Below are 53,254 nucleotides of genomic sequence, written 5' to 3' on the forward strand. Positions count from 1 at the left end.
CCGAACGCCGAGGCAGTCGCCGCGCGCCCGTCCTCGAGGCCGAGCGCCGCGAGCAGGCGTACGGCGGCCAGGCGCTCGTCGGCGGAGCCGCTGCGCAGCACGTCGCTGGCGAAGTGGGTCGCGCGCGACGCGTCGTGGAACGCCGTGGCCCAGAGGCCCAGGAACGTGTCCTCCGGTCCGGAGGTGGGGAGCTGCCCGGGCCGGTCCAGATGCTCGGCCAGCCGTGCCAGGTCGCGGTTCAGCTCGCGCTCCTGGTTGACGTCGATCGCCTCGCCGAACCAGACGCCCGCCGCTCGTGCGGTGGCGGCGAAGCGGGCCAGGCCGTGGTCGAGGATCACGCCGAGCATGCGGCGGAACGCGACGGGGTGGGCGAGGTCGACGGTCTCGAGGATCGTCTGCCGCAGCCCCTCCTGCCGCTGGGCACGGACCAGCATCTCCTCGACGTAGGACCATCCGGCCGGGTCGTCGCCGGCGAGGAGCCCGCTGGTGACGTGCGTACCCATGCCGCCGGTGCGGACCCGGCCCTCCGCGTGGTCGACCAGGTGCTTCACCCACTCGCGGCGGCCGTACCGGATCTCGGAGGCGAGGAGGGCGCCGATGATCGGGGGGTCGAGGTACGGCGCCCAGGCGGCGAGGAAGTCCAGCCCTCTGCCGGGGAAGGGCAGCGCCAGGCTGATCTGGGCGCGCAGGCGGTCGATCCGGGCGTGGGCGCTGGCGCGCGGGTCGGGGTGGCGGAACGGGCGACGCTCCCAGCCGACCTGGTAGGGCTCGGCGGCGCCGCCCCGCCAGCTGCGGGCGATCTCGTCGGCGACCGCGGGGGCGAACGCCTTGACGAAGCTGCGCAGCTTGCGGTCGCTGAGCCGATCGAGGTGGTCGGCGAGCGACAGCAGGTCTCGGGCCTCGACCCGCTCCCGCGCGAGGTACGACGCCAGGGTCCGCGCGTGCGGGTCGAGGACGCGGCGCCAGCCGACGGGGAGCAGGTCGGTGACGGCGCCCGGCCTGCGGATGCGGCCGAGCTCCTCGTGCGCCTCGGCGTAGGTCAGCACCGGTCAGCCCCCGGCGAGCGCGACGAGCCGCACCACGCGCAGCCGTGTCTGCGGGCCGACCGTCACCGTCGCGGCGAGCGACTCCACCTGCTGGTCGTCGACGAACACGAAGTAGAGGCCGTCCTCGAACGCCTCGACCGCACGGGCGACGGCGACGGAGAGCGGAGGCGCCGCCTGGGCCGCGCGCGGCTCGGAGGAGTACCTGCCGGAGTCGACACCGCGGGCGAGGTCGGCCGGGGTGAGGATCCGCAGCAGGCTCTGCTCCCGCTGCCGCTCGGCGAACGCGTCGAGCTCCTCGGCGACCAGCGCCTCGATCACCGCGCGCAGCGGATGGTCGCCGGGCTCGATGCCGACCGAGCGGTCCTCGATGTCCCTCGGGCGTCCGACCACCCGCGCCTCGACGATCATTCACGCCCTCCCGTCACTTCGGCCACGGCGAGCCTAAAGTCACTCGGGGCGCCCGGGGGGAGGATTCGGTCAGTTGACGTGGATCGCCCGGGATCGGCTGGCGCTCAGGGTGGAGGGCCTGTGCCGCCTCGGCGGCACCTAATCGACGATCTCGGGCCACGCAATGACCTAGGTGCCGGATCCAGCGGCCGACAAGGTCATTACCAAGCCTGAGCACGACATCAATTCGTGGATGGCATGCGCTCATCTCACACTGGGTGAGCGGCGGACACGGCCGTTCGGCGGCGGAAAGACGTTGGGATGAGCAGCTCAGAGGTCGAACTCGCCCGGCGCGAGGCTGCGGAGCACGCAGAACTCGTTGCCCTCCGGGTCGGCCATCACGTCTCGGCACCGGTCTGGCCGACGTCCGCGCGCCGCGCCCCCAATGCCTCAAGCCTGGCGACCTCCTCGGCCTGCGTGCAGTCGACGGGGGAGAGGTCGAGGTGCAGCCGGTTCTTGACCGTCTTGCGCTCGGGCACCAGCGCAAAGAACATTGACGGCGCGACCGGCTCCCGGCGTACGGCGTCCAACAGCTCGGCGTCAGGGCCCCGGTACGGGCCGACCTCGACAAGGTCGTCCGTGGCGTCGAGGACGGAGTAGCCCAGCGCCGCGCACCAGAAGCCGGCGAGTCCGACCGGATCGGTGCAGTCGACGTTGATCTCGGTGAGCCGGGAGGTCATGCAACAGGATTATCGGGCGTCCCCGCGTAGATCAGCGACTCGGCCTGATCAGCGATGTCGATTACTTCCAGTGAGTTGCAAATTGCCGGAACTACGCCAACGTGGCCACCATCAAGAAGATTCCTCACACCTCGACGTTGCCGCTCTACCGTGGGACACATGCTCCTGGAGAAGGTCGTCACGACCGCCTCGGAGCCGCTGCGGCTAGGCGGTTCTTTCCATAATCCCGCCCGTTTGGGAGGGGAGGTCCGCTCGCCATCAAAGTAGGCGGCTTGTGCGGCGGGATGACGCACGTAGCAGCGAGGCGGTCGTCTTCTACCCGAGTTGGTATACGACTTCTGCGACAGCCAGGGCGAGCGCGGGCAGGCCGGCGCCGGCCATCCAGCCGTAGGCGGCGTGCCGCGCCCGTGGAGCACGCGTCAGGATCATGGCGGGAACCAAGGAGAGGGAGGCCGCTCCGACCGTAATCCAGGCAGAGTTGGTGACGCGAAGGATCTCCCCGGATCCAAGGAGTCCGGCGAGCGCGAAGAGGCATCCGACAAAGATCCGAGTCGCCACTTCAGCGAGGGATGGCGGGAGAGGATGTTCGAGGTCGTCCAGTGGGTCGCGCCGCGCGATTTGGGCTTCGAGGGCACGCCAGATCTCATCTGCTTGTTGATGGTCCGCTGGCCCGGCATCGATCGAGTTGACCCACGTAGGGAGGCCCCGGCCGGTCACCACCGTGGCTTCCCCGAGGTTCTGCAGTTGACGCTCCGCAGGCCAAGTGCTGGTGCCACCGCCCCACAGGACCACGATTGGCTCCACGGACATGCGTCGCGACTTGATCGGATGCCATAGCCCGAAGGTGCGGGCGTTGGCTTTCGCCTGGGCGATGGCTTGTCGCAGTTTTTCCTGGCCGTAAGGCGTGTCCCACGGGGTTGCGCTCCACTTTGTCTCGAGCACCATGGCGTGGCTGGGCCCGACGACAACGTGGTCCATGTCGTCCTTGGCCAGTACGAAATGATTCACCAAGTGCCACCCGCGGGACCGCAGTTTTCGCAACTCACCGGCAGTCCACTGCTCTGCGACGTCACCCATCATGGTCGGCGCTGTGCCCGTGACTTGCACGATCCAAGACCAAAGCGCGGCGGGTCCGGCTACGAGGAAGCCCCCGACAACTAGTCCTTTCATGAAGCCGGTGGGCATGAGGGCCGCGACGATCGACGTCAGCGCGAGAAGGGCGAGCATGGCGCCGCCAAACAGCTTCCAATGGTCCTTCACGAACTGACGCTGTGTAACGCGTGCACGACCGCGGGCCCAGGAACCCGCGCGGGCGTCGCTGGCTAGGAAACGCGCTCGACGTGAGCGGGAAGGTTTCTTCAGCACTGCCAAGGAAGGGGGCTCGATCGGATCGATGTGGCAGGCATCTGTTGGTCAGACGGCGTCGGGTGCTGGCGCGGACGTCTCGGCATCATGGGAAGCGGGATCGCCGGCATGCCCCGAAGAGCCATGCGCGGGGTCGTCCTCCGCGGAAGTGGTTGATCCCGTATGGGCGAAGTGGTTGATGTCGCGCGGCGCCGGCGGAGCCTCGGTCCAGTCGGACACCTGCGAGTCATCGCCAACGTCTTCTGCAGGTACGTCGTAGGACGCTCCCGCTTGGCGCGCGTCGGAGCCCTCGTCGTCTTGGGAGGAGTAGTCGGTGGAGCTGAGTGCCGCAGGGATCGCCTGGTCGATGTCGGGCGGCGTTGGGTGTGCGGGTCGCAGCTTGGGTGGTGTCGCAGCCCAAGAACGCAGCGAACCCAAGACGTCCGCGTAGAACGCGTCGACCGCAGTCAGCACCGAGTCGATGAAGGCCCCACGCCCCCGGCCTCTCTTGGTGCCCAACGGAGCAGAGGCGGCAATCCGGAACGACCGGAAATCCTTGCTCGGATCGGTGACGAGGCTGGCGGGGTTCTCGCGGACGGCGCTGAGAAGTTCAGCCGCTGAAGATCCGCGGCCATGGTTCGTGAAGGCCTCGATGCGGGCGGCGTCAGGTGCGTTCTTGAGCTGGCGGACCAGCCAGTTCACCCGTGTCGTCGGCCGCCCCTCCCGCGGGGCATCTACGTCGACATGGCAGGTGACGCGCGATGCTCGCAAGTCTGCGGTCACAATCAACTGCCCCACCGTGTCCGGGATTCTGATGCTGCCCGTCAGGACGCCGTCTCGACAGATCGAGTCAGTTAGGGCCTGCGCACGGAGCGTTGGGTCGGCGAGCTCTTTGCGGGACAGCGCCGGAACGACCTCGGTGCCAAGCTTGCGACCAAGCTGGAGACTGGTGAACCGCAGCAAGGCGTCGAACCGCGCGACGACATCGGCCACCCCTTTGTCGGCGGCACGCAGCGTGCCGGCAGCAACGGCGTCGCGCACTGCGACCCAGGATTCACCCATGTCCTCGAACTCCAAAGCACCGGACTTCCGGTGCTCCAAGTAGCGGATGAGCTCTCCGAGGAGCCAGGCCTGATCGGGGTCAGCGACGCCGCGGAACTCTTTCTGCAGCACTGCCTCGGCCAGCACCTGGCTCCACGAGACATGGTGCAACGCGACCTTACGAAGTTTCCGCTTGTCCACTTTCGTCGGATGCTGGCTGCTAACGGCAGGAATCTCGTTGGAGATCGTGATGACGGCGTCGAAGCCCTCATTGCGAGCGATGTCGAGGTAGTTCTCGAGTTGCTCGGTTGCGAGCTGGTTGGGGCCCGTTTTGACCTCTACGAGTGCGGTCCAGGTCTTCGAGCCGCGCTCTACGCGGATCAACCCGTCTGGGTAGAGCCGCTTCTCGCCAAGGGTGAATGGCACCTCGATGTAGCACGAGAGTGTGCCTGCGGGTGCGTCGAACGGCTTGAGAAACGCTCGTCCGAACTCCTTGACCGCGCTGAGGACCGCCAACAGAGCGGACGTCGCCCGCCTCTCCTGCTCCTCAGCACCGTTGATCCCAGAGGTTGGAATGAGTCTGGCCTCATGCCATGTCTCGACTGCCAAGTTGCCGACGCCCCCGTCCGAGATTGCTGCCATGTAGTTGACGCGATTTGGGCACGACCGTAGTCCCAAGCGCGCGCCTCTGGGCCGACTCGGACAAATTCGGGAGAAGCTCAAGCGGCGCTGACGATTCTTCGGTAGCCGTGTGTGGACATGCCGTCGACCGGGCTGCACGACCTCGGCGGTGGTGCACCCGACGCTCAGCCGTCTGCCGAGTCTGTCGACTGGCCAGTGGCGCGCGCCCCCGGCACGATCAGGAAGACTAGGCGCTTGACCCTCCGCGCAGGACACGGTCGCGGGTATGCCCGCAGGTCGGGCAGTCCTTCGCTCTTCCCATGGCATGACCGAGAGCAAAGACGTCGGCTGCCAGGGAACAGGAACAGAACAGGCCCATCCGTGGAGCGTATGGCGCGCGCGGCGTCCGCCGGACAAACGCAGATCTGCCACGACTCGAGAGCCCGCTCGTCTCGGCAGCGCAAGACCGAGGGCTGTCCCGATCGCGGCGCTTTGACGCAGGTCGGCCGTCCCGGTACGGATCGGCGCGGAGCGTGAAGCGAGAGCAGGCGATGGCTGACGCAGCATGGTCGCAGTAACCCGAAGCAGCGGGTAAGGTAATCCGGGTTATGGTGAGTAAGTCGGAATAAGAATCCACATGTTCCGGGTTGGAGACGGTATGGACAAGCAGTCCCTGGATGGGGCGCCGAACCCTGAGATCCCGGACACCGTCCTAAGCGTGGAGATCGCGCCACACGGTGAAGAAGTTGTCGCATGGCGACAGCGCGGACGCGGTGGCGACCGAGCGGACCGAACGCTGCGGGAAATTACTGTCAGCCTCCCGCCGCGGATCGGTGACTGCCAACCCGGCACCCCACCGTTCGTCGCACATCGCTCCGACAGTGCGCTGAACGCCATCGCCCGTGTCGACTCAGCCCACGGTGCTCACCTGGCCGGACTCTCGGCGCTCCTGCTTCGGGCCGAATCCGTTGCGTCTTCGAAGATCGAGAATGTGGAGGCAACGCTTGACGACTACGCGCGAGCGAGACACGGCAACAAGAGCAACGACTCTGCCGTGTCGATGGTGGCAGCCACTCGAGCTCTCGCCGCGCTGATCTCGTCCGTAGACGGGGGCTGTGACATCACGCTAGATAACATCCTTGCCGCCCATCACGTCCTGATGGAGAACGATCCGTCGGAACGGACGCACGCCGGCCGGCTCCGCTCGGAACAGAACTGGATCGGGGGCTCGGACTACTCGCCTCGGGGTGCCGATTACGTTCCGCCACCGCACGAGGCGGTGCCCGCATACATCGAGGACCTCCTTGAGTTCGCCAACCGCGACGACGTCCCGGTGATGCTGCAGGCAGCGCTCGTGCATGCCCAGTTCGAGTCGATCCACCCCTTCACCGACGGCAACGGGCGCATCGGCCGAGCACTCATCAACACGGTCTTTCGCCGGCGAGGGATCACCACCAGCGTCGCGATCCCACTCGCTTCAGCGCTCGTCGCGAAGCGAGAGTCCTACTTCGACATGCTGGCTGCCTACCGCGCCGGGGATGCAGGACCGATCCTGTTGGGTCTGTCCCGCGCAGCCCAGACCGCTGCACGCGAGGCCGATGTCTCCGCGCGACGCCTCGCTGAGATGCCAGAAGAGTGGGTTAGGCAGCACCAGAAGGCGACCGGTCGAGCGCCACGCGCAAAGAGTGCATCCGCCAAGGTCCTCGACCGACTGCTGACGGAACCTTTCTTCACCACCGAGGAGATGGAGGAATCGATCGGCTCGTCGAGAACTTCAACCTCCGATGCGATCAAGGTTCTCCAGGAAGCTGGCATCCTGCGTCCGCTGACACCGAACAGGAAGCGCAATCAGGTGTGGGCGGCTGTGGCCGTTGTCGATGAACTTGAGGACCTCGGGCTGCGAGTTGCCTCCGAGACCAACAACGACCCCGCTTGGCGCGACCTGCAAATTCGTGTGGTCGAAGAGCTGCGACGCCGCGACCAGGAGTCCTTGGCTCGGCTGGAGAAACTCGCGCGCAGTTTCGCCGCCTCGCCAAGCATCGACGCTCCGACCGTGTCGCTCAAAGTGATGACGCCCGTCAGCAAGCAGCTCTCCGAGACCTCACAGCGCCTGATGTCGCCCACGTTCGAACGCCTCAGCCGACAGCTGCAGGAGATAGCCACTAGTCGGCTCGACCTGCAGGTGCCCGTGGCGCTTCCGAAGGGGGTCTTGAGGGAGTGGAGCGATGCCTTGGCTCGGTCGGTCCAAGTGCCTCCTGCCGTGCGGGAGGTCATGGAGGCGCAGCGCGCGCTCGCGGAGTCGGGCCCAGAGGGCGAGGACGAGGATGGGCCCTCAGTCGGAGATCGCTGATCACCCTGCTGCTGCGGGGAACCGCGTTCCGCGGTCTCGCGCTGCCCTTCGGGTTCAACACATGTGCCCGCGGGGACGCTGCGGGCGCATCGCCGGAGAGGGTCCGAGGAGTCGGGAGAGTTCCCGTCCGTGCTCACTGGTCACGGTGAATCCGTACACGTCCGCATCCTCCTCTTCCCCGGCATGCGGGGTGTTCCACCGACGACGAAGGCGACGAGTGCTCGAGCGCAATCTTCAGGCTCGATTACTTCCGCGAAACGACCTCGGAAGAAGCCAGGGCCGTACTCTCCGGACATGGGGCGTCGGGTAATTGGGAGCGGATGTGTCTCAGTCTCCCGGTGAACACGGCCGTGCCCCAAAGTGGGCGGTTGGCCCCCCATCTAAGGGGGCGCCGGAACGCTCTGGGGCATAGACACCTGCGACCTAGGCGGTCATGAATTGAACGTCGCGGCGGTCGAGGTTGCTGCGGCTCAGTCGGAGTGCTCGACGGTGCAGGGGAGCGGAAGGTGGCGCAATCCGGAGATTGTCGGACCCGGTCCCTACCATCTGAGTCCAGGTATGGATGGGCGGAGTGAGGTCGATGGGTAGCCGAGGAGCGAAGAAGTTCACCGACAGTCAGCACAAGGGACATGCGGGCATCGGTCTCATCCACATGCTCGTCTCCGAGATGGGGCACGAGTGGCACGACCGCGTCGTGGACGTCGGCATCGACGGCAGCATTGAACTACGTGACCCGAGTACGGGGTTGATGTCGAACCAGCATGTGATGGTGCAGTCGAAGGCTTCGGACCAAAGGTTCTCCGGGGAAACGGACGACGGTTTCTGGTACCTCTGCGATGAGGAAGACATCGAGTACTGGATGAAGTCGAAGGATGCTCCGGTCATCCTCATTTGTTCGCACCCGGCCGAGCGGAAAGCGTGGTGGGCGCATGTGCAGCCTTGGTTCGAAGTGCCGGCGAATCGGGCGTCGCGACGTATCGAGTTCAACAAGGCGACACAGGCTATCGAGGGCGACTTCACGGGCAAACTGTTCGCACTCGTAGACCCGCACGGCGTTGCGCACACTCCAGCCGCGGAGAAGAAGCGGGAGAAGCTGTACTCCAACCTTCTCCCCGTTGACCCGCCGGATGTGCTCTACGTAGCGAAGACGAAGGTCTCCGGTATGCGGGCGATCTTCGAGGCACAAAGAGAATCTGAGCGTCCGTTCCGCCAGGACATGGTCCTCAAGCACGGCCGCATCTACATGTGGGACCCGCCAGGGGGAACCGCGCTCGAGCCGGTCATCTCGGAGGCCGCGAAGGAGTTGCCGTTCGGCGAGCTTGAGGACGGTGACGCCGATGAACGACGCCTGGCGGTGTGGCTGCTCAAAGCTGCGCTCGAACACGATCTGCGGGCCGACTGCCGTTGGAACAACGACCGCAAATTCCTGTATCTACGCCCGACCCCCGACCTGGCCATCCGCCGGCTGATGTCGCTGACCGGGCGGGAACGCATCGCGTTCAACGGCTACTACCAGCGCAAGGACGACCCGTCGCGCCCGCAGTTCTACCGGCATGCCGCTCTACGTGCCCACTTCTCGCGCCTGGAGGACGACTGGTTCTGTGAGGTCCAGCCCGACTACTTCTTCTCCGACGACGGATTCAAAGAGTTCAAGTTCGCCGACAAGGCGTTGGCGAAGATGAAACGGATGGAGAAGAACGGCGCCCGCTTGGGTGAGACGCTCATGTGGATGCGCCTCCTAATCGGCGAAACGAACCCCGACCTCTTCTACGAGGAGCCCGAACGCATCCTGCTTTTCGGCCCGCCCGTCACCTTCGACCTCGACCGTGGCATCACCGACAACCTGTGGCGCAACCCAGGGCAGGACGCAGAACATGCAGCAGAGGCGGCTGAGGAGGAGTTCGACGATCTAGACGATGAGATCTCACTCCTGGACGAACTTGAGACGGCCGAACTGTGAGGGCGACATTCATCGAGGAACCCCTCCTGGAGTTCGCCGGCGGCGGACGGCACATCGACCCGCGCCACGGTGTCTGGGACTACGGGCCGGCCGACATCAAGGATCCGACTCCGAGGGTCGTGAAGGTCGCGATCGTCGGTGCGCAGGAGTCCATCGACGGCATCCAGGCGTGGCTGGACCGCTGCAGTCTCGGTATCGGCGCCATGAAGGACACCTATCTGACCCGTCTCTACGTCCCGTTCCCCGGGTTCGATATCAACCACGGATTCCGGTCGACCATCAACTTCACACCCCGCCTCACGCGGCCCATCCCGAAGCGTCACCTGGATGCGCTTGATGGACTCCACCCCAAACAGGCTGTCGCCCGAGCTGTCGAGCTGTACGACACCGAGCTTCAAGTCCTTCACGATGAACCGGCCTGCGATGTCGTCATTGTGTGCCGGCCGGACAACCTGAACGACGCGGCGCTCTCCAAGACGCCGAAGCTCGATGGCGCAGAACCTGATGGGTCGCGAACTGACGGGAAGGCGACACCGTTCGTGGCGGACTTCCATGCGCTCCTGAAGGCACGATCTCTGAAGTACAAGCAGCCCATCCAGATCGTGCGCCGCAACACCTGGGACCCGAAGTTCAAGGACCCCCGCACTGGCCGCGCCGGCGCAAACCAGGACGAAGCCACACGCGCTTGGAACCTGCACACGGCGCTGTACTACAAGAACGGTGGAGTGCCCTGGCGGCTCCCGCGTGACCCGTCTGACCTGACGTCCTGCTTCATCGGCATCGCGTTCCACAAGACGGCCGACGCCAACCTCCACACCTCCGTTGCCCAGATCTACAACCAACGCGGCGACGGCATCATCGTGCGCGGCGGGCCTGCCACCATCTCCAAGGAAGACCGCCAACCGCACCTGGGCGAAGACGATGCCCAAGACCTGCTCGAAACTGCGCTTCAGCGCTACCGAGCCGAGCATCGGAACTCGCCGGCTCGCATCGTCCTTCACAAGGCCAGCAACTACACCTCAGAAGAGCGTGCTGGGTTCAACCAGGCCGCGAGTTCCGAACGTCTCGAGGTGCTCGAGCTGCTCTGGCTGACCAACTCCGACCCGCTCCGGCTCTATCGCAGGGGAGTCCAGCCACCGCTGCGAGGAACGTTCCTAACGCTCGGCGACAATCGTCACTTGCTCTACACGGCCGGAGCCGTGCCGTTCTACCAGACCTATCCGGGGCACTACGTCCCACAGCCGCTTGGCATCCGCACGGTCGTCACGGAGTCGAGCCCCCAGCAGCTCGCAGCTGAGGTCCTCGCCCTGACCAAGATGAACTGGAACAACACGCTCTTGGGGGAGCGAGATCCCATCACCCTTCGCACGGCCAGGACCGTCGGCAACATCCTCCGACACCACGGGACCGACGCCGCCGTGTCTGGCCGGTACGCGCATTACATGTGAGACGACGACGAGAGGTCTCGAGTCGGCCTCGCGTGGAAGCGCGCCACGCCGCCGACACTGGAATAGGGACTGAACTGGCCCAAGTGCGCTGAGGTGGTCGTTCAGCGATCTCGTCCTAGGCCCATCCTTCCTTGCGATGCCACGGGATGGCGTTGAGGCGGACGATTGCGACGGTCTGCGGGAGGTGCAGCCCGCAATCGCTAGGTCATTCTGGGCGAAGTGCCCCACCCTTCAGCCGGCCATCACCACCGAGCCGACGGGACGCGTCGGAGTGCGGCTTCGAGTTCGTCGACGCGAATGCGGATGGACCGACGGCCGCACTGGTACGCGGGGATGGTGCCGTCACTGATCCGTCGACGGATGGTGCGGGTGGACAAGGACATCATCTCGGCGGCCTCTTCGAGGCTGACGTAGACGGGCAGTTCTCGCTTCCTAGCCACGGGAGCACTCCGTCGGTCGGCGCCCTGCGGCGCGCCCAGCCGCTGCCGGAGCCGCTGACCGAATGAAGCGGCGGGCTTCGGCGACGGTGACGTAGAGCCTGCCGCAGCCGTCGAAGCGTGCCCAGCGTGGTCCGACGCCGCGTCGGCGCCAGTCGCGGACAGTGCGCTGCGGTGTGCAGATGAGGTCGCAGAACTGCTCGAAGGTGAGCAGGGCGCGGTTGTCCCACTCGTCGGGTATGTGGATGGGGTTCATGTCGTGATCTCCGTTGTCGGTACTTGTCCTCCTGGTCACCAAAGGAACTGAGAGGGCCCGTGGCGATCAGTGCACCGAGATCTCGTCACTTCTCGTCAGCGGCTCACTTCGCCGGTGCGGTTCGGTGATGTCGAGGTTGGTGGCAGGGGTTGCGGTGGGCGGCGCGGCAGGTCGCGCGTCGTCAGGCGGTCGATCCCGGCACGCGCGCCGCGAGGGTCCGGCGGTTGCGGGCCGTAGCGGTCGATGTCGTCGGCTGCCACTTGTGCGGCGTGGCGGGGGCCGAGGTCGGCGCGGTCGCGGCTGAACGTGGCGATCCATTGGGCGCGCGCGTCGTCGATGTCCTCGGCCACGAGGTGGGCGGTGTTGGAGTGGCGGCCGCGGGTCATGCCGACGTACGCCGCGGCGGCACCGGTGGTCTCTCCGATCAGGAGATGGGCTTGGTCGACGGTCTCGCCTTGGGCTCCGTGGACCGTGGTGGCGTAGGCGAGCTCGACGTGAGCTCGGACGTAGGCGGCGGGCAGCGTTCGATCGCCACCGCGGCCACGCATGGTGAGGCTGCCGTCGGCGCTCGTTCCGGTGACGGTCCAGGTGTCGCGGTTGGCCACGCCGAGGTCACGGTCGTTGCGGCGGGTGGCGATGCGGTCGCCGACGCCGACCTGCTCGCCAGCGCTGGTCGTAACCACACCGCTCGACGCGGGCGCCGAGCCAGTGGGGTTGGTGGTCAGGCGGTGGTCGCGGCTGGTGGCGTTGAGGTTGCTGACCTGTTCGCGGGTGTCGGCGATGACCAAGTCGCCTGTCGCGGTGAACTCCGCGAGCGCGGCCAGCCGTTCGACCTCCGTGCGATGGACGGCGATCTGGCCTCGTTCGAGCAGGGCGTCGAAGACGTCGCCGGGTCGTTGCCCACCCCGCATGAGCAGGGTGAGGTCTGCGTACTCGGGGTCGGTGAACCGGTGGACGGTCTCCAACGCCAGACACGCCTCGGGTCGCGCCCAGCGGGCGGCGTGGTCGAGTACGCCGCCGCGGCCGACCGCGGGCAGCTGGTGCCGATCGCCAACGAAGGCGACGCGCGCGTGAGATTGGTCGGCGATGGTGAGCAGGGCGCGGGCGGTGTCCTGGTCGAGCATGCCGGCCTCGTCGACGAGGAGGACGTCGCCGGGTAGCAGTCGGGCGCGTCCCTCGGGTCGGGTGTCGACACGGGACCAGTGGCCGTCCTCGTCCCACCGGTAGCCGTGTTGGTGGATCAGCCAGGCCGCGGAGAACGCGTCGGTGCCGACCTGTTGCTCGGCGACGCGGGCCGCCTTCAGGGTGGGGGTGACCACGACCAGGCGCCGGTCCTGCATCGCCAACAGGTCCCTGGCTGCTGCCAGTGTGGTGGTCTTCCCGGCCCCGGCGGCGCCCTCGATGACCAGCAGCTGGTGGGTCCCGGCCAGTGCGGCGACCACCTCACGTTGGGCATCGTCGAGCCGGCGCCCGGCGACGACGCGGCCGACATGGTCGGGCGCGCCGGCGTGCTCTGCGCGCGCGACGAGGCGGGTAATGAGGTCGGCCTCAACCGCTAGTACCGGTTTCGAGGTGAGTGCCCGGACGTGTTCGGGTACGTCGCCGCGATCCAGCAACCGTTCGCACTTCTCGATGGTGCGATCGGTGAGGTCTTCGGCGAGCTCGCGCCGTACCGAGGTGGCCGCGACGATGTCGAGTGCGGCGACGATGCGTTCGACCTCGCCGCGGATGTCGGCGACGTTCCAGCTCGAACGGCGCGCACCCAACCGGAAGAGGACGAGGTCAGTTGCCGCGTCGCGGTTGACCTGGCCGATCGCCGTACCGGCCAGGTTGGCGGCGGAGGCTGGGGGAGTGAAGCCGAGCTCACCGAGTTCCTCAACCCACCGGCGCCGGAGTTCCGTGCCGTCCTCGGGCACGACCTTGTCGGGTCGCGCTGCCGACCAGGCGCGGCGGTCCCACGCCCGCCGCAGCGCCGGGCCTGGCTCCTGCCCGGGGTGGTCGCCACGCCACTCGGCTTCGTAGCGGTCAATGTTGCGGGCGATCTGGGCGGCGCGGGCGCTGAACGCTCCGGCATACGGCGCGAGCTGGGTGACCTCACCGGTGTCGGGGTCGAGGGTGTACCCGTGGACAGCGAGAGCCCGCCGGAACTCGGGGTCGCACATGACGGCGGCGTGTCCGATCCCGTTGATGGCCTCGATGCTGTCCACCACCCCAACGGAGTGCAGTCCCCGCCAAGCACCTTTGGCGAAGACGCGGGCGTTGATCTGCAGGTGGAGGTGACGGTGCGGGTCGCCGGCCCGGGAGGTGTAGTGCCGCACGACCGCCGCCTCGAGCTTCTCGATAGGCACCTGCACCTGTCGGTCACGTGGCCCGACCCGGGTGGTGGCATGCTCGGCGAGCCAGCCGATGATCTCGACCGCGGCCCGGTCCTGGGCGGCGTCGTAGGCCGCGGCGACCTCCGGGTGCAGGGTCGCGGCCAGCGACCACGTCTTGGGGCCGTTGACCACGACCTCGACGAACCGCAGCCCGCGCTCGTCCGTGCGGAGCCGGCCCTTCGCAGCGCCGGTCTCGATGTCGTAGCCAGCGACCCATCGCTCGTAGGCGTCGCCGTCCAGCGTCCCCCCATCCTGAACTGCGGAAATGTCGTGTCCCCCCGCCACCGGGGGAGCGGTGGCGACGTATCGGGACGCGACGCCGGTGCCCTCGGCGAGGTAGTAGTCGTCGACGCGCGAGCGGTCGGCCTCGACGTAGGACCGCGCGGCGGAAGCGGAGCCGCGGTAGAACTTGACCCCACCGTGCACGCGTCGTCACCGCCCGTCATCCGTCGTCAACTAGCCTTGAAATGACGCTCGGCCCGCCCAGGTGGGCGAGCCGATCTACGGACCTTCGTAGCATGCGTGCCGCTCGGTTTGAAGGCGGTTGTGAGGGTGGCTGGGGATCGGGTGCGGAAGTCGTCAGTGGCCGTCACGGGCGTGGTGGTTGAGGAACCTGAGATGGCGCGGCGGTCTGTTTTCGGCGATAGGCGCTGGGGATCGGCACTAGGGTGACCGTGTGGTCGACGAGTCAGTGCTCACCGCCTTAAAAGAGTTCGTCAGTGAACGTGACTGGGACCAGTTCCACACGCCCGCCAGCCTCGCGCGGTCGGTTGTCATCGAAGCCGCTGAGTTGCTCGAGTGCTTCCAATGGTCGGATCAAGCTGTCCAGGAGGATGTTCGCGACGAACTGGCCGACGTCCTCACCTATTGCCTGCTGTTGGCCAACAAGCTCGGACTCGATCCGGGCGAGATCGTCCTTGCCAAGCTGGAGTCGACGAAACAGAAGTACCCCATCGACAAGGCCCACGGTCGGAGCGCGAAGTATGACCGACTTCCGGATTGAGCGACTGCAGTTCAATCAGGCCGCGGTCGCCGTCTGGGGACAGCGGAACCACCAACATCGCGACTGGCCTGTCGTGTACACGCTGAACAGCAACGACCAGGTTTACGTCGGCGAGTCGCTCGACGCGGGCGGCCGTCTCCGCCAGCACCTTGACCAGCGCAAGAAGTCACAGCTGGTGGAAGCCAGGGTCATCATCGATGAAACCTTCAACAAGTCTGCGTGCCTGGATCTGGAGTCGTATCTGATCCAGTTGTTCCACGGGGATGGCCGGCAGGTGCTCAACGGCAACGCGGGCGTGGTGGACGGCAGCTACTTCCAGCGACAGCGCTACCGCAAGCGGTTCCGTGAGATCTTCGATCGACTGCGCGCCGACGGCCTGTTCGAGGCGACGATCGAGGAGATCGAAAACTCTGACCTCTTCAAGCTCTCCCCGTTCAAGTCGCTGACGGAGCAGCAAGGCGACGCGGTGGTTTCGATCATCCAGGGTCTCTTGGCTGACCTGCGGGGAGATCCGGGCACCGGAACGGTGATCGAGGGCGGACCCGGTACGGGCAAGACGGTGGTCGCGATCTTCCTTGTCAAGATGCTCCGAGACATCGGAAGTTGGGACGGCGAGCCGTTCGAATCGGAGACCTACTTGTCGGGGATGTTCACGCCCGAGAATGCAGCGACACTCGAAGGACTGCGGATCGGTCTCGTCGTCCCGCAGCAATCGCTTCGCAAGTCCATCCAGGCTGTATTCGCGAAGACGCCGGGGCTAACAGCGGACATGGTCCTGTCGCCGTTCGACGTCGGGAAGAGCGAGCATCCCTGGGATCTCCTGGTCGTCGACGAGACCCACCGGCTCAACCAGCGGGCGAACCAGACGTCAGCCCAGAAGAATCGTGAGTTCGCGGAGATCAACATCAAGCTCTTTAGGAGCGACGGTCCCGAACACACACAGCTCGACTGGATCAAGGAACTGAGCCATCAGCAGGTGCTGCTGGTGGATATCAAACAACGCGTCCGTCCGGCTGATCTCAACGCGTCGATGCTCGCGGAAGTGTGTTCCGAGGCGCTGTCCCAAGGGCGCCTGCATCGCCTCACCTCGCAGATGCGCGTGCGTGCCGGCGAGGACTACGTCGACTACGTGAGACGGATCCTGAGCCAAACTCCGCCGACACGGCCCATCGATTTCGGCGAGTACGACGTCCGCTTCTTCGACGACATCGGCCAGATGGTTAGCGCCATCAAGAACCGCAATGCAGACGAGGGCCTGGCTCGCCTCCTGGCCGGCTACGCCTGGTCATGGGAGAGCAAGAAGGACAGTCGGCGAGCCGACATCGTCTTTCCCAACCTCGAGCTCCAGTGGAACAGCAGGGTCGTCGATTGGGTGGACTCCCCGAAGTCGGTCGACGAGGTCGGATCGATCCACACGATCCAGGGCTACGACCTCAACTACGCCGGGGTGATCATCGGTCGAGATCTGCGCTACGACCCGGTCAGCGCAAGCCTGAAGTTCGATCGCGAGCACTACTACGACAAGAAGGGCAAGCAGAACAATCCGGGACAGAAGTTGAGCGATGCCGATCTGCTGGAGTACGTCCAAAACATCTACAGCGTCCTGCTGACGCGTGGCATTCGCGGGACCTACCTCCACGTGGTCGACGAGCACCTTCGGGAGTACCTACGGCCCTACTTCGCCGGCGGACGGCCCGGATGACTGCCCAACGCGTTGACCTCCACGCGACGATTCGAGCGGCGGCAAACTCCCGCCGTCGTAGGGCTTGCGAACGGGACAGGAGCGGCCAAGATCGGCCGCTCCTTATTCCCCGAATGTTCCCCGTTTCAGATTCGGTTTCAGAAAACTGCCTCTGACCTGCGGAAACGTGGTGGGCGATACTGGGTTTGAACCAGTGACCTCTTCCGTGTCAAGGAAGCGCGCTACCGCTGCGCCAATCGCCCGTGTGGAGTTGTGGTGGTGATCGAGGTGGGTACGGGATTTGAACCCGTGTACACGGATTTGCAGTCCGTTGCCTCGCCTCTCGGCCAACCCACCGTGCTACTCGAACGTGGTCGAGATCAGACCACCAGGTTGACCGGATGGTCAGCCCGGAGGTCTGACCTCACCGAGCGGACAACGAGACTCGAACTCGCGACCTCAACCTTGGCAAGGTTGCGCTCTACCAACTGAGCTATGTCCGCACTGCGCTTCCGACCACGGCCGGTGGCGCGGTGAGAACATTAACGGATCGCCTCACCAGCACCAAAACCAGCCCCCGTCTCGGGATGTCGGCGGCCCCCTAGGCTTGCCCCATGCGCGCGTGGATCGACGGTCAGCTGCTCTCGGATCCGACGGCTCCGGCGGTCCCGGTCACCGACCACGGGCTGACCGTGGGGGACGCGGTGTTCGAGGCGGTGAAGGTCGTCGACGGCAGGCCGTTCGCGCTGCAGCGCCACCTGGACCGCCTCGAGCGCTCCGCCGCCGGACTCGGGCTGGAGGGCCTCGACGTCGGGCAGGTACGACGCGGGGTGGCCGCCGTCCTCGATGGCGAGTCGCTGCCGTTGGGTCGGCTGCGGATCACCGTCACCGGCGGCAACGCGCCGCTCGGCTCGGGCCGCGGCGACTCGCCGCTGACCGTCATCGTGGTGGCGGCGCCGATGGACCGGGCTGCGAGCACGACCGCGGTGATCACCGTCGCGTGGCCCCGCAACGAGCGCGGCGCGCTGGCCGGGATCAAGTCGACGTCGTACGGCGAGAACGTGGTCGCCCTGGCCCGCGCCCGCCAGCAGGGCGCGACCGAGGCGATCTTCGCCAACCTGCGCGGCGACCTGTGCGAGGGCACCGGCTCCAACGTCTTCTACGTCGTCGACGGGGAGCTGCGCACGCCCACCCTCGCCAGCGGCTGCCTGGCCGGCGTGACGCGCGACCTCGTCCTGGAGTGGTTCGGCGCCCGCGAGGTCGACGAGCCGCTCGAGGTCGCCGCCCAGGCCGACGAGATCTTCCTGGCCTCCACCACCCGCGACGTGCAGGGCGTGCACCGCTGGGACGACCGCGACCTCCCGGCGCCCGGCCCGATCACGCAGGCAGCGCTGAGGGCGTGGCGGGAGCGGGAGGTCGAGCTCCTCGGCCCCTGAGACCAGCCTGGAGATTGCCCGAAGGGCCGGCTGCCTGCGCAAGGCGGCCGGCCCTTCGTCGTACTCGGGGGAGCGGGAACCCTCCGGCGCGGCGATTGCTGCCATATCACTCGTTAGTCTAGTCTTTCACTTAACATAGTAAATCACTCGTGTTAAGACACACAGACTCGCAGGAGAACGAGCATGCGCAACCTGGTCATCCTGGGCTTCGTCGGACTGGTGGCGCAGCTCGTCGACGGCTCGCTGGGCATGGGCTTCGGCGTCACCTCGTCGACCCTCCTGATCGCGGCCGGCATCGCGCCGGCCATGGCGTCGGCCTCCATCCACTTCGCCGAGGTCGGCACCACGCTGATCTCCGGCTTCTCCCACCACAAGCTGGGCAACGTCGACTGGCGCACGGTCGGGATCCTGGCGGTGCCGGGCGGCATCGGTGCGTTCTTCGGCGCCCACTTCCTGGTCAGCCTGCCCGCCGACGTGGCCAAGCCGTGGGTCGGCGGCCTGCTGTTCTGCCTCGGGGTCTACGTGATCTGGCGGTTCCTGGTCCTGGGCGGGCGGCGCCCCGAGTTCAAGGGCAGGCTCTCCGCCCGGTTCCTCGTTCCCGTGGGACTCGTGGGCGGCACCCTGGACGCCATCGGCGGTGGCGGCTGGGGCCCGGTGGGCACGACCTCGCTGCTGTCCTCCGGCCGGCTCTCGCCGCGGATGGTGGTCGGCTCGGTCTCGGCCTCGGAGTTCGTGGTCGCCGCCGGCGGCTCGCTCGGGTTCCTGATGGCGCTGGGCAGCGCCGGCATCAACATCGGCTTCGTGGCCGCCCTCCTCGCCGGCGGGATCATCGCCGCGCCGCTGGCCGCCTGGCTGGTCAAGCACCTCCCGGCCCGCGTGCTGGGCGTGGCTGCCGGGGGACTGATCCTGCTGACCAACAGCAAGACGGTGCTCGAGTCCCTCGGCGCCCCCACGGCCACGGTCGCGCTCACCGCACTCGTCCTGGCGGTGGTCTGGGTGGTGCTGATCGCGTGGGCGGTGCGCCAGGAGCGTCGTACCCGGGCCCTGGACCGGGAGCTGGCCGCCCTCGCGGTCTGACCCGGTACTGATCGGCCTGACCCCGGGATGTGATCTCCGGGCACGGGTGCGTTAAAGTCACTGACCGCGGTCTCCGGACCGACTCGGGCGATTGGCGCAGTGGTAGCGCGCTTCGTTCACACCGAAGAGGTCACTGGTTCGAACCCAGTATCGCCCACCCGAGATCGCCGAGGCCGGTCCCCGAACCAGGGGCCGGCCTCGATCCGTCTCGGTAGGATCGATCGTCCGTCCCTCCACCTTCCGAGGAGCCTCCGTGTCCGACATCAAGGTCGTCGTCCTGTCCGCCGATGCGCGTCAGGACACGACCGTCACCACGGGCACCAAGGCGTGGGAGCTGTTCAAGGACACGCCGGACGTGATCGCGGCCCGCGTGGGCGGCGAGCTGAAGGACCTGTCCTACGAGCTCCGCGACGGCGATGAGGTCGACGGCGTGGCGATGTCCAGCAAGGACGGCCTCGACATCCTGCGGCACTCCACCGCACACGTGCTGGCCCAGGCGGTGCAGCAGCTCTTCCCCGAGGCGAAGCTCGGCATCGGCCCGCCGATCGAGAACGGCTTCTACTACGACTTCGACGTGGAGACCCCGTTCGTGCCCGACGACCTCGCGAAGCTCGAGACCGCGATGCGCAAGATCGTCAAGGAGAACCAGCGGTTCTCCCGGCGGGTCACCACCGACGAGGACGCCCTCGAGGAGCTCGCCGACGAGCCCTACAAGGTCGAGCTGATCGGCCTGAAGTCCGGGTCCGCCGACACCGACGCGATCGCCGAGGGCGCCGGCGCCGAGGTCGGCGCGGGCGAGCTCACCATCTACGACAACATCAACCGCAACGGCGAGGTCGCCTGGAAGGACCTCTGCCGCGGTCCGCACCTGCCGACCACCAAGCGGATCCCGGCGTTCAAGCTGATGCGGAGCGCCGCCGCCTACTGGCGGGGCGATGAGAAGAACAAGCAGCTGCAGCGGATCTACGGCACCGCCTGGCCCTCGAAGGAGGAGCTCGACGAGCACCTCCACCGGCTGGAGGAGGCCGAGCGCCGCGACCACCGCAAGCTGGGTCGCGAGCTCGACCTGTTCAGCTTCCCCGACGAGATCGGCTCCGGCCTCCCCGTCTTCCACCCCAAGGGCGGCGTGATCAAGCGGGAGATGGAGGACTACGTCCGCCTCCGGCACATCGAGGAGGGCTTCGAGTACGTCGGCACCCCGCACATCGCCAAGGAGGGGCTCTTCCACACCTCCGGCCACCTCCCGTACTACGGCGAGGGCATGTTCCCGGCGCTGGACGTGGACGGTATGGACTACCGCCTCAAGGCGATGAACTGCCCGATGCACAACCTGATCTACCGCTCCCGCCAGCGCTCCTACCGGGAGCTCCCGCTGCGCCTGTTCGAGTTCGGCAGCGTCTACCGCCACGAGAAGTCCGGCGTGGTGCACGGCCTGACCCGGGTCCGCGGGTTCGCCCAGGACGACTCGCACTCCTACTGCACCCCGGAGCAGGCGCCGGCCGAGGTCAAGCACCTGCTCGACTTCATGCTCAGCGTGCTGCGCGACTTCGGCCTCGACGACTTCTACCTGGAGCTGTCGACCCGCGACGAGTCCAAGGACAAGTTCATCGGCTCCGAAGAGGACTGGGCCACCGCCACCGCCGTGCTCGAGCGGGTGGGCCAGGAGACCGGCCTCGAGCTGGTCCCCGACCCCGGCGGCGCCGCCTATTACGGCCCGAAGATCTCGGTGCAGGCCAAGGACGCGATCGGCCGCACCTGGCAGATGGGCACCGTCCAGTACGACTTCAACCAGCCGTCAGCGGACCGCTTCAACCTCGAGTACGTCGCCGCCGACGGCTCCCGGCAGCAGCCGGTGATGATCCACTCCGCGAAGTTCGGCTCGATCGAGCGGTTCCTCGGTGTGCTCACCGAGCACTACGCCGGCGCCTTCCCTCCGTGGCTGGCCCCGGTCCAGGTGCAGGCGATCCCGATCGCGGAGCGGCACAACGACTACCTGTTCGACGTGGCGGCCCAGCTGCGCGCGAAGGGGATCCGGGTCGAGGTCGACGTCTCCGACGACCGGATGCAGAAGAAGATCCGCAACGCACAGCTGCAGAAGGTGCCGTTCATGGTGATCGCCGGCGACCAGGACGTCGAGGCGGGTGCGGTGAGCTTCCGCTACCGCGACGGACGCCAGGACAACGGCGTCCCCATCGCCGAGGCGATCGAGCGGGTCGCGTCCGCCGTCGCCGCCCGAGCCCAGGTCTGAGCAGATGGCGCGCCGCGCCGGCCTGGCCGTCGTACTCCTGCTGCTGACCGCGGGGTGCGCCGGGCAGGAGCCCGCCGTCGACGCCACGCCGACGACGCCGTCCTCGACGGCGACCACCCTGGCGACCCCCGAGGACGCGACCGACCAGCCGCGAGCAGGTGGCGACGCCGGCGACCCCGGGGCCGACGCGAGCAGCTTGGCCAAGCAGGCCGAGAAGTACGCCCAGGGCGGGATGGGGACGACGCGCAAGAGCGACATCGCGCCCCGCGACGGCGAGGTGCTCGGCGCCGACATCAGCTGGCCGCAGTGCCCCAAGGGCATGGGCATCCCGGAGAAGCAGGGCCAGGGCATGCCGATGCCGCTGCCAACAGCGGAGTACGTCGTGCTCGGGCTGACCAACGGTCCGGGGTTCACCCCGAACCCGTGCCTGGCCGACCAGGTGCAGTGGGCCCGCGACAACGAGGTGCTCGTCGCCGCCTACGCCGTGTCCAGCTTCCCGGACAGGAAGACCCTCGAGGAGTACGGCGCCGACGGCCCCTACGACGCCTCGACCCGCGCCGGGCGGCTCAAGAACGTCGGCTACCAGCAGGCCCGCTTCAACATCGGCACCATGGGCCGGGTCGGCCTGCTCAGCCCGATCGTGTGGATCGACGTCGAGCCGGTGCCGGTCTTCGAGTGGAGCGACGACGTCAAGGCCAACGCCGCGGTGATCGAGGGCGTCGCCCGCGGCTACGTCGACGCCGGCTTCAAGATCGGTGTCTACTCCACGCCGAGCCTCTACGAGCGGGTCGTCGGCGACTACAGCCTCGGCGGCGTGCCGGAGTGGCGGGCGGCCGGGCAGACCTCGCGGGGCGAGGCGCTCGACCGGTGCGGACCGGACTGGTCCATCCAGGGCGGCCCGTCGGTGATGGGGCAGTGGGTCGAGCAGCAGCGTGACCAGAACATCACCTGCCCGGGGATCGCGAAGGACCTCGGACTGTGGTTCCACCGCTTCCGATGATGGCGTTGGCTACGCTTCCCCCGGGCGGCGAGCACCGCCAGGGGGGCGGGCGCAGCGGAGCGGTTCATGAGGACAGAAGCCAGATGACGGCCGACGGCACTCCCCACGTGCTCGACGGACGCCGCCGACGCTGGATGGAGCACAACCAGACCCGCCGGCAGGTGATCATCGACGCCGCGATCGCGGTGCTCGAACGGCAGGCCCCCGGCGAGGAGGTCCAGGTGCAGGCTGTCGCGGACGAGGCGAGCCTGAGTCGCACCGTGATCTACCGGCACTTCGAGGACCGGGCCGACCTCGACCGCGCCGTGCAGCGCCAGATCTGCGAGGACCTGGGCGGCCACCTGCTGCCCGCGCTGTCCCGCGACGGCCGGCCCGAGGAGATCATCCACCGGGTCATCGAGGCCTACGTGCGCTGGGCGTCGGAGCACCCCGCGTTGTACTGGTTCGCCGAGCGTGACCTGTCCGGCTGGGGGCCCAACCCGTTCGCCGAGTCGCTCGAGCTGGTGGCCGTGCAGATCGAGGGGATCATGGAGACGGTCGTCAGCCACCTCGGGGCCGAGCTTCCCCCGAACGACCGGGCCGGACTGGACCCGTGGGTGTTCGGCATGATCGGCGCGGTCTCCGGCGCGCTCCGCCGCTGGCTCAACCGGGAGGTGCGGGAGCCCGACGCCGAGACGTTCGTGGAGATCCTGTCCGAGACGGTGTGGCTCCAGATCGACGGCATGGCGACGTCGCGTGGGATCAACCTGCCGGACCTCCCGGTGGTCGAGCTGCTGCAGGGCCTCGGCCCGTCGGACGGGTGACCCCGAAGGCATGAGCGATCCCGATGGGCTGGAGCGGCTGTGGACCCCGCACCGCATGGCGTACGTGCAGGCCGACTCCGAGGAGGAGCCCTCCCACGCGGAGCCGCGTCCTGCGTGCCCGTTCTGCCGGATCACCCCCGACCCGGCCACGTCCAGCGACGACGAGCTGGTCGTCGTACGAGGGGAGACGGCGTACGCCGTGCTCAACCTCTACCCGTACAACCCCGGCCACCTGATGGTGATCCCGTACCGCCACGTCGCGGACTACGCCGACCTCGACGAGAAGGAGACCGCGGAGGTCGCCGAGCTGACCAAGCAGGCGCTGCGGACGCTCCGCGTCGTCTCCCAGCCGCACGCCTTCAACGTCGGCCTCAACCTGGGCGGCGCGGCGGGCGGCTCGCTCTCCGGGCACCTGCACCAGCACGTGGTCCCGCGCTGGTCGGGCGACGCGAACTTCATGACCGTCGTCGGCGGCACCAAGACCCTGCCGCAGCTGCTGTCGGAGACCCGCGACCTGCTCGCGAGCGCCTGGCCGGGTTGACGCTGATAGGTTCCTGACCCGTGCTGGAGCGCTTCAAGGAGTTCTGGGCAGGGACCGTCCTGCATCCCTTCGTGCGCCTGTTCATCAGGCTCGGGATCAGCCCCGACGCCGTCACGCTCGTCGGCACGGTCGGCGTCAGCGCCGCTGCCCTCGCCTTCTTCCCCCGCGGCGAGCTGCTGGTCGGTGTCCTGGTGATCACCGCCTTCGTGTTCAGCGACCTGATCGACGGCCGGATGGCGCGCGAGCTCGGGCGGCAGTCGCGGTTCGGCGCGTTCTGGGACTCCACCCTCGACCGGATCGGCGACGGCGCGATCTTCGGCGGCCTGGCGCTCTACTTCGCCGGCCCGGGGGACAGCTACCTCTACCTGTGCGTGACCCTGTGGTGCCTGGTCATGGGCTCGGTCACGTCGTATGCCCGGGCCCGGGCGGAGTCGCTCGGCATGGACGCGAAGGGCGGGATCGCGGAGCGCGCGGACCGGCTGGTGGCGGTCCTGGTGGCAACCGGCCTGAGCGCGATCTTCGACCTGCCGATCCTGTTGGAGGTCACCCTCTGGGCGCTCGCCTTCGCGAGCAGCTACACCGTGATCTTCCGGATCCTGAAGGTCCGACGGCAGGCGCTCGAGCTCGATGCCGCCGGCGGGGCGTCCACCGCTGGCCCCGAAGCCTGAGAACCGGCGGACTCGCCGTAGAATCGTCGGCATGAGCGAGCAGCACGAGCACGGCACGACCCGGGTCAAGCGCGGTATGGCCGAGATGCTCAAGGGTGGGGTGATCATGGACGTGGTCACGCCCGACCAGGCCAAGATCGCCGAGGACGCGGGCGCGGTCGCGGTGATGGCCCTCGAGCGGGTCCCCGCCGACATCCGGGCCCAGGGCGGGGTGTCGCGGATGAGCGACCCCGACATGATCGACGGGATCATCGAGGCGGTCTCCATCCCGGTGATGGCCAAGGCCCGGATCGGGCACTTCGCCGAGGCGCAGGTGCTGCAGTCGCTCGGTGTCGACTACATCGACGAGTCCGAGGTGCTGACCCCCGCCGACTACGCCAACCACATCGACAAGTGGGCGTTCACCGTCCCGTTCGTGTGCGGTGCGACCAACCTCGGCGAGGCGCTGCGCCGGATCACCGAGGGCGCGGCGATGATCCGCTCCAAGGGCGAGGCCGGCACCGGTGATGTGTCCAACGCGGTCACCCACATGCGCACCATCCGCGGTGAGATCCGCCGGCTCGGCTCGCTCGCCCCCGACGAGCTCTACGTCGCCGCCAAGGAGCTCCAGGCGCCGTACGACCTGGTGGCCGAGATGGCGCGGACCGGGAAGCTGCCGGTGGTGCTGTTCACCGCCGGCGGGATCGCGACCCCCGCGGACGCGGCGATGATGATGCAGCTCGGCGCCGAGGGCGTCTTCGTGGGCTCGGGCATCTTCAAGTCCGGCAACCCCGCCCAGCGGGCCGAGGCGATCGTGAAGGCCACCACCTTCTACGACGACCCCGACGTGATCGCCAAGGTCTCCCGCGGTCTGGGCGAGGCGATGGTCGGCATCAACGTCGAGGAGCTCGCCCAGCCGCACCGGCTCTCCGAGCGCGGCTGGTGACCTCGGCGGCGCCGGCCGTCGGTGTCTTCGCCCTCCAGGGCGACGTCCGCGAACACCTGCAGACCCTCACCGCCCTCGGCGCCGACGCCTTCGCCGTACGACGCCCGGCGGAGCTGGACCGCTGCGACGGTCTGGTGCTGCCCGGCGGGGAGTCCACGACGATGGCCAAGCTCGCCCGCACGTTCGAGCTGCTGGACCCGCTCCGCAAACGGGTCGCGGAGGGCATGCCCGCCTTCGGCACCTGCGCCGGCATGATCCTGCTCGCCGACCGCATCGTCGACGGCGCGGTCGGCCAGGAGACCATCGGCGGGCTCGACGTGACCGTCCGCCGCAACGCCTTCGGCCGGCAGGTCGACTCCTTCGAGGCGGACCTGCCGTTCCGGGGGCTGGCCGACACCGTGCACGCGGTGTTCATCCGGGCGCCCTGGGTGGAGCATGCCGGTCCCGACGTCGAGGTGCTCGCGGAGGCCGAGGGTCACCCGGTCGCCGTACGACAGGGGCATCTGCTCGCGACGTCGTTCCACCCCGAGGTCGACGGGGACGGCCGGGTGCACCGTCTCTTCCTCGAGATGCTGCAGCGATAGACTTCGTGGCCGTTGCCAGCCGCGCGCTGTCGTGTCGCAGGCTGTTGTCGAGTCGGAAGAGGGACTGATGTCTGGCCACTCCAAGTGGGCGACCACCAAGCACAAGAAGGCGGCCATCGACGCCAAGCGCGGCAAGCTGTTCGCCAAGCTGATCAAGAACATCGAGATCGCGGCCAAGATGGGCGGTCCCGACCCGGCCGGCAATCCCACGCTCTTCGACGCCATCCAGAAGGCGAAGAAGCAGTCGGTCCCGAACAAGAACATCGACTCCGCGGTCAAGCGCGGCGGCGGCCTCGAAGGCGGCGGCGTCGACTACGAGACGATCATGTACGAGGTCTACGGCCCCCAGGGCGTCGCGCTCCTGGTCGAGTGCCTCACCGACAACCGCAACCGCGCCGCGATGGAGGTCCGCACCGCGGTCACCCGCAACGGCGGCACCATGGCCGATCCGGGCTCGGTCTCCCGCCTCTTCAGCCGCAAGGGCGTCGTCGTGGTGCCCAAGCAGCAGGAGAAGGACGGAGCGGCGAGCGCGGTCACCGAGGACATGGTCCTCGAGGCCACCCTCGACGCGGGCGCCGAGGAGGTCAACGACCTCGGCGACAGCTTCGAGGTGCAGTCGGAGGCCAGCGACGTGGTCGCGGTCCGCACCGCCCTGCAGGACGCCGGCATCGACTACGACTCCGCCGACGTCCAGTTCGTCGCCACCATGGACATCCCGGTGACCGAGGCCGCGGCGGCGGAGAAGGTGTTCCGGCTGGTCGACGTCGTCGACGACCTCGACGACGTGCAGAACGTCTTCACGAACGCCGACATCCCCGACGAGGTCCTAGAGTCGATCGACGCCTGATCGGGCGACCGACGCGTCGAGGCCCGGCGTGTCACGCGCGAACAACGTCGCCCGGGATCTAGCGTTGCTCCGAACATCTGTTCGGACGAGAGGTGACGACGTGCGCGTGCTCGGGATCGACCCGGGACTCACCCGCTGTGGCATGGGCGTGGTCGAGGGCTCGGTCGGTCGACCCCTGGGGCTGGTCGACGTCGGCGTGATCCGTACCGCCGCCCAGGTGCCGGTCCCCGAGCGGCTGGTGACGATCGAACGCGGCGTCGACGCCTGGCTCGACGAGCACCGGCCCGACGCCGTCGCGATCGAGCGGATCTTCGCCCGCTCCGACGTCAGCACCATCATGGGCACCGCCCAGGCCGCCGGCATCGCCATGGTCTGCGCCGCGCGACGCGGGCTCCCGGTCGCGCTCCACACACCGAGCGAGGTCAAGGCCGCGGTCTCCGGCAACGGCCGCGCCGACAAGGCGCAGGTCGGCGCGATGGTCACCCGGATCCTGCGGCTGGACGCCCCGCCCAAGCCGGCCGACGCCGCCGACGCGCTGGCGCTGGCCATCACCCACATCTGGAGGGGAGGAGCGCAGGCGCGGATCGACGCCGCGCTCGCTGCCGCCGGGAGGAAGAACGCATGAGGAGGCCCGCATGATCGCCTTCGTCCGTGGCAACGTCGCCGCGGTGACGCTGTCCAGCGCCGTCGTCGAGGTGGGGGGAGTGGGCCTCGAGCTGATGTGCACCCCCGGCACGCTGGCGCAGCTGCGCACCGGACGGCAGGCCACGCTGCCGACCAGCATGGTCGTGCGCGAGGACTCGCTGACGCTCTACGGGTTCGCCGACGACGACGAGAAGGTCATGTTCGAGCTCGCCCAGACCGCCTCGGGGGTCGGTCCCAAGCTGGCGCAGGCGATGCTCGCCGTACTCTCCCCGGACGGGCTGCGCACCGCCATCGCCTCCGACGACGTCAAGACGCTGACCAGGGTGCCCGGCATCGGGCAGAAGGGCGCGCAGCGGATCATCCTCGAGCTCAAGGACCGCATCGGCGCCCCGAGCGGCTCCGCCGCCGGGAGTACGACGACCGGCGCCGCCGCGTGGCGCGACCAGGTCCACCAGGGACTGGTCGGGCTGGGCTACAACGCCCGGGACGCCGAGAAGGCGGTCGATGCCGTCGCCGACGAGGCGGGCGGGGCCTCACCCGATGTCGGCGCGCTGCTCCGAGCGGCCCTGCGAACCCTGTCGAAGGCCTGATCGATGCCCTTCCACGAGGACGAGCTGGAGACGGCGGAGGAGGTGCACCTCCGCTCGCTGACCGCGGCGGAGGCCGAGGGCGACGAGCGGGCGGTGGAGGCCGCGCTGCGCCCGAGGAGCCTCGACGAGGTGGTGGGGCAGGCGCGGGTGCGGGACCAGCTCGGCCTGGTGCTCGAGGCCGCGCGGCAGCGGGAGCGCGCGCCCGACCACGTGCTGCTGTCCGGTCCGCCGGGCCTGGGCAAGACCACGCTGGCGATGATCATCGCCCACGAGATGAGCGTGCCGCTGCGGTTGACGAGCGGTCCGGCGATCACCCACGCCGGTGACCTGGCCGCCATCCTGTCCGGCCTCAACGAGGGTGAGGTGCTCTTCGTCGACGAGATCCACCGGATGTCGCGGCCGGCCGAGGAGATGCTCTACCTCGCGATGGAGGACTTCCGGGTCGACGTGATCATCGGCAAGGGCCCCGGCGCCACGGCGATCCCGCTGGAGATCCCGCCGTTCACCCTGGTCGGTGCCACCACCCGGGCCGGCCTGCTGCCCGGGCCGCTGCGCGACCGGTTCGGCTTCACCGCCCACTTGGAGTTCTACGAGCCCGCCGAGCTCGACCTGATCGTCAACCGCTCCGCCGGGCTGCTCGGCGTCGAGCTGACCCCGGAGGGATCCGCCGAGATCGCCGGCCGCTCGCGGGGCACGCCGCGCATCGCCAACCGGCTCCTGCGGCGGGTCCGCGACTTCGCCCAGGTGCGGGCGGACGGCGTGGTCACCCACGGGGTGGCGCAGGCCGCCCTCGACCTCTACGAGGTCGACGAGCTCGGCCTGGACCGGCTCGACCGCGCCGTGATCGACGTACTCTGCCGCCGCTTCGGTGGCGGCCCCGTCGGCGTCTCCACCATCGCCGTCGCTGTCGGCGAGGAGCGGGAGACGGTCGAGGAGGTGGCCGAGCCTTTCCTGGTCCGCAACGGGTTCCTGGCCCGGACGCCGCGGGGTCGGATCGCCACCCCGGCAGCGTGGGCGCACCTCGGACTCGCCGCCCCCGTCATCCCCGCCGACACAGGGGAGCAGACCCTCTTCGAGGACTGAGCGACCGGACCTCCTACCGATCACCTGATGGTAGGAGACCGTGGCTACACTTGCCCGTCGGCCCGCCCTACCCATCCGGTGCGGTGCCACACCCCGCACTCGTTCGAGAGGTTTGTCGGTGAAGGAGCTCGCCCCCTGGCTGTGGATCGCCGCTATCGCGTTGGTCTTCTGGCTGCTCATCATTCGCCCGGCGTCGAAGCGCCAGAAGGAGATCGCGGCGCTTCAGTCCTCGCTCTCCGTGGGTGACGAGGTGATCCTGACCTCCGGCGTGTTCGCCACGGTCACCGAGATCACCGACGACCACCTCGCGGTCGAGATCGCTCCGGGTGTCGTGATCCGCGTCGCGCGCGGCGCGGTCGCGTCGGTCCGCCAGGAAGCCGCCCAGGCCGAGGACACCACCGAGCCGGCCGCGGGCCAGGCCACGGACGCCACCCCCGACGACACCGAGGAGCGCTGAGCATGGCTTCCCGCCGTCCGCGCCCAGGGCGCACCCTCGTCATCTTCTTCCTCGGACTCGCCATCTGCTACGGCCTGGTCGCCCTCGCGGACATGACCTCCGACACCAACAGCTGGAAGCCGACCCTCGGCCTCGACCTCGAGGGCGGCACCAGGATCACGCTGACCGCCGAGAAGGAGCCCAGCGCGGAGAACCTCGAGGAGGCCCGCCGGATCATCGACCAGCGCGTCAACGGCTCGGGTGTCACCGAGGCGGCCGTCACCACGCAGGGCGACCGCAACATCGTGGTCGAGGTCCCCGGCGAGAACACCAACCGTGCGCAGCTGGAGGAGACCGTCAAGCGGCAGGCCCAGCTGAGGTTCCGGCTGGTCGCGTGCTCCGACGGCAACCCCGGCCCGTGTGCGGCCGGCACCGGACTGCCCGGTGGCCTGGGTCGTGCCCCGCTCGACCTCGCCGGTGCAGCCCAGGAGGAGCCGACGGACGGCACCGCCGACGGCACCACCGACGGGGCCACCCCGACCGACGGTGCGACGGAGACCCCGGCGGGGCAGCCGACCGAGGGGGAGACGCCCACGCAGGACGACCCCGCCGGCGACGGCGACACGTGGACGGTCCAGGACGACATCGCCTGGTCCCGCAACCCCGACCCCGAGTCGATCGCGATCTTCAACGCCCACACGTGCGACGACAAGGGTGTGCTGCGGACCCAGGAGGGCGACCCCGCCAACCTGCCCGACGAGCCCGACCAGTCCCTCGTGGCCTGCTCGGCGCCCACGGACCGCATCTCCTACAAGTACCTGCTGAGCCGGTCGGTCATCGAGGGCACCGAGCTCGACGACGCCAGCGCGGGCACCCCGCAGAACGGTGTCGGCTGGGAAGTCGGGATCGAGATGGGCAACGACAAGAACCGGGCGCTCCCGCGGGGATCGGCCGGTGCCTCCGACGACTTCGAGGCCGTGTCCCGCGCCTTCCAGGGCACCGACGAGCAGTTCGCGATCGTGCTGGACAGCGTCGTGATCTCGGCGCCGGTGATGACCGCGGTCATCACCGACGGCCGCTCGAGCATCACCGGCGACTTCAGCGAGCAGGAGGCGCTCGACCTCGCCAACAGCCTCAAGTTCGGCTCGCTGCCGATCGCCTTCGACGACGACCAGACCTCGGTGGAGGAGATCGGCCCGTCCCTGGCCGGCAACCAACTCTCGGCCGGCCTGACCGCGGGCGGCATCGGCCTCGCCCTGGTGATGCTGTACTGCCTGCTGTACTACCGCGGCCTCGGCCTGGTCGTCGTCGCCTCGCTCTTCGTCGCCGCCGCCGTGGTCTACGCGATGGTGCTGCTGCTGAGCGAGACCGCCGGCTTCGCGCTGACCCTGCCCGGCATCGCCGGGCTGATCATCGCCGTGGGTGTCACCGCCGACTCGTTCGTGATCTTCTTCGAGCGCATTCGTGACGAGATGCGCGAGGGCAAGTCGATGCGGGTCGCGGTGGAGACGGGCTGGGCCCGCGCCCGGGTGACCCGGGTCGCGGCCAACACGGTCCAGCTGCTCTCGGCCTCCGTGCTCTACATCTTCGCGACCGGTGCGGTGAAGGGCTTCGGCTTCGCACTCGGCCTGACCACCCTGATCGACCTCGCGGTGCTGTTCTGGTTCACCAAGCCGATGGTGTCCTGGCTCGCGCAGTTCAAGATCTTCAACTCCGGACACAAGCTGTCGGGTCTCAGCAAGGAGACGCTGGGCATGGACCTGCCTCACCCGCGCCGTACCGCTGCCGTGGGAGGTGACGCCTGATGGGCAAGATGTCCCGGGTCGGCAACGACCTGTACCTCGGCCGCAAGTCGATCAACTTCGTCGGCAAGCCGTGGCTCTGGTACGCCATCTCCGCCGTCCTGGTCGGCGCCGCCGTCCTCACGCTGTACCTCAAGCCGCTCAACATGGGCGTCGAGTTCGTCGGCGGCACCACCTTCTCCGTGCCGGTCGGCCAGGGCAACGCCACGCAGGACGCGGCCGACGCCCTCCAAGAGGCGGTCGGCAACGCCGACATCAAGAACGCCGAGAACCCCGCGGTCACCACCGAGGGCAACGCCGCGCTCACGGTCCAGGTCGAGAACCTCACCGAGAAGCAGCGCAACGAGCTGTCGCAGCTGATCCAGGCCGAGTTCCCGGGGGTGACGGACAACGACATCTCCAAGACCGACATCGGTCCGAGCTGGGGCGCGGAGGTGGCGAAGCGCGCGCTGCTCGGCATCGCGATCTTCCTGGTGCTCGTGGTCCTCTTCATCTGGGGCTACTTCCGCGAGTGGCGGATGTCGGTCGCGGCGTTCATGGCGCTCGTCCACGACGTCGCGCTGACCGTCGGGGTCTACGCCCTGTCCGGCTTCCAGGTCACGCCGGCGGCGGTCACCGGACTGCTCGCGATCCTGGGCTTCTCGCTCTACGACACCGTGGTCGTGTTCGACAAGGTGCGCGAGAACACCGTGCAGCTCCGCAAGAGCACGCAGTCCTACGCCGACGCGGCCAACCTGGCGGTGAACCAGACGCTGGTGCGGTCGATCAACACCTCGATCGTGGCGCTGATCCCGATCGGGGCGATCCTCTACGTCAGCGCCGTGCAGCTCGGCGCGAGCTCGCTTCAGGACCTGGCGCTCGCGCAGTTCGTCGGCATGGGCGTCGGCGTGTACTCCTCGGTGATGCTCGCGCCCCGGATCCTGGTGCACCTGAAGTCCCAGGAGACCGAGGTCCAGCTGCAGGCGCGGCGCGCGAAGGCCAAGCAGCGCGCGCTGGCCGACCGGTACGCCGCCGTACCGGTCTTCAAGGACGACGTCCCGGTCACGCCCAGTCGGGACCGAGACTCCCTCGACCTCGACGAGCCCGACGAGCTGGTCGAGGCCGACGAGGAGGAGGAGCGGCCCACCCGCGGTGCGGCGGCCGCGATGGGCAAGGGGCGGATCGCCCCCACCCCCAACCGGCCGGTGGGCGAGAGCCGCAGCTCGGGGCGCAACCAGCCGGTGCGGCAGACCCGCTCCAAGCGCGGCAAGAAGTAGCTCGACGGTGCAGGTCGTGGGGGACCGGTCTGTCACGCAGCAGGCGGTCGAGGCACTGGAACGGCTGGTCCGTGACGTGCCCGACTTCCCCGAGCCCGGGATCGTCTTCAAGGACATCACGCCGCTGCTGGCCGACCCGGCGGGATTCCGTGTCGTCGTCGACGCCCTGGCCGCCGTCGGCCGCGGCGACGACGGCACGCCGGTCGTCGACAAGGTCGTCGGCATGGAGGCACGCGGGTTCATGTTCGCGGCTCCCGTGGCCCTCGCCCTCGGCGTCGGGTTCGTCCCCGTCCGCAAGGCCGGCAAGCTTCCCCACGCCACTCACGAGGTCGCCTACGAGCTGGAGTACGGCGAAGCGGTGCTGCAGCTCCACCAGGACGCACTGGCGCCGGGTGACCGGGTGCTGATCGTCGACGACGTACTCGCGACCGGCGGTACCGCGCAGGCCACGTGCGAGCTGGTCGCGCGCTGCGGAGCGCGGCCGGTCGCGTTCGCCGTACTCATGGAGCTCGGCTTCCTCGCCGGCCGCGACGCCCTGGGCGACGTGCCGGTCACAGCGCTGGTCACAGCGCCCGGCGATTAGACTCCAGGCATGAGCGAGGAACAGGCGCCGGAGCGGCCGGTTCCCGCACGCCCGGTCGCAGTTCCGGCGGTCACCAGCGACCTGTCCGGTGGCGGCCGCAGCATGCGCGCGCGGCTGGCCAGGATGGGCAGCCGCGCCCAGACCTCCAACCCGGTCCTGGAGCCGCTGTTCCGGGCCGTGCGCGCCAACCATCCCAAGGCCGACCTGGCCCTGCTGGAGCGCGCGTACGTCACCGCCGAGCGACTGCACAGCGAGCAGAAGCGCAAGAGCGGTGACCCCTACATCACCCACCCGCTCGCGGTGACCACGATCCTGGCCGGGATCGGCATGACGGAGCCGACCCTCGTCGCGGCCCTGCTGCACGACACGGTCGAGGACACGCCGTACACCCTCGAGCAGTGTCGCAAGGAGTTCGGCGACGAGGTGGCGCAGCTGGTCGACGGGGTCACCAAGCTCGACAAGGTCGTCTACGGCGAGAACGCCAAGGCCGAGACCATCCGCAAGATGATCGTCGCGATGTCGCGCGACATCCGGGTGCTCGTGATCAAGCTCGCCGACCGGCTGCACAACATGCGCACCCTGCGGTTCGTGCCGCAGAAGAGCCAGGAGCGCATCGCACGCGAGACGCTCGACATCTACGCGCCGCTCGCCCACCGGCTCGGCATGAACACCATCAAGTGGGAGCTGGAGGACCTCGCGTTCTCCACCCTCCACCCCAAGATCTACGACGAGATCGTCCGCCTGGTCGCCGAGCGTGCGCCGTCGCGCGACTCGTTCCTGGCGGAGGTCATCACCCAGGTCGAGAAGGACCTGCGCGAGGCGAAGATCAAGGCCACCGTGACCGGCCGGCCGAAGCACTACTACTCGATCTACCAGAAGATGATCGTCGGCGGCCGCGACTTCTCCGACATCTACGACCTGGTCGGCATCCGCATCCTCGTCGAGGAGGACCGCGACTGCTACGCGGTGCTCGGCGTCCTGCACTCACGGTGGAACCCGGTCCTGGGGCGGTTCAAGGACTACGTCGCGATGCCGAAGTTCAACATGTACCAGTCGCTCCACACCACGGTGATCGGTCCGCAGGGCAAGGCGGTCGAGATGCAGATCCGCACCTTCGCCCAGCACCGCCGGGCCGAGTACGGCGTCGCGGCGCACTGGAAGTACAAGGAGGTCGCCCGCACCGGCGGCGAGGCCGGTCAGCGGGAGCGTGGCGGCGCCGGCTCGACCGGGGACGACATGTCCTGGGTGCGACAGCTGCTCGACTGGCAGAGCGAGGTCGAGGACCCCGGGGAGTTCCTGGAGTCCCTGCGGTTCGAGATCAACCAGACCGAGACCTACGTCTTCACCCCGCGCGGCGACGTGATCGCGCTGCCCTCCGGGTCCACGCCGGTCGACTTCGCCTACGCCGTGCACACCGAGGTGGGGCACCGCACGATCGGCGCGCGCGTCAACGGACGGCTTGTGCCGCTGGAGTCCACGCTCGAGAACGGCGACGTGGTCGAGGTCTTCACCTCCAAGGCGGAGGGTGCCGGTCCCTCGCGCGACTGGCTGAACTTCGTGAAGTCGCAGCGCGCCCGCTCCAAGATCCGCCAGTGGTTCACCAAGGAGCGTCGCGAGGAGGCGATCGAGCGTGGCAAGGACGAGATCGCCAAGCTGATGCGCAAGGAGGGCCTGCCTCTCAAGCGCCTGCTCACCCACGACTCCCTGAACCTCGTCGCGGCCGCGATGCGCCTGGCGGACGTCTCCGCCCTCTACGCCGCGGTCGGCGAGGGCAACCTCGGCGCCCAGGCCGTCGTCCGCAAGGTGATCGAGCTGCACGGCGGCGACGAGGGGGCCCAGGAGGACCTCGCCGAGGCGGTCACCATCACCGGCCGCGGTCGCGGTCGCCGGTCCCGCCCGGCGAGCGGCGACGCCGGCGTCATCGTCACCGGCGCGCCCGACGTGTGGGTGAAGCTCGCGAAGTGCTGCACGCCGGTCCCGCCCGACTCGATCCTCGGCTTCGTCACCAAGGGCGGCGGCGTCTCGGTGCACCGCAAGGACTGCACCAACGCCGAGAGCCTGCTCTCACAGCCCGAGAAGGTCGTCGACGTCGAGTGGGCGCCCACCGGCCAGTCGACGTTCCTGGTCAACATCCAGGTCGAGGCGCTGGACCGGGCCCGCCTGCTCTCCGACATCACCATGGTGCTGTCCGACGTGCACGTGAACATCCTCTCCGCCAACCTGACCACCTCCCGCGACCGGGTCGCGAAGTCGCGGTTCACCTTCGAGATGGCCGACGCCAAGCACCTCGACACCGTCCTCAAGGCCGTGCGGACCGTGCCGGGTGTGTTTGATGCGTACCGCGTGACGCAGTAGGGGTGCTGCGGCGGCGCAGGAATCACCGGTTAACCGGTGATTCCAGCACTTCACGGGTGTTGCAACGCCCCAGAAGCGCACGGAAACCTCCGCGCTCGAGGGCGAATGAGCGTTATCCACAGGCGCGAGATCGTTCGTTCGGATTCGTCGTACGGCGGGCACCTTCTGAGCCATGTACCTGCCCGAGGACGACGTACGCCTCATCCCTATCTCGTTGCGGTCGGAGCTGCTCGCACGTGGTCACACCGATCGGAGCCTGGCTCGCGAGGTGAGGTCGGGGCAACTCGCCAGATCACGCCGCGGCGCGTACGTCGACGGCCGCGTGTGGCGAGAGATGACTGCTGAGCAGCAGTACGCCGTCCGTGCGCGCGCTGCGTACAGGCAGGCCCGGACCGACGTGCTCCTGAGCCACACCTCGGCCCTGCCGTTCCTCGATGCGCCACTGTGGGGTTTCGGGCTCGATGACACACACCTCACGAGGTTCGACGGCCGGACGGGTCGCCGCGAAAGGGGCATTCGTCAGCACTGCGGACAGTTGGCGGACGGCGATGTCGTTCTCGCGCATGATGGCCTGCAGTTCGCTTCGCCGATCCGGGCGACGTTGGAGGTTTCGACCGTCGGCTCTGTCGAGGCGACCCTGGTGGTCGCCAACCACTTCCTCCACCGCGGCGACTTCACGCTCGATCAGCTGCGGGAACGATATGACCCGGCGATGGACCGCTGGCCCAACTCGCTCGCGACAGGGCTCGTCCTCCGCCTCGCCGAACCTCGGATCGAGTCCCCGGGCGAGACGCGGACGTCGTACTTCCTGTGGCGGCACAGTCTGCCGGCTCCAATCCCACAGTTCGAGGTGTACGACGGGGACCGGTTCGTCGCACGCCTGGACTTCGCGCTCCCCGACCATGGGATCTGGATCGAGTTCGACGGGAAGGTCAAGTACCAACAGCACCTACGGCCGGGGGAGGACGCGACCGAAGCGGTGCTACGAGAAAAGCGCCGGGAAGAGCAGATCGCGGAACTGACCGGGTGGCGGTGTCTGCGAGTCACCTGGTCGGACCTGGCTGACCCCGCGCGTCTGGAGCGTCGGATCCGTGACCTCATCGCATCCGTCGCGGCCGCCCGTGTCAACGCTGGATGAGTCGCTCCGAGGACACAGGCGTCACACGACCCGGCCGGAACTGGCACTTCCCGGCCGTTGCAACGCCCCAGAAGTGCGGGAATCGCCGGTTAACCGGCGATTCCCCCCCGCCGCCACCCTCAGCTGTAGTCCTCCGCCGCCCGGCGCGCCATCTCCAGGAACGACTTGCGACCCTCGAGGTTCTCCTCGAGCTCGCGGATCTTCTTGGCGTCACCCTTGGCGCGGGCGGCCTCGAGCTTGGCCTCGGCGTCGGCGATCGCGGCCTCGAGCTTGGTGATCATGTCGTCGGCGCGGGCGGACTTCTCCGGGTCGGACCTGTGCCACTGGTCGTCCTCGGCCTTGCGGATCTCCTGCTCGATGGCGCGCATCCGGCCCTCGAGCTCCTTGATCCGGTCGCGCGGGACCTTGCCGGCGGCGTCCCAGCGGTCGGCGAGGTCGCGGAACGCGGCCTTCGCGGCGGCCACGTCGCCGGTCTCCCTCAAGGGGCCGAGGATCGCCTCGGCCTCGACGAGGAGCTGCTCCTTGACCACGGCGTTGGCCGCGAACTCGCTGTCGAGGGCGGCGTTGGCCTCGTCGCGGGCGCCGAAGAACTTGTCCTGGGCACCGCGGAACCGCTTCCAGAGCTCGTCGTCCACGGCCTTCGGCGCCAGGCCCGCGGCCTTCCACTCGCGCATCAGGTCGCGGTAGCGCCCTGCCGTCGCGCCCCAGTCGGTGGAGTCGGCCAGCGCCTCGGCCTCGTTGGCCAGGCGCTCCTTGACGACCCGGGCGCCCTCGCGCTTCTCGTCCTGCTCGGCGAAGTGCGCCTTGCGTGCCTTCGTGTACGACGAACGGGCCGAGGAGAACCGCTTCCACAGCGCGTCGTCGGACGCCTTGTCGATCCGGGGGAGCGTCTTCCACTCCTCGAGCAGCTCCCTCAGGCGGTTGGCGCCGTTCTTCCAGTCCCGCCCGGCCGCGATCTTCTCGGCCTCGTCGGCGAGCCGTTCCTTGTGCTCCCGTGCCTCGACGGCCCGCTGCGCCTTCTGCGCCTTCCGCGCGTCACGCTGGCTGGCGATGACCGGGCCGAGCTCGTCCAGCTTGCGGGTGAGGGTCGCGAGGTCGCCGACGGCGTGGGCGTCGACGAGCTGCTCGCGGACCATCTTCACCGAGGTGGCTGCCTCCTCCGGCGACAGCACGCCCGAGAGGATCCGCTGGTGCAGCAGATCCACTTCGAGCGCGAGGTTGTCGTAGCGCTTGGTGTAGAACGCCATCGCCTCCTCGGGCGTCGCGTCCGGCATCTGCCCGACCGCCCGCTCGCCGTCGGCTGTCTTCACATAGACGGTGCCGTCGCTGTCCACGCGGCCCCAGTCGGAGGTAGTCACAATCCGCCATGTTAGGCGGTCCCGCCCGCCCCCGAGTCCGGACGCCCCGCCCGATAGGCTGGGTCGGTGCTGATCGCCGCCTTCCCCGCCGGACCGTGGGGCACCAACTGCTACGTCGCGGCCACCGGGGCCGGGGCCGAGTGCGTGGTGATCGACCCCGGCAAGGACGCCGCTCCGGGCGTCGCCGACGTGGTCCGCGAGCACCGGCTCAAGCCGGTCGCCGTGCTTCTCACCCACGGGCACATCGACCACATGTGGTCGGTGACGCCGGTCGCCGGCACCTACGACGCAACGGCCTGGATCCACCCCGACGACCGGCACCTGCTGACCGACCCGCTCGCCGGCATGTCCAAGGAGACCGCCGGCATGCTGCTCGGCGGCGGCTACGAGTTCACCGAGCCCGACGGCGTCGCGGAGCTGACGGACGGCGCCGCCCTCGAGCTCGCCGGCCTGCGGTTCGTGGTCGACCACACCCCGGGGCACACCCAGGGCTCCGTCACCTTCCGCACCCCCTACGACGCCGACATCTCCGAGGTCATGTTCTCCGGCGACCTCCTCTTCGCCGGCTCCATCGGGCGCACCGATCTGCCGGGCGGCGACCACGCCACGATGCTGCGGTCGCTGGAGTCGAAGGTGCTCCCGCTCGCCGACGACATCGTGGTGCTGCCCGGCCACGGCGAGCAGACCACCATCGGTCGCGAGCGCGCGACCAACCCGTTCCTGCTCGACCTCCAGGACTCCGGCTCCGTCGGCCGCGTCACCCGGGGTCTGTGAGCGATGGCGAAGACTGCCCCGGTCAGGCCGCTCAGCGGCTTCCCCGAGCTGCTGCCCGAGCTGCGGTTCGTCGAGCAGCAGGTCGTCGACACCCTGCGGGCCACCTTCGAGCTGCACGGCTTCGCCGGGATCGAGACCCGCGCCGTGGAGCCTCTCGACCAGCTGCTCCGCAAGGGTGACACCTCCAAGGAGGTCTACCTGCTGCGACGGCTCCACGAGGAGTCGGCCGACGGCCACGCGGGCCTCGGTCTGCACTTCGACCTGACGGTGCCGTTCGCGCGCTACGTGCTGGAGAACGCCGGCAAGCTGGAGTTCCCGTTCCGTCGCTACCAGATCCAGAAGGCCTGGCGCGGTGAGCGACCCCAGGAGGGCCGCTTCCGCGAGTTCACCCAGGCCGACATCGACGTCGTCGGTCGCGACACGCTGCCGTTCCACCACGACGTCGAGGTCACGCGGGTCATGGTCGACGCGCTCACCCGACTCGACTTCCTGCCCGGCTTCCGGCTCCAGGTCAACAACCGCAAGCTGATCCAGGGCTTCTACGCCGGCCTCGGCATCGACGACGTCGACGAGGTGATGCGGCTGGTCGACAAGCTCGACAAGCTGCCCGCCGAGAAGGTGCGGGCGGGGCTCCTCGACGAGGTCGGGCTGGACGACAAGACCGCCGACCAGGTGCTCGAGCTGGCCACGATCAGGGCCTCCGACGAGTCCTTCGTGGACGACGTACGACGCCTCGGGGTCGAGCACGACCTGCTCGACGAGGGCCTCGCCGAGCTCGCCGAGCTGGTCTCCTCCTGCGCGGACCTGGTCAGTGACCGGGTCCGCGTGATCGCCGACCTCTCGATCGCCCGAGGCCTCGACTACTACACAGGCACGGTGTTCGAGACCCGCCTCGACGGCTACGAGTCGCTGGGCTCCATCTGCTCCGGCGGACGGTACGACGCCCTCGCCTCCGACGGCCGTACGACGTACCCCGGCGTCGGCATCTCGCTCGGCGTGAGCCGCGTCGTCGTGCCCCTGCTGGCCCGGACCGGTCTCACCGCGTCGCGCTCGGTGCCGAGCGCGGTCCTGGTGGCGGTGGTCGACGAGGAGAGCCGCACCACCTCCAACGCGGTGGCGTCAGCGCTGCGCGCACGGGGGATCCCGTGCGAGGTCGCGGCCGCGGCCCAGAAGTTCGGCAAGCAGATCCGCACCGCGGAGCGACGTGGCATTCCCTACGTGTGGTTCCCGGGCGTCGACGACGACGGCGCGACGAGCCACCAGGTCAAGGACATCCGCAGCGGCCATCAGGTCGCGGCCGATCCGGCGACGTGGCAGCCTCCTCAGGAGGACCTGCGACCCCAGATCATCACCCCAGCCAACGAGGAGCAGAACCAGTGATCCGCACCCATGACGCCGGCGCCCTCCGCGCGGAGCACGTCGGCCAGACCGTCGCCCTCGCGGGATGGGTGGCCAACCGGCGTGATCACGGGGGAGTGGCCTTCATCGACCTTCGCGAGGCGAGCGGCGTCGTACAGGTCGTGATCCGCGACGAGGAGGTCGCGCACAGCCTCCGCGCCGAGTACTGCCTGCGGGTGACGGGTGAGGTCGTGGCGCGCCTCGAGGGCAACGAGAACCCCAACCTGCCAACGGGCCAGGTGGAGGTCGTGGCGAGCGAGGTGGAGGTGCTCAGCGCCGCCGCTCCGCTGCCGTTCCCGATCAGCGACCACGTCGACGTGGGGGAGGAGGTGCGGCTCAGGCACCGCTACCTCGACCTGCGTCGCACCGCCCCGGGCAACGCGATCCGCCTGCGCAGCCAGGTCAACAAGGCCGCCCGCGACGTGCTCGCGGCTCGCGACTTCGTGGAGATCGAGACGCCGACCCTGACCCGGTCGACGCCCGAGGGTGCGCGGGACTTCCTGGTGCCGGCGCGACTCCAGCCTGGCAGCTGGTACGCGCTTCCGCAGAGCCCGCAGCTGTTCAAGCAGCTGCTGATGGTCGCCGGCATGGAGCGCTACTACCAGATCGCGCGCTGCTATCGCGACGAGGACTTCCGTGCCGACCGGCAGCCGGAGTTCACCCAGCTCGACATCGAGATGAGCTTCGTGACGCAGGACGACGTGATCGCCCTGGGCGAGGAGATCGTGGCGGCGCTGTGGAAGCTGATCGGCTACGACATCCCGCTGCCGCTGCCGCGGATGACGTACGCCGAGGCGATGGCCCGCTTCGGCTCCGACAAGCCGGACCTGCGGATGGGCCAGGAGCTCGTCGACTGCACCGAGTTCTTCAAGGACACCCCGTTCCGGGTCTTCTCGCCCGAGAACGCCCAGTACGTCGGCGCCGTCGTCATGCCGGGCGGCGCCGGCCAGCCGCGCAAGCAGCTCGACGCCTGGCAGGACTGGGCGAAGCAGCGCGGCGCGCGGGGTCTCGCCTACATCCTCGTCGGCGAGGAGGGCGAGCTCGGGGGACCGGTCGCCAAGAACCTGTCGGAGGCCGAGCGGGCCGGCATCGCCGCGCACGTCGGCGCCCAGCCCGGTGACTGCATCTTCTTCGGCGCCGGCGCCGTGAAGTCCAGCCGCTCGCTGCTCGGCGCCGCCCGGCTGGAGATCGGCCGCCGCACCGGCCTGATCGACGAGGATGCGTGGAGCTTCCTGTGGGTCGTCGACGCACCGCTCTTCGAGCCGGCCGATGAGGCCACTGCGGCCGGCGACGTCGCCGTCGGCGGTGGAGCGTGGACCGCGGTCCACCACGCCTTCACGAGCCCGCAGGACCTGGAGGCGTTCGACAAGGAACCCGGCGACGCGCTCGCCTGGGCCTACGACATCGTCTGCAACGGCAACGAGATCGGCGGCGGCTCGATCCGTATCCATCGTGAGGACATCCAGAAGCGGGTGTTCGAGGTGATGGGCATCGGCGAGGAGGAGGCCGAGGAGAAGTTCGGCTTCCTGCTCGAGGCGTTCAAGTACGGCGCTCCGCCGCACGGCGGCATCGCGTTCGGATGGGACCGTGTGGTGGCACTGCTGGCGGGCACCGATTCCATCCGCGACGTCATCGCCTTCCCGAAGACCGGTGGCGGATACGACCCGCTCACCGCGGCTCCGGCTCCGATCACCCCGGAGCAGCGGAAGGAAGCCGGTGTGGACGCCCGGCCGGAGAAGGAACCCCACTCCTGACCCCCTTTCGGCCGGATGGTTTGCCGCGGGGTCGAGACCAGATCGTTACCGCGTCGGCATCGTTTCGCGTCCGAGGTTGGCCCTAGAGTCGCAACGGCGCTCGGGGTCAGCCCCTCGCGCTGACCGACCTTCCGCCGACCTCGAAGGGTGAGGATGACTGCGCCGAGCAGCGAGCTGGACAGCCATCTGGCCGTAGACCGTGGGCCCGACACGCTGCTGACCGAGGTGGTCAGCAAGTCGCCCATGCGACTCGCGGTGGCGCGGTTCCGCAAGGACAAGCTGTCGATGGTGTCCCTCGTGGTCGTCGTCCTGTTCTTCCTGCTCGCGATCAGCGCTCCGATCCTCGTGGCCGCCGACCTGATCGACCCCCTCAAGAACGACACCGACCTCCTCGACGAGTACGGCCTCCCTCTCGGGTCCTTCGGCGGCATCTCGGGCGATCACTGGCTGGGCGTAGAGCCCGGCGGCGGCCGGGACGCGCTCGCGCGGCTGTGGTACGGGACGACGTTCTCCCTGTCGATCGCGATCGCTGCGACGATCATCGCGATGTTCATCGGCGTCGTCGCCGGGATCGTCTCCGGCGCTGCGGGCGGCTGGGTCGACGCGATCATCGGACGCGCGATCGACCTCACCCTCGCGTTTCCCCAGACCCTGATGCTGCTGGCGCTCTCGGCGGTCGGCCTGGCGTTCGTGGAGGAGATCCTGGGCGTGCCGCGCGGCAACCCCGCGGCCGCCGTCTACGTGGTCGGCGTGCTCGGTCTGTTCGGCTGGACCGCGGTGGCCCGGATCGTGCGCGGCCAGGTGCTCTCGCTGCGTGAACGCGAGTTCGTCCAGGCTTCGCAGATGATCGGCGCGTCGCGCTTCCGCATCTACTTCCGCGAGATCCTGCCCAACCTGTGGGCGCCGATCCTGGTGACGTTCACCCTGATGATGCCGGCGTTCGTCTCCGCCGAGGCTGCGCTCAGCTTCCTCGGGGTCGGCATCTCCGCACCCACGCCGACGCTCGGCAACATCCTGACCGACGCGCTCCGGTACGCCGACTCGGCCTTCCTGTACTTCTTCTTCCCGGCTCTGCTGATCGCGATCATCGTCGTCTCGTTCAACCTGCTCGGCGACGGCCTCCGTGACGCACTCGACCCGAAGGGTCACCGGTGAACCCACCTGTGACCGACCAACGACTTCGTCGACACCGCGTCGTCGAACGTGCCGCACCCCGTGCTGCACATCCAAGGAGGAAGCAAATGGGTATGAAACTGAAAAGGGTCGCTGCGGCAGGTGCCGCAACGGTCCTCGGGTTGACCCTGGCCGCCTGTGGTGGTGGGTCTAGCGACGACGGTGGGGGCTCGGGCAACAACGCCGACGCCGTCAAGGGCGGCACGCTGCGCTACCTGCAGCACTTCCCCTTCGAGAGCTCGGACCCGCAGCGCATCTACTACGGTGTCCAGCTCGGCAACTGGCGGCGTGTGCTCTACCGCGGCCTGCTCGCCTTCCCGATGTCGGAGGACCCGGAAGTCGCAACGACCCCTGTGCCCGACCTCGCCACTGACACCGGCACCGCCAGTGAGGGCGGCAAGGTGTGGTCGTTCACCCTCAAGGACGGCGTGAAGTGGGAGGACGGCAGCGACATCACCTGTGAGGACGTGCAGTACGGCACCAGCCGGGTGTTCGCCAACGACGTGATCATCGGCGGCCCCAACTACACGCTGAGCTATGTCGACGTCGAGGACTACCCCGGCCCCTACAAGGCCACGCCGGAGCAGCAGGCGGCCTTCGAGGACGCGGTCAGCTGTGACGGCAAGACCATCACGTTCCGGTTCAACAAGCCATGGGCCGACTTCCCGCAGGCCGTGGCCGGCATGATGATGACCGACCCGTACAAGAAGAGCTTCGACGAGGGCGACCGGTCCAAGTGGAAGGTCCTCTCCAACGGCCCCTACAAGATCGAGTCGGGCACCTGGGACAAGAACAAGGGCGCGACCCTGGTCCGCAACCCTGAGTACGACCCGGCCACCGATGACCCGGAGACGCTGCGTCTCGCCCTGCCGGACACGATCGAGTGGACGATCGACCCGTCCGACACCGCGGGTGAGCTGTTCAACGACCGGCTGATCCAGGACACCGGCGACGACCAGTACGCGATCACCACGGCACGCGTGGCTCCGCCGCAGATGCCGAAGATCGTCGGCCCGGTCGAGGACCGCTACCAGAACGTGCTCTCGCCCTACAACTCCTACCTGGTCCCCAACGCCAAGCGGATCACCGACGTCAAGGTGCGCGAGGCCCTCGCGGTCGCGCTGAACCTGAACGACTACGTCAAGGCGCTCGGCGGCGAGGCCATGGGGGAGCCCGGCGAGACCATCGTCAACCCCAGCGTCAGCGGCGCCCAGGACAACCCGGCGTTCGCCAACGACAACGACAACGACGGTGACCCCGAGGCGGCGAAGGCGCTGCTCCAGGAGGCCGGCGTCAAGCTGCCGTACCCGATCAAGCTCGGGTACCAGAAGTCGCCGACCACCGACAAGGCGATGGCGATCATCAAGGAGGGCTGGGACGCGGCCGGCTTCAAGGTCGAGCTCGAGGGTCTGAGCGACACCTACTACGACGTGATCGCTCAGCCCGACAAGGACATGGACGTCATGTGGGCCGGCTGGGGTGCCGACTGGCCCTCGATGATGACCGTCCTGCCGCCGCTGTTCGACAGCCGGCCGAACATCTCCTCGACGACCTGTGGCAACGACTACGGGTGCTACCAGAGCGAGGAGTTCGAGGCGCTGGTCGACGAGGCCGCGAACTCGGACAACACCGAGGACCAGATCGTAGCCCTCCAGGAGGCGGACAAGGTGCTCGGTGAGACCTACGCCTACATCCCGCTGGAGATCACGAAGTTCAACTGGTTGCACGGCTCCAAGGTGACTGGCTTCACCACCACCCCGGCGTCGAACTCCTACCCGGAGATCGGACTCATCGGCGTCGCCGACTGATCCGCTGCACCTCCTGAGAGTGCTGGGCGGGCGCACCGCGTCCGCCCAGCACTCCTGGCGGGGCGTCGACCACGACCCCGCCGCGTCGCCACGCCGCATGCCGGCGCTCGAATCCCCAGACAGGCTGGAACGAACTCATGTGGGCTTACGCCGCTCGTCGCGTCATCATCGGCCTGCTGCTGCTCCTCACGCTCTCCTTCGTCACCTTCGTGCTCTTCTTCGCAGCACCGGTCGACCAGGCCAAGTACGCCTGCGGGAAGATCTGCAACGAGGACCAGATCGCGGTCACTGAGAAGGCGCTCGGATACGACAAGCCGGTCCACGAGCAGTGGGGGGGCTTCATCAAGGGAATCGCGGTCGGACGTGACTTCCCTGTCGACCCCGAGCTGCGTGCTGCTGCGCCGGACATCGTCACCCACTGCGCGGCCCCCTGCTTCGGCTACTCCCACAACAACGCGAAGACCGTCAACGAGCTCGTCGCTGCCGCCGCCCCCACGTCGATGTCCCTGGCGATGGTGGCGGTCGTGATGTGGCTCGCCGGCGGCGTCACGCTCGGCATCCTCGCCGCGGTCACCAAGGGGACGATCCTCGACCGGGGGATCGTCGGGCTCACCCTGATCGCCTACGCCTTCCCGACCTTCTTCATCGGCGTCTTCTTCCTGAAGTACGTCGTGATCAAGTGGGAGGTCCTCCCTTACCCGAAGTACGTCACCATCGAGGACGCGGGAGTGATGGCGTGGTTCACCAATCTGCTGCTACCCGGGTTCACGCTCGCCCTCGTCTTCCTCGCCAGCTACGTCCGGATGACCCGTGCCTTCGTCCTGGAGTCGATGGGAGAGGACTACATCCGCACTGCGACCGCCAAGGGCCTCGCGGCACGGAAGGTGCTGTTCAAGCACGGCTTGCGCGCAGCGCTCACGCCCCTGGTCACCATGACCGGCCTGGACTTCGCGACCCTGCTGGGCGGCGCGATCATCACCGAGTCGGTGTTCGCCTACCCCGGCCTGGGGCTGCTGACCGTCCAGTCATCGAACGCCTGGGACCTGCCGACCATCATCGGCGTGGTCGTCCTCGCAGGAGGGTTCGTGGTGGTGGCCAACATCGTCGTCGACATCGCCTATGCGTTCATCGACCCGCGCGTGCGGCTGGGCTAGGGGGCCTGCGACATGGAGAAGTTCCTCACGGTGGACGACCTCAAGGTCCACTTCCCGACCCCCGACGGCGTCGTCAAGGCGACCGACGGGCTCAGCTTCGGCCTCGACCGCGGCAAGACCCTCGGCATCGTCGGCGAGTCCGGCTCGGGCAAGTCGGTGTCGAGCTCGGCGATCCTGGGCCTGCACCGCGGCACCAGCGCCCGGGTGAGCGGCAGCATCCGGCTGGACGGCACCGACCTGCTGGCCATCTCCAACCAGGAGATGCGCAGGCTCCGCGGCAAGGACGTCGCGATGATCTTCCAGGACCCGCTCTCGGCCCTGCACCCCTACTACAGCGTGGGCAACCAGATCGCCGAGGCCTACCGCGTGCACCACGCCGTGAGCCGCAAGGAGGCGCGGACCCGGGTGGTCGACATGCTCGCGCGGGTCGGCATCCCGCAGCCGGACCGTCGGTACGACGCCTACCCGCACCAGTTCTCGGGCGGTATGCGGCAGCGGGCGATGATCGCGATGTCGCTGATCAACGACCCCAGCCTGATCATCGCGGACGAGCCGACGACGGCGCTCGACGTGACGGTCCAGGCGCAGATCCTGGACCTGCTGCAGGACCTCCAGAACGAGTTCAACACCGCGGTCATCATCATCACCCACGACCTCGGCGTGGTGGCCGAGATGGCCGACGACGTGCTAGTGATGTACGCCGGCCGGGCGGTCGAGTACGGGCCGGTCACCGAGGTGCTGACGCACCCCGAGATGCCCTACACCTGGGGCCTGCTCTCCAGCGTGCCGGACGTCACCGCCGACACGTCCAAGCGGATGGTGCCGATCCCGGGCAACCCGCCCAGCCTGCTGAACCCGCCGCCGGGATGCCCGTTCAACCCGCGGTGCGTGCACCGGCACAAGGTGCCCGGCGACCTGTGCCGCACCGAGCTGCCGGCACTGATCCCCGGCAACCGGGGAGAGGACCACCTGAAGCGCTGCCACCTGTCGAACCCCGAGATGATCTACGAGACCGAAGTGGTTCCACAGTTCGATCCTGCGCTTGCCGAGGAGCGGTGACGATGGCCGAGTCCGACCAGACAGTGACCGAGGGTACCGCGGCGGAAGAGGTCCCCACCGTCGACGAGGTGCTCAGCCAGGCGCACGCCGCCTCGGAGCTCGACCCCGACGCCCCAGCCGTGCTGACGGTCTCCAACCTCAGGATGTACTTCCCCGTCCGCTCGACCGGCATCATCCGCCGGAAGGTCGGGGACATCCAGGCCGTCGACGGGATCTCCCTCGCCCTGCCCAAGGGCGGCTCGGTCGGCCTGGTCGGCGAGTCCGGCTGCGGCAAGTCGACCGCCGGCCGCGCGATCACCCGGCTGTACCAGCCCACGGCCGGCTCCATCGAGTTCGAGGGCCGCGACCTCGCGACGATCTCGAACCGGGAGCTGAAGCCGCTGCGCCGCGAGGTCCAGATGATCTTCCAGGACCCCTACAGCTCGCTCAACCCGAGGCACACCGTGGGGTCGATCGTCGCCGCCCCGCTGCGGATCCACAACGTGGTGCCGAAGAACCAGACCCTCAAGCGGGTGCAGGAGCTGCTGGAGGTGGTCGGCCTCAATCCCGAGCACTACAACCGCTACCCCAACGAGTTCTCCGGCGGCCAGCGGCAGCGCATCGGCATCGCCCGCGCCCTCGCCCTGCAGCCGAAGGTGATCGTGGCCGACGAGCCGGTCTCCGCGCTCGACGTCTCGATCCAGGCGCAGGTGATCAACCTCCTGCAGGACCTCCAGCGCGAGTTCGACATCGCGTTCCTCTTCATCGCCCACGATCTCGCGGTGGTCCGCCACTTCTGCCCGGAGATCGCGGTGATGTACCTGGGCAAGATCGTCGAGATCGGCGATCGGGACTCGATCTACAACAACGCCCACCACCCCTACACCCAGGCGCTGCTCTCCGCCGTGCCGGATGTGAAGCAGGCGATCACCGGCGGCCGGCGGGAGCGGATCCAGCTCACCGGAGACGTGCCGAGCCCGATCGACCCGCCCTCGGGATGCCGCTTCCGGACCCGCTGCCCGATCGCCCAGGAGATCTGCTCCCGGCACGAGCCGCCGCTGCTGCAGATCGGACGGCGGCACAAGGTCGCCTGCCACTTCCCGGGCCGGCTGGGCGAGCACCCGCACGCGCCGCTGACGGCCGGTCTGCTGGGCGTGGACGCCGAGGGACGTCCCGACCCCGGCGCCAGCCCGAGCAGCGACCTGGTCGAGCAGCCCGGGTATGCGGACACCTGGTTCGACCTGGACAAGAAGTCGATCGGTCGCGCCTGAGTGTCGTCTCCTAGAGTCACCTAGGTGGACCCCGAGCCCCAGCTGTTCGACACCCCCTCCGCCAGGAGTACGACGTCGGGCGGGTCGTTGGCCGACGCCGGCCATGCGGCGGCCCCGCTCGCGGTCCGGATGCGGCCGCGCGACCTGGACGAGCTCGTCGGGCAGTCGCAGCTCCGGGCGCCGGGCTCGCCGCTGCGGCAGCTGGTCGAGGGCGACAACTCTCTCTCGCTGCTGCTCTGGGGGCCTCCCGGGACCGGCAAGACGACGATCGCCTCGATCATCAGCCAGCAGACCGGTCGGCGGTTCGTGGAGGTCTCCGCCGTCTCGGCGGGGGTGAAGGACGTGCGGGCGGCGATCGACGCCGCCCGGGCGACGCTCGTCGCCACGGGGGAGGAGACCGTCCTCTTCGTCGACGAGGTGCACCGGTTCAGCAAGGCGCAGCAGGACGCGCTGCTCCCCGGGGTCGAGAACCGCTGGGTGACCCTGGTGGCCGCCACCACCGAGAACCCGTCGTTCAGCGTGATCTCGCCGCTGCTCTCGCGCAGCCTGCTGCTCCGCCTGCAGCCGCTGACCGACGAGGACGTGAAGGCAGTCGTGGACCGCGCAGTGGTCGACGAGCGCGGACTTGGCGGCCGGTTCACCCTCGACGAGGACGCCCGTGACCATGTCGTGCGGCTCGCCGGGGGCGACGCGCGCCGGTCGCTCACCTACCTGGAGGCGGCCGCGGGCGCCGCGGCCTCCAAGGGCAGCGACGTCATCGACCTGGCGACCGCGGAGACCGCGGCCGACCAGGCGGCGGTGCGCTACGACCGCGACGGCGACCAGCACTACGACGTGATCAGCGCCTTCATCAAGTCGGTCCGCGGCTCCGACGCCGACGCCGCGCTGCACTACCTCGCGCGGATGATCGAGGCGGGGGAGGACCCGCGGTTCATCGCCCGCCGGCTGATGATCCTGGCGAGCGAGGACATCGGGCTGGCCGACCCGACGGCGCTGCCCACCGCGGTGGCGGCCGCGCAGACCGTCCAGCTGATCGGGATGCCTGAGGCGCAGCTGACGCTGGCCCACGCGACGGTCGCGCTCGCCGTCGCCCCGAAGTCGAATGCGGTGACGCTCGCGATCGGCGAGGCGATCGCCGACGTCCGTGCCGGCAAGATCGGCTCGGTGCCTGCGCACCTGCGCGACGCTCACTACCCCGGCGCGAAGACCCTCGGCCACGGCACGGGCTACGTCTACAGCCACGATGCTCCGTTCGGCATCGCGGAGCAGCAGTACGCCCCGAACGTGGTCGTCGGCGCCCGCTACTACCGACCTACCGAGCTCGGCGCCGAGGCCACGGTGAAGCAGCGGTGGGAGCGGATTCGGCGGCTGATCCGCGGCAAGTAGGCTTGCCCGTCGTGACCAACGAGCTCGCCGTGCCGATCTGGCTGGCCGTCGCGACCGTGACGGGCCTGGTGGTCCTGGCGTGCGTGGCGGTCGGCCTGGTCGTGTCCGTTCGCCGGTCGGGCCGCCGCACCGCGGAGCTGATCGCGACCGCCGCGGGCGACGCGGAGGCGCTACGGGAGCAGCTCGCCTCGATCGAGGAGGAGCTGCGCACCCAGGCCGAGGCCGCCGTCGTACCCGAGCGGGTGCCGGTCGCCGTGGTCGACGGCCGCGAGTACGTCATCACCGAGCTCGGAGAGGACGGCGGGCCGCGGGTGCCGGCACGCGTCGTCCCCGGACCCCTGTTCGCCGACATCCTCCTGCGCGAGAGCGTCATCAAGACCGCCTCGCTCGCCGCTGGCCTGCGCCGCGCGCTGTCGCCGGAGGTCCGGCACCGGATCCGGTTCGAGATGCGGCGCGAGGTCAAGCGCGCGCGCAAGCAGCGCAGAGCCGACCTGCGACAGGCCCGCCGTGAGTGGGAGGCCCGCCAGCGCGCGGGCATCGAGGGGTCCCCATGAGGGGCTTCTGGTTCACAGCCGGCGCGGCCGCAGGCGTGTACGGCGTCGTGAAGGCGCGGCGGATCGTCGAGGCGTTCACCGTCGACGGGATGCGCGACCGGGTGGGTGCGGTCTTCGTCGGAGCCCGGATGTTCCGCGAGGAGGTCGCCCAGGGCAAGGCCGACGCCGAGGTCCAGCTCCGCGAGCGCTTCCGCGCCGCCGCGGACGGGCCGCCCGAGCTGGCCGCCGGATCCCCAGCACCTGCGATCGAGACCACGAGCACCGAGGAAGGCACATCATGACGGCGACGCCGGACCGGTACCTGAGCAGCGCGGAGATCCGCAACCGGTTCCTCGCCCACTTCGAGGCGCGCGGGCACACGGTCGTGCCGTCGGCGTCGCTGCTGCTGGACGACCCGAACCTGCTCTTCGTCAACGCCGGCATGGTCCCGTTCAAGCCCTACTTCCTCGGTCAGGAGACGCCGCCGTACCCCCGGGCGGCGAGCGTGCAGAAGTGCATCCGCACGCCCGACATCGAGGAGGTCGGCAAGACCACCCGGCACGGCACCTTCTTCGAGATGTGCGGGAACTTCAGCTTCGGCGACTACTTCAAGGAAGGTGCCATCGAGCTCGCCTGGGAGCTGGTCACCAGGCCCCAGGCCGACGGCGGCTTCGGCCTGGACGAGTCGATCCTCTATCCCTCGGTCCTCGACGGGGACGACGAGGCCATCGCGCTGTGGAAGAAGGTCACCGGGCTTTCCGACGACCGCATCGTGCGCCTTCCCCCCAAGGAGAACTACTGGTCGATGGGCGTCCCGGGCCCCGGTGGACCCTGCTCGGAGATCCTGATCGACCGCGGGCCGGAGTTCGGAGCGGACCGCGACTGGGATGCCGGCGACCGGTACCTGGAGTTCTGGAACCTGGTCTTCATGCAGGACGAGCTCTCCGCCGTCCGCAGCAAGTCCGACTTCGACATCGCCGGGCAGCTGCCGAAGAAGAACATCGACACCGGCATGGGCCTCGAGCGGGTGGCCTACCTGTTGCAGGGCAAGAGCAACATGTACGAGATCGACGTCGTCTTCCCGGTGATCGAGAAGACGATGGCGCTCACCGGCAAGGCCTACGGCGCCGCCTACGACGACGACGTCCGGTTCCGGGTGGTCGCCGACCACGTCCGGTCCTCGATGATGCTGATCGGCGACGGCGTCACGCCGGGCAACGAGGGTCGCGGCTACGTGCTGCGGCGCCTGCTGCGTCGTGCGGTCCGCAACGTCCGTCTGCTCGGGTACGACGACCCGGCGCTGCCCGAGCTGCTGCCGGTCTCGCGGGACCGGATGGGCGAGAGCTACCCCGAGCTCCACGCCGACTGGGACCGGATCGCGCAGGTGGCCTTCGCCGAGGAGGAGGCGTTCCGCAAGACCCTCCAGGCCGGCACCCAGATCTTCGACCTCGCCGCCGGCGAGGTGAAGAGGTCCGGTGCTGCCACGATCCCGGGCCAGAAGGCGTTCGCGCTCCACGACACCTACGGGTTCCCGATCGACCTCACCTTGGAGATGGCCGCCGAGGCCGGGCTCCAGGTCGACGAGGAGGGCTTCCGTCAGCTGATGGCCGAACAGCGCGAGCGGGCGAAGGCCGACGCCCGCGCGAAGAAGGGCCAGCACGCGGACACCGGCGTCTACCGCGGGATCCTCGACGAGCACGGCCCCACCGAGTGGCTCGCCTACGAGACCCTCGAGACGGAGTCGCGGGCGCTCGCCGTACTCCAGACCGGTGCGCCGGTCCGCTCGCTGGCGGAGGGCGAGGTCGGCGAGGTGGTGCTCGACCGCACGCCGTTCTACGCCGAGTCCGGCGGCCAGGTGGCCGACGCGGGCGTCATCGAGTTCGACGGCGGCAGGCTCGAGGTGCTCGACGTCCAGCGGCCGGTGCGCGGCCTGGTGGTGCACCAGGTGCGGGTCGTCGAGGGTGAGCTGGCGGTGTCGACCGCCGCGGCCACCCGGGGTCTGCACGCCAAGGTCGACCCCGAGTGGCGCACGGGTGCGCGGCAGGCCCACTCCGGCACCCACATCGTGCACGCCGCGCTGCGCGAGGTGCTCGGCCCCACGGCACTCCAGTCCGGCTCGTACAACCGTCCCGGCTACCTCCGCCTCGACTTCGGCTGGCTCAATTCACTCTCCCCGGAGCAGGTGCACCAGATCGAGGAGGTCTCCAACCACGCGCTGCGGGCCGACCTGCCCGTGGGCTGGCAGTACATGACGCTGGGGGAGGCCCGCGACTGGGGCGCGCTCGCACTCTTCGGCGAGACCTACGACGACCAGAAGGTCAGAGTGGTGGAGATCGGCGGCCCGTGGTCGCGCGAGCTCTGCGGCGGGACCCACGTGGACCACTCCAGCCAGGTCGGCACGATCGTGGTCACCGGAGAGTCCAGCGTCGGCTCCGGCAACCGGCGGATCGAGGCCCTCACCGGGGTCGAGGGCTTCGCCTACCTCGCGCGCGAGCGCGACGTCGTCAGCCAGCTCACGAGCATGCTCAAGACCCAGCCGGACGACCTGGTCGGTCGCGTGGGCGACCTCGTCGAGCGGCTCAGGCAGGCCGAGAAGGAGATGGAGCGGATCCGCATGGCCCAGCTCCTCGCCGCCGGCGGGGACCTGGCGGCGCGCGCCGTCGACGTCAACGGCGTGAAGCTGGTGACCCACCGCGTCGACGGCGCAGCGGCCGCTGACGTGCGCACGCTGGCCCTCGACGTCCGCGGTCGGCTCCCCGGTGACGCCCCCGGCGTGGTGGTGGTGATCGGCGCCGTCGACGGCAAGGTCTCGGTGGTCGCGGCGCTCAACGACGCCGCCCAGGCCCGCGGCCTGTCCGCGAACGACATGGTCCGCACCGTCGCGCCGTACGTCGACGGGCG

Annotated in this window: 46 protein-coding genes and 4 tRNA genes; 37 read left to right on the forward strand and 13 right to left on the reverse strand. The window is 68.9% G+C overall.

Translation table 11 applies throughout. The features are described from left to right. From E7Z54_RS05030 to E7Z54_RS05050, 5 genes are all read right to left on the reverse strand, one after another. The coding region (locus E7Z54_RS05030; RefSeq protein WP_206056019.1) for a hypothetical protein at positions 1-1,046 on the reverse strand (1,046 nt) is incomplete at its 3' end. Positions 1,047-1,049: 3 nt separating this feature from the next. Continuing rightward, the gene (locus E7Z54_RS05035; protein ID WP_136431920.1) at positions 1,050-1,454 is read right to left on the reverse strand and encodes a hypothetical protein; all 405 of its coding nucleotides are present in this window, start codon (positions 1,452-1,454) and stop codon (positions 1,050-1,052) included. 377 nt (positions 1,455-1,831) lie between these two features. Beyond that, positions 1,832-2,173, reverse strand: a complete 342-nt coding sequence (locus E7Z54_RS05040) for a VOC family protein (protein ID WP_346763530.1) — start codon at positions 2,171-2,173, stop codon at positions 1,832-1,834. A 315-nt stretch (positions 2,174-2,488) separates the two neighbouring features. Next, on the reverse strand, positions 2,489-3,433 hold the full coding sequence (locus E7Z54_RS05045) for a nuclease-related domain-containing protein (protein ID WP_136431921.1): 945 nt from the start codon (positions 3,431-3,433) through the stop codon (positions 2,489-2,491). 153 nt (positions 3,434-3,586) lie between these two features. Beyond that, on the reverse strand, positions 3,587-5,200 hold the full coding sequence (locus tag E7Z54_RS05050; RefSeq protein WP_206056020.1) for a hypothetical protein: 1,614 nt from the start codon (positions 5,198-5,200) through the stop codon (positions 3,587-3,589). Between the two features lie 637 nt (positions 5,201-5,837). Here E7Z54_RS05050 and E7Z54_RS05055 point away from each other — a divergent pair. The 3 genes from E7Z54_RS05055 (at position 5,838) to E7Z54_RS05065 (ending at position 10,937) form a co-directional block, all read left to right on the forward strand. After that, positions 5,838-7,529, forward strand: coding sequence for a Fic family protein (locus E7Z54_RS05055; protein WP_136431922.1), 1,692 nt, complete (start codon positions 5,838-5,840; stop codon positions 7,527-7,529). Positions 7,530-8,109: 580 nt separating this feature from the next. Further along, positions 8,110-9,489 carry a DUF4365 domain-containing protein gene (locus tag E7Z54_RS05060; protein ID WP_168798170.1) on the forward strand — a complete coding sequence of 460 codons (1,380 nt, stop codon included), beginning with the start codon at positions 8,110-8,112 and terminating at the stop codon, positions 9,487-9,489. A gap of 119 nt (positions 9,490-9,608) precedes the next feature. Beyond that, positions 9,609-10,937, forward strand: a complete 1,329-nt coding sequence (locus E7Z54_RS05065; RefSeq protein ID WP_206056021.1) for an argonaute/piwi family protein — start codon at positions 9,609-9,611, stop codon at positions 10,935-10,937. 242 nt (positions 10,938-11,179) lie between these two features. Here the strand turns inward: E7Z54_RS05065 and E7Z54_RS05070 are convergent, their stop codons facing one another. The 3 genes from E7Z54_RS05070 to mobF all read right to left on the reverse strand — a co-directional run bounded on the left by E7Z54_RS05070 (position 11,180) and on the right by mobF (position 14,431). Continuing rightward, positions 11,180-11,377 (reverse strand): helix-turn-helix domain-containing protein, encoded by a 198-nt coding sequence (locus tag E7Z54_RS05070; RefSeq protein WP_276606203.1) that lies wholly within the window; start codon positions 11,375-11,377, stop codon positions 11,180-11,182. Then, complete coding sequence (locus tag E7Z54_RS05075) at positions 11,370-11,630, reverse strand: hypothetical protein (protein ID WP_136431925.1); 261 nt, start codon at positions 11,628-11,630, stop codon at positions 11,370-11,372. The genes E7Z54_RS05070 and E7Z54_RS05075 overlap by 8 nt, the downstream gene beginning before the upstream one ends. A gap of 95 nt (positions 11,631-11,725) precedes the next feature. After that, positions 11,726-14,431 carry a MobF family relaxase gene (gene mobF, locus E7Z54_RS05080; protein WP_136431926.1) on the reverse strand — a complete coding sequence of 902 codons (2,706 nt, stop codon included), beginning with the start codon at positions 14,429-14,431 and terminating at the stop codon, positions 11,726-11,728. Between the two features lie 250 nt (positions 14,432-14,681). On the opposite strand from mobF, the gene E7Z54_RS05085 reads away from it, so the two are divergent. Together E7Z54_RS05085 and E7Z54_RS05090 are read left to right on the forward strand one after the other, a co-directional pair. Next, positions 14,682-15,008: a nucleotide pyrophosphohydrolase gene (locus E7Z54_RS05085; protein WP_136431927.1), complete on the forward strand. Its 327-nt coding sequence runs from the start codon at positions 14,682-14,684 to the stop codon at positions 15,006-15,008. After that, the gene (locus tag E7Z54_RS05090) at positions 14,989-16,710 is read left to right on the forward strand and encodes a DUF2075 domain-containing protein (RefSeq protein ID WP_136431928.1); all 1,722 of its coding nucleotides are present in this window, start codon (positions 14,989-14,991) and stop codon (positions 16,708-16,710) included. The genes E7Z54_RS05085 and E7Z54_RS05090 overlap by 20 nt, the downstream gene beginning before the upstream one ends. Before the next feature lie 167 nt (positions 16,711-16,877). Here E7Z54_RS05090 and E7Z54_RS05095 read toward each other — a convergent pair. The 3 genes from E7Z54_RS05095 to E7Z54_RS05105 form a co-directional block, all read right to left on the reverse strand. Beyond that, positions 16,878-16,952: transfer RNA gene (locus tag E7Z54_RS05095), tRNA-Val, on the reverse strand. A 23-nt stretch (positions 16,953-16,975) separates the two neighbouring features. Continuing rightward, positions 16,976-17,046, reverse strand: a tRNA-Cys gene (locus E7Z54_RS05100). 73 nt (positions 17,047-17,119) lie between these two features. Further along, a tRNA-Gly gene (locus tag E7Z54_RS05105) sits at positions 17,120-17,192 on the reverse strand. A 111-nt stretch (positions 17,193-17,303) separates the two neighbouring features. Here E7Z54_RS05105 and E7Z54_RS05110 point away from each other — a divergent pair. The 19 genes from E7Z54_RS05110 to E7Z54_RS05200 all read left to right on the forward strand — a co-directional run bounded on the left by E7Z54_RS05110 (position 17,304) and on the right by E7Z54_RS05200 (position 35,568). Further along, entirely contained in the window at positions 17,304-18,125 is an 822-nt protein-coding gene (locus E7Z54_RS05110; protein ID WP_136431929.1) for an aminotransferase class IV, read from the forward strand. Positions 18,126-18,308: 183 nt separating this feature from the next. Further along, entirely contained in the window at positions 18,309-19,202 is an 894-nt protein-coding gene (locus tag E7Z54_RS05115) for a sulfite exporter TauE/SafE family protein (RefSeq protein WP_136431930.1), read from the forward strand. An 85-nt stretch (positions 19,203-19,287) separates the two neighbouring features. Further along, positions 19,288-19,359, forward strand: a tRNA-Val gene (locus tag E7Z54_RS05120). 96 nt (positions 19,360-19,455) lie between these two features. Beyond that, the gene (gene thrS / locus E7Z54_RS05125) at positions 19,456-21,450 is read left to right on the forward strand and encodes a threonine--tRNA ligase (protein ID WP_136431931.1); all 1,995 of its coding nucleotides are present in this window, start codon (positions 19,456-19,458) and stop codon (positions 21,448-21,450) included. Positions 21,451-21,454: 4 nt separating this feature from the next. Next, entirely contained in the window at positions 21,455-22,450 is a 996-nt protein-coding gene (locus E7Z54_RS05130) for a hypothetical protein (RefSeq protein ID WP_136431932.1), read from the forward strand. An 83-nt stretch (positions 22,451-22,533) separates the two neighbouring features. After that, positions 22,534-23,253, forward strand: a complete 720-nt coding sequence (locus tag E7Z54_RS05135; protein WP_136431933.1) for a TetR/AcrR family transcriptional regulator — start codon at positions 22,534-22,536, stop codon at positions 23,251-23,253. A 10-nt stretch (positions 23,254-23,263) separates the two neighbouring features. Continuing rightward, entirely contained in the window at positions 23,264-23,794 is a 531-nt protein-coding gene (locus E7Z54_RS05140; protein ID WP_136431934.1) for an HIT family protein, read from the forward strand. 20 nt (positions 23,795-23,814) lie between these two features. Continuing rightward, the gene (pgsA, locus tag E7Z54_RS05145; RefSeq protein ID WP_136431935.1) at positions 23,815-24,462 is read left to right on the forward strand and encodes a phosphatidylinositol phosphate synthase; all 648 of its coding nucleotides are present in this window, start codon (positions 23,815-23,817) and stop codon (positions 24,460-24,462) included. Positions 24,463-24,493: 31 nt separating this feature from the next. Then, entirely contained in the window at positions 24,494-25,387 is an 894-nt protein-coding gene (pdxS, locus tag E7Z54_RS05150) for a pyridoxal 5'-phosphate synthase lyase subunit PdxS (RefSeq protein WP_136431936.1), read from the forward strand. Continuing rightward, the gene (gene pdxT, locus E7Z54_RS05155; RefSeq protein ID WP_136431937.1) at positions 25,384-25,971 is read left to right on the forward strand and encodes a pyridoxal 5'-phosphate synthase glutaminase subunit PdxT; all 588 of its coding nucleotides are present in this window, start codon (positions 25,384-25,386) and stop codon (positions 25,969-25,971) included. Before pdxS ends, pdxT begins: the two co-directional genes overlap by 4 nt. Positions 25,972-26,038: 67 nt before the next feature. Continuing rightward, positions 26,039-26,818, forward strand: coding sequence for a YebC/PmpR family DNA-binding transcriptional regulator (locus E7Z54_RS05160; protein WP_136431938.1), 780 nt, complete (start codon positions 26,039-26,041; stop codon positions 26,816-26,818). A 100-nt stretch (positions 26,819-26,918) separates the two neighbouring features. Next, positions 26,919-27,443 carry a crossover junction endodeoxyribonuclease RuvC gene (gene ruvC, locus E7Z54_RS05165; protein ID WP_136431939.1) on the forward strand — a complete coding sequence of 175 codons (525 nt, stop codon included), beginning with the start codon at positions 26,919-26,921 and terminating at the stop codon, positions 27,441-27,443. A 10-nt stretch (positions 27,444-27,453) separates the two neighbouring features. Further along, positions 27,454-28,053 carry a Holliday junction branch migration protein RuvA gene (gene ruvA, locus E7Z54_RS05170; RefSeq protein ID WP_136431940.1) on the forward strand — a complete coding sequence of 200 codons (600 nt, stop codon included), beginning with the start codon at positions 27,454-27,456 and terminating at the stop codon, positions 28,051-28,053. Positions 28,054-28,056: 3 nt separating this feature from the next. Then, positions 28,057-29,136: a Holliday junction branch migration DNA helicase RuvB gene (gene ruvB / locus E7Z54_RS05175; protein ID WP_136431941.1), complete on the forward strand. Its 1,080-nt coding sequence runs from the start codon at positions 28,057-28,059 to the stop codon at positions 29,134-29,136. Positions 29,137-29,254: 118 nt separating this feature from the next. Then, positions 29,255-29,593 carry a preprotein translocase subunit YajC gene (gene yajC / locus E7Z54_RS05180; RefSeq protein ID WP_240769524.1) on the forward strand — a complete coding sequence of 113 codons (339 nt, stop codon included), beginning with the start codon at positions 29,255-29,257 and terminating at the stop codon, positions 29,591-29,593. Positions 29,594-29,595: 2 nt separating this feature from the next. Beyond that, complete coding sequence (secD, locus tag E7Z54_RS05185) at positions 29,596-31,377, forward strand: protein translocase subunit SecD (RefSeq protein ID WP_136431942.1); 1,782 nt, start codon at positions 29,596-29,598, stop codon at positions 31,375-31,377. Beyond that, complete coding sequence (gene secF, locus E7Z54_RS05190; protein ID WP_136431943.1) at positions 31,377-32,630, forward strand: protein translocase subunit SecF; 1,254 nt, start codon at positions 31,377-31,379, stop codon at positions 32,628-32,630. Before secD ends, secF begins: the two co-directional genes overlap by 1 nt. Positions 32,631-32,646: 16 nt before the next feature. After that, positions 32,647-33,213, forward strand: coding sequence for an adenine phosphoribosyltransferase (locus E7Z54_RS05195; protein ID WP_136431944.1), 567 nt, complete (start codon positions 32,647-32,649; stop codon positions 33,211-33,213). 102 nt (positions 33,214-33,315) lie between these two features. Next, positions 33,316-35,568 carry a RelA/SpoT family protein gene (locus tag E7Z54_RS05200; protein ID WP_136431960.1) on the forward strand — a complete coding sequence of 751 codons (2,253 nt, stop codon included), beginning with the start codon at positions 33,316-33,318 and terminating at the stop codon, positions 35,566-35,568. 292 nt (positions 35,569-35,860) lie between these two features. On the opposite strand, the gene E7Z54_RS05205 is transcribed toward E7Z54_RS05200, so the two are convergent. Beyond that, positions 35,861-36,133 (reverse strand): hypothetical protein, encoded by a 273-nt coding sequence (locus tag E7Z54_RS05205; protein ID WP_136431945.1) that lies wholly within the window; start codon positions 36,131-36,133, stop codon positions 35,861-35,863. Between the two features lie 36 nt (positions 36,134-36,169). On the opposite strand from E7Z54_RS05205, the gene E7Z54_RS05210 reads away from it, so the two are divergent. Then, entirely contained in the window at positions 36,170-36,706 is a 537-nt protein-coding gene (locus tag E7Z54_RS05210; protein ID WP_136431946.1) for a hypothetical protein, read from the forward strand. Between the two features lie 119 nt (positions 36,707-36,825). On the opposite strand, the gene E7Z54_RS05215 is transcribed toward E7Z54_RS05210, so the two are convergent. Next, positions 36,826-38,064 (reverse strand): DUF349 domain-containing protein, encoded by a 1,239-nt coding sequence (locus E7Z54_RS05215; RefSeq protein WP_136431947.1) that lies wholly within the window; start codon positions 38,062-38,064, stop codon positions 36,826-36,828. A gap of 66 nt (positions 38,065-38,130) precedes the next feature. Between E7Z54_RS05215 and E7Z54_RS05220 the strand changes: the two genes are divergently transcribed. The 12 genes from E7Z54_RS05220 to alaS all read left to right on the forward strand — a co-directional run. Then, positions 38,131-38,838: an MBL fold metallo-hydrolase gene (locus E7Z54_RS05220; protein ID WP_136431948.1), complete on the forward strand. Its 708-nt coding sequence runs from the start codon at positions 38,131-38,133 to the stop codon at positions 38,836-38,838. 3 nt (positions 38,839-38,841) lie between these two features. After that, complete coding sequence (hisS, locus tag E7Z54_RS05225) at positions 38,842-40,218, forward strand: histidine--tRNA ligase (RefSeq protein WP_136431949.1); 1,377 nt, start codon at positions 38,842-38,844, stop codon at positions 40,216-40,218. After that, on the forward strand, positions 40,215-41,990 hold the full coding sequence (gene aspS, locus E7Z54_RS05230; protein ID WP_136431950.1) for an aspartate--tRNA ligase: 1,776 nt from the start codon (positions 40,215-40,217) through the stop codon (positions 41,988-41,990). The genes hisS and aspS overlap by 4 nt, the downstream gene beginning before the upstream one ends. Before the next feature lie 153 nt (positions 41,991-42,143). After that, positions 42,144-43,145, forward strand: a complete 1,002-nt coding sequence (locus tag E7Z54_RS05235) for an ABC transporter permease (RefSeq protein ID WP_136431951.1) — start codon at positions 42,144-42,146, stop codon at positions 43,143-43,145. An 86-nt stretch (positions 43,146-43,231) separates the two neighbouring features. Further along, the gene (locus tag E7Z54_RS05240; protein ID WP_136431952.1) at positions 43,232-44,971 is read left to right on the forward strand and encodes an ABC transporter substrate-binding protein; all 1,740 of its coding nucleotides are present in this window, start codon (positions 43,232-43,234) and stop codon (positions 44,969-44,971) included. Between the two features lie 137 nt (positions 44,972-45,108). Further along, positions 45,109-46,125, forward strand: coding sequence for an ABC transporter permease (locus E7Z54_RS05245; RefSeq protein WP_136431953.1), 1,017 nt, complete (start codon positions 45,109-45,111; stop codon positions 46,123-46,125). Between the two features lie 12 nt (positions 46,126-46,137). After that, positions 46,138-47,184 (forward strand): ABC transporter ATP-binding protein, encoded by a 1,047-nt coding sequence (locus E7Z54_RS05250; protein WP_136431954.1) that lies wholly within the window; start codon positions 46,138-46,140, stop codon positions 47,182-47,184. Positions 47,185-47,186: 2 nt separating this feature from the next. Next, entirely contained in the window at positions 47,187-48,434 is a 1,248-nt protein-coding gene (locus E7Z54_RS05255; protein WP_136431955.1) for an ABC transporter ATP-binding protein, read from the forward strand. A 24-nt stretch (positions 48,435-48,458) separates the two neighbouring features. After that, complete coding sequence (locus E7Z54_RS05260; RefSeq protein ID WP_240769525.1) at positions 48,459-49,820, forward strand: replication-associated recombination protein A; 1,362 nt, start codon at positions 48,459-48,461, stop codon at positions 49,818-49,820. 11 nt (positions 49,821-49,831) lie between these two features. Then, positions 49,832-50,374: a hypothetical protein gene (locus E7Z54_RS05265; RefSeq protein ID WP_136431956.1), complete on the forward strand. Its 543-nt coding sequence runs from the start codon at positions 49,832-49,834 to the stop codon at positions 50,372-50,374. Beyond that, positions 50,371-50,655 carry a DUF6167 family protein gene (locus E7Z54_RS05270; RefSeq protein ID WP_136431957.1) on the forward strand — a complete coding sequence of 95 codons (285 nt, stop codon included), beginning with the start codon at positions 50,371-50,373 and terminating at the stop codon, positions 50,653-50,655. The genes E7Z54_RS05265 and E7Z54_RS05270 overlap by 4 nt, the downstream gene beginning before the upstream one ends. Continuing rightward, positions 50,652-53,254: alanine--tRNA ligase (gene alaS / locus E7Z54_RS05275; protein WP_240769526.1), on the forward strand; the 2,603-nt coding region annotated here is incomplete at its 3' end. The genes E7Z54_RS05270 and alaS, both read left to right, overlap by 4 nt.

Origin of the sequence: Nocardioides sp. (assembly GCF_004803405.1) — a bacterium.
GTDB classification, from domain to species: domain Bacteria; phylum Actinomycetota; class Actinomycetes; order Propionibacteriales; family Nocardioidaceae; genus Nocardioides; species Nocardioides vastitatis.

Bases quoted from the DNA above. Each gene is read 5' to 3' on its own strand.
- E7Z54_RS05035 (WP_136431920.1), bottom strand. From the start codon at position 1,454: ATGATCGTCGAGGCGCGGGTGGTCGGACGCCCGAGGGACATCGAGGAC.
- E7Z54_RS05040 (WP_346763530.1), bottom strand. From the start codon at position 2,173: ATGACCTCCCGGCTCACCGAGATCAACGTCGACTGCACCGATCCGGTC.
- E7Z54_RS05050 (WP_206056020.1), bottom strand. From the start codon at position 5,200: ATGGCAGCAATCTCGGACGGGGGCGTCGGCAACTTGGCAGTCGAGACA.
- E7Z54_RS05055 (WP_136431922.1), top strand. From the start codon at position 5,838: ATGGACAAGCAGTCCCTGGATGGGGCGCCGAACCCTGAGATCCCGGAC.
- E7Z54_RS05060 (WP_168798170.1), top strand. From the start codon at position 8,110: ATGGGTAGCCGAGGAGCGAAGAAGTTCACCGACAGTCAGCACAAGGGA.
- E7Z54_RS05075 (WP_136431925.1), bottom strand. From the start codon at position 11,630: ATGAACCCCATCCACATACCCGACGAGTGGGACAACCGCGCCCTGCTC.
- E7Z54_RS05090 (WP_136431928.1), top strand. From the start codon at position 14,989: ATGACCGACTTCCGGATTGAGCGACTGCAGTTCAATCAGGCCGCGGTC.
- E7Z54_RS05110 (WP_136431929.1), top strand. From the start codon at position 17,304: ATGCGCGCGTGGATCGACGGTCAGCTGCTCTCGGATCCGACGGCTCCG.
- E7Z54_RS05115 (WP_136431930.1), top strand. From the start codon at position 18,309: ATGCGCAACCTGGTCATCCTGGGCTTCGTCGGACTGGTGGCGCAGCTC.
- E7Z54_RS05130 (WP_136431932.1), top strand. From the start codon at position 21,455: ATGGCGCGCCGCGCCGGCCTGGCCGTCGTACTCCTGCTGCTGACCGCG.
- E7Z54_RS05135 (WP_136431933.1), top strand. From the start codon at position 22,534: ATGACGGCCGACGGCACTCCCCACGTGCTCGACGGACGCCGCCGACGC.
- E7Z54_RS05140 (WP_136431934.1), top strand. From the start codon at position 23,264: ATGAGCGATCCCGATGGGCTGGAGCGGCTGTGGACCCCGCACCGCATG.
- pdxS (WP_136431936.1), top strand. From the start codon at position 24,494: ATGAGCGAGCAGCACGAGCACGGCACGACCCGGGTCAAGCGCGGTATG.
- E7Z54_RS05160 (WP_136431938.1), top strand. From the start codon at position 26,039: ATGTCTGGCCACTCCAAGTGGGCGACCACCAAGCACAAGAAGGCGGCC.
- ruvA (WP_136431940.1), top strand. From the start codon at position 27,454: ATGATCGCCTTCGTCCGTGGCAACGTCGCCGCGGTGACGCTGTCCAGC.
- ruvB (WP_136431941.1), top strand. From the start codon at position 28,057: ATGCCCTTCCACGAGGACGAGCTGGAGACGGCGGAGGAGGTGCACCTC.
- secD (WP_136431942.1), top strand. From the start codon at position 29,596: ATGGCTTCCCGCCGTCCGCGCCCAGGGCGCACCCTCGTCATCTTCTTC.
- secF (WP_136431943.1), top strand. From the start codon at position 31,377: ATGGGCAAGATGTCCCGGGTCGGCAACGACCTGTACCTCGGCCGCAAG.
- E7Z54_RS05200 (WP_136431960.1), top strand. From the start codon at position 33,316: ATGCGCGCGCGGCTGGCCAGGATGGGCAGCCGCGCCCAGACCTCCAAC.
- E7Z54_RS05205 (WP_136431945.1), bottom strand. From the start codon at position 36,133: ATGCGCGAGAACGACATCGCCGTCCGCCAACTGTCCGCAGTGCTGACG.
- hisS (WP_136431949.1), top strand. From the start codon at position 38,842: ATGGCGAAGACTGCCCCGGTCAGGCCGCTCAGCGGCTTCCCCGAGCTG.
- E7Z54_RS05235 (WP_136431951.1), top strand. From the start codon at position 42,144: ATGACTGCGCCGAGCAGCGAGCTGGACAGCCATCTGGCCGTAGACCGT.
- E7Z54_RS05240 (WP_136431952.1), top strand. From the start codon at position 43,232: ATGGGTATGAAACTGAAAAGGGTCGCTGCGGCAGGTGCCGCAACGGTC.
- E7Z54_RS05245 (WP_136431953.1), top strand. From the start codon at position 45,109: ATGTGGGCTTACGCCGCTCGTCGCGTCATCATCGGCCTGCTGCTGCTC.
- E7Z54_RS05250 (WP_136431954.1), top strand. From the start codon at position 46,138: ATGGAGAAGTTCCTCACGGTGGACGACCTCAAGGTCCACTTCCCGACC.
- E7Z54_RS05255 (WP_136431955.1), top strand. From the start codon at position 47,187: ATGGCCGAGTCCGACCAGACAGTGACCGAGGGTACCGCGGCGGAAGAG.
- E7Z54_RS05270 (WP_136431957.1), top strand. From the start codon at position 50,371: ATGAGGGGCTTCTGGTTCACAGCCGGCGCGGCCGCAGGCGTGTACGGC.